The sequence below is a fragment of the Caldimonas caldifontis genome, from assembly GCF_002930615.1.
Taxonomy (GTDB): domain Bacteria; phylum Pseudomonadota; class Gammaproteobacteria; order Burkholderiales; family Burkholderiaceae_C; genus Caldimonas; species Caldimonas caldifontis.
The window spans coordinates 1-56,160 of record NZ_PSNX01000013.1 but is presented as its reverse complement, the minus strand read 5'-3'; the positions used below and the strand labels follow the sequence as shown (position 1 = coordinate 56,160).

51 protein-coding genes, 1 tRNA gene and 2 pseudogenes (1 of these 54 only partly in view) are annotated in these 56,160 nt (G+C 67.9%); 36 read left to right on the top strand and 18 right to left on the bottom strand.

Going from position 1 to position 56,160, the window contains the following annotated elements; genetic code table 11:
• Both xdhB and xdhA read right to left on the bottom strand, forming a co-directional pair.
• Positions 1 to 101: the 5' portion of a xanthine dehydrogenase molybdopterin binding subunit gene (xdhB, locus tag C1704_RS13960; protein ID WP_104303353.1), read on the bottom strand. It extends 2,317 nt beyond the left edge of the window; 101 of the gene's 2,418 nt are visible here — the first part of the coding sequence; it begins with the start codon at positions 99 to 101; its stop codon lies off the left edge, out of view.
• Positions 102 to 113: 12 nt separating this feature from the next.
• Entirely contained in the window at positions 114 to 1,625 is a 1,512-nt protein-coding gene (xdhA, locus tag C1704_RS13955) for a xanthine dehydrogenase small subunit (protein ID WP_104303352.1), read from the bottom strand.
• A gap of 71 nt (positions 1,626 to 1,696) precedes the next feature.
• On the opposite strand from xdhA, the gene C1704_RS13950 reads away from it, so the two are divergent.
• From C1704_RS13950 to C1704_RS13920, 7 genes are all read left to right on the top strand, one after another.
• Positions 1,697 to 2,650: a LysR family transcriptional regulator gene (locus tag C1704_RS13950; RefSeq protein ID WP_104303351.1), complete on the top strand. Its 954-nt coding sequence runs from the start codon at positions 1,697 to 1,699 to the stop codon at positions 2,648 to 2,650.
• Positions 2,647 to 3,972 (top strand): guanine deaminase, encoded by a 1,326-nt coding sequence (gene guaD / locus C1704_RS13945; protein ID WP_104303350.1) that lies wholly within the window; start codon positions 2,647 to 2,649, stop codon positions 3,970 to 3,972. The genes C1704_RS13950 and guaD overlap by 4 nt, the downstream gene beginning before the upstream one ends.
• A 29-nt stretch (positions 3,973 to 4,001) precedes the next feature.
• Positions 4,002 to 5,528 (top strand): ABC transporter ATP-binding protein, encoded by a 1,527-nt coding sequence (locus C1704_RS13940; protein WP_104303349.1) that lies wholly within the window; start codon positions 4,002 to 4,004, stop codon positions 5,526 to 5,528.
• Entirely contained in the window at positions 5,515 to 6,603 is a 1,089-nt protein-coding gene (locus tag C1704_RS13935; RefSeq protein WP_104303348.1) for an ABC transporter permease, read from the top strand. The genes C1704_RS13940 and C1704_RS13935 overlap by 14 nt, the downstream gene beginning before the upstream one ends.
• A complete protein-coding gene (locus C1704_RS13930; RefSeq protein ID WP_104303347.1) occupies positions 6,604 to 7,524 on the top strand; it encodes an ABC transporter permease in 921 nt (306 codons plus the stop codon).
• Between the two features lie 57 nt (positions 7,525 to 7,581).
• Complete coding sequence (locus tag C1704_RS13925) at positions 7,582 to 8,730, top strand: BMP family ABC transporter substrate-binding protein (RefSeq protein WP_104303346.1); 1,149 nt, start codon at positions 7,582 to 7,584, stop codon at positions 8,728 to 8,730.
• 129 nt (positions 8,731 to 8,859) lie between these two features.
• Positions 8,860 to 9,819 (top strand): aromatic ring-hydroxylating dioxygenase subunit alpha, encoded by a 960-nt coding sequence (locus C1704_RS13920; RefSeq protein WP_104303345.1) that lies wholly within the window; start codon positions 8,860 to 8,862, stop codon positions 9,817 to 9,819.
• A 60-nt stretch (positions 9,820 to 9,879) separates the two neighbouring features.
• Here C1704_RS13920 and C1704_RS13915 read toward each other — a convergent pair whose 3' ends face one another.
• Positions 9,880 to 11,523 carry a carboxylesterase/lipase family protein gene (locus tag C1704_RS13915; protein ID WP_170064710.1) on the bottom strand — a complete coding sequence of 548 codons (1,644 nt, stop codon included), beginning with the start codon at positions 11,521 to 11,523 and terminating at the stop codon, positions 9,880 to 9,882.
• A gap of 159 nt (positions 11,524 to 11,682) precedes the next feature.
• Between C1704_RS13915 and C1704_RS13910 the strand changes: the two genes are divergently transcribed.
• Positions 11,683 to 12,726 carry an adenosine deaminase gene (locus C1704_RS13910; RefSeq protein WP_104303343.1) on the top strand — a complete coding sequence of 348 codons (1,044 nt, stop codon included), beginning with the start codon at positions 11,683 to 11,685 and terminating at the stop codon, positions 12,724 to 12,726.
• A gap of 61 nt (positions 12,727 to 12,787) precedes the next feature.
• Entirely contained in the window at positions 12,788 to 13,897 is a 1,110-nt protein-coding gene (locus C1704_RS13905; RefSeq protein WP_104303342.1) for a BMP family ABC transporter substrate-binding protein, read from the top strand.
• Here the strand turns inward: C1704_RS13905 and C1704_RS13900 are convergent, their stop codons facing one another.
• Positions 13,898 to 14,740, bottom strand: a complete 843-nt coding sequence (locus C1704_RS13900) for a dioxygenase family protein (RefSeq protein WP_104303341.1) — start codon at positions 14,738 to 14,740, stop codon at positions 13,898 to 13,900.
• A gap of 148 nt (positions 14,741 to 14,888) precedes the next feature.
• Between C1704_RS13900 and C1704_RS13895 the strand changes: the two genes are divergently transcribed.
• From C1704_RS13895 to C1704_RS13875, 5 genes are all read left to right on the top strand, one after another.
• A complete protein-coding gene (locus tag C1704_RS13895; RefSeq protein ID WP_104303340.1) occupies positions 14,889 to 17,417 on the top strand; it encodes an ABC transporter permease in 2,529 nt (842 codons plus the stop codon).
• A 132-nt stretch (positions 17,418 to 17,549) separates the two neighbouring features.
• Entirely contained in the window at positions 17,550 to 18,281 is a 732-nt protein-coding gene (locus C1704_RS13890) for a GGDEF domain-containing protein (protein ID WP_245876494.1), read from the top strand.
• 4 nt (positions 18,282 to 18,285) lie between these two features.
• A complete protein-coding gene (locus C1704_RS13885) occupies positions 18,286 to 19,110 on the top strand; it encodes a MinD/ParA family protein (RefSeq protein ID WP_104303339.1) in 825 nt (274 codons plus the stop codon).
• Positions 19,111 to 19,185: 75 nt separating this feature from the next.
• A complete protein-coding gene (locus C1704_RS13880; RefSeq protein WP_104303338.1) occupies positions 19,186 to 20,532 on the top strand; it encodes a M48 family metalloprotease in 1,347 nt (448 codons plus the stop codon).
• Positions 20,533 to 20,539: 7 nt separating this feature from the next.
• Positions 20,540 to 20,953: a group II truncated hemoglobin gene (locus tag C1704_RS13875; protein WP_104303337.1), complete on the top strand. Its 414-nt coding sequence runs from the start codon at positions 20,540 to 20,542 to the stop codon at positions 20,951 to 20,953.
• On the opposite strand, the gene ppc is transcribed toward C1704_RS13875, so the two are convergent.
• Entirely contained in the window at positions 20,954 to 23,764 is a 2,811-nt protein-coding gene (ppc, locus tag C1704_RS13870) for a phosphoenolpyruvate carboxylase (protein ID WP_104303336.1), read from the bottom strand. It lies immediately after the preceding gene.
• Between the two features lie 121 nt (positions 23,765 to 23,885).
• On the opposite strand from ppc, the gene hemC reads away from it, so the two are divergent.
• The 6 genes from hemC (at position 23,886) to C1704_RS13840 (ending at position 29,320) form a co-directional block, all read left to right on the top strand.
• Complete coding sequence (hemC, locus tag C1704_RS13865) at positions 23,886 to 24,857, top strand: hydroxymethylbilane synthase (protein ID WP_104303335.1); 972 nt, start codon at positions 23,886 to 23,888, stop codon at positions 24,855 to 24,857.
• A gap of 2 nt (positions 24,858 to 24,859) precedes the next feature.
• The gene (locus C1704_RS13860; protein WP_104303334.1) at positions 24,860 to 25,666 is read left to right on the top strand and encodes a uroporphyrinogen-III synthase; all 807 of its coding nucleotides are present in this window, start codon (positions 24,860 to 24,862) and stop codon (positions 25,664 to 25,666) included.
• Between the two features lie 122 nt (positions 25,667 to 25,788).
• On the top strand, positions 25,789 to 26,760 hold the full coding sequence (locus C1704_RS13855) for a uroporphyrinogen-III C-methyltransferase (RefSeq protein ID WP_336469944.1): 972 nt from the start codon (positions 25,789 to 25,791) through the stop codon (positions 26,758 to 26,760).
• A gap of 13 nt (positions 26,761 to 26,773) precedes the next feature.
• Entirely contained in the window at positions 26,774 to 28,021 is a 1,248-nt protein-coding gene (locus C1704_RS13850; RefSeq protein WP_104303332.1) for a heme biosynthesis HemY N-terminal domain-containing protein, read from the top strand.
• 37 nt (positions 28,022 to 28,058) lie between these two features.
• Positions 28,059 to 28,135 (top strand) — tRNA-Arg (locus tag C1704_RS13845).
• Positions 28,136 to 28,222: 87 nt separating this feature from the next.
• Entirely contained in the window at positions 28,223 to 29,320 is a 1,098-nt protein-coding gene (locus tag C1704_RS13840) for an NAD(P)/FAD-dependent oxidoreductase (RefSeq protein WP_104303331.1), read from the top strand.
• On the opposite strand, the gene C1704_RS13835 is transcribed toward C1704_RS13840, so the two are convergent.
• From C1704_RS13835 to C1704_RS13820, 4 genes and pseudogenes are all read right to left on the bottom strand, one after another.
• The gene (locus C1704_RS13835; RefSeq protein WP_104303330.1) at positions 29,317 to 30,618 is read right to left on the bottom strand and encodes a TRAP transporter large permease; all 1,302 of its coding nucleotides are present in this window, start codon (positions 30,616 to 30,618) and stop codon (positions 29,317 to 29,319) included. The two genes, C1704_RS13840 and C1704_RS13835, sit on opposite strands and share 4 nt — an antisense overlap.
• Entirely contained in the window at positions 30,615 to 31,097 is a 483-nt protein-coding gene (locus C1704_RS13830) for a TRAP transporter small permease (RefSeq protein ID WP_104303329.1), read from the bottom strand. Before C1704_RS13830 ends, C1704_RS13835 begins: the two co-directional genes overlap by 4 nt.
• A gap of 2 nt (positions 31,098 to 31,099) precedes the next feature.
• Positions 31,100 to 31,911: pseudogene (gene dctP, locus C1704_RS13825) on the bottom strand (TRAP transporter substrate-binding protein DctP).
• Between the two features lie 182 nt (positions 31,912 to 32,093).
• Positions 32,094 to 32,558 (bottom strand): type II 3-dehydroquinate dehydratase, encoded by a 465-nt coding sequence (locus C1704_RS13820; RefSeq protein WP_104303328.1) that lies wholly within the window; start codon positions 32,556 to 32,558, stop codon positions 32,094 to 32,096.
• A 131-nt stretch (positions 32,559 to 32,689) separates the two neighbouring features.
• Here C1704_RS13820 and C1704_RS13815 point away from each other — a divergent pair, with 131 nt between their 5' ends.
• The 5 genes from C1704_RS13815 (at position 32,690) to C1704_RS13795 (ending at position 37,119) form a co-directional block, all read left to right on the top strand.
• Entirely contained in the window at positions 32,690 to 33,481 is a 792-nt protein-coding gene (locus tag C1704_RS13815; protein WP_104303327.1) for an IclR family transcriptional regulator, read from the top strand.
• An 84-nt stretch (positions 33,482 to 33,565) separates the two neighbouring features.
• On the top strand, positions 33,566 to 34,249 hold the full coding sequence (locus tag C1704_RS13810; RefSeq protein WP_419186806.1) for a TetR/AcrR family transcriptional regulator: 684 nt from the start codon (positions 33,566 to 33,568) through the stop codon (positions 34,247 to 34,249).
• A gap of 165 nt (positions 34,250 to 34,414) precedes the next feature.
• Positions 34,415 to 35,323 (top strand): shikimate dehydrogenase, encoded by a 909-nt coding sequence (locus C1704_RS13805; RefSeq protein ID WP_245876498.1) that lies wholly within the window; start codon positions 34,415 to 34,417, stop codon positions 35,321 to 35,323.
• A 12-nt stretch (positions 35,324 to 35,335) separates the two neighbouring features.
• Positions 35,336 to 36,226, top strand: coding sequence for a VOC family protein (locus C1704_RS13800; protein WP_104303324.1), 891 nt, complete (start codon positions 35,336 to 35,338; stop codon positions 36,224 to 36,226).
• Positions 36,227 to 36,234: 8 nt separating this feature from the next.
• Positions 36,235 to 37,119: a sugar phosphate isomerase/epimerase family protein gene (locus C1704_RS13795; protein ID WP_104303323.1), complete on the top strand. Its 885-nt coding sequence runs from the start codon at positions 36,235 to 36,237 to the stop codon at positions 37,117 to 37,119.
• 69 nt (positions 37,120 to 37,188) lie between these two features.
• Here the strand turns inward: C1704_RS13795 and C1704_RS13790 are convergent, their stop codons facing one another.
• Positions 37,189 to 37,536, bottom strand: coding sequence for an HU family DNA-binding protein (locus C1704_RS13790; RefSeq protein WP_104303322.1), 348 nt, complete (start codon positions 37,534 to 37,536; stop codon positions 37,189 to 37,191).
• 224 nt (positions 37,537 to 37,760) lie between these two features.
• Here C1704_RS13790 and C1704_RS13785 point away from each other — a divergent pair, with 224 nt between their 5' ends.
• A complete protein-coding gene (locus C1704_RS13785; RefSeq protein ID WP_170064708.1) occupies positions 37,761 to 38,783 on the top strand; it encodes an AraC family transcriptional regulator in 1,023 nt (340 codons plus the stop codon).
• Positions 38,784 to 38,828: 45 nt separating this feature from the next.
• Here the strand turns inward: C1704_RS13785 and C1704_RS13780 are convergent, their stop codons facing one another.
• Complete coding sequence (locus tag C1704_RS13780) at positions 38,829 to 39,722, bottom strand: alpha/beta fold hydrolase (RefSeq protein ID WP_211286944.1); 894 nt, start codon at positions 39,720 to 39,722, stop codon at positions 38,829 to 38,831.
• A gap of 265 nt (positions 39,723 to 39,987) precedes the next feature.
• Here C1704_RS13780 and C1704_RS13775 point away from each other — a divergent pair, with 265 nt between their 5' ends.
• From C1704_RS13775 to greB, 4 genes and pseudogenes are all read left to right on the top strand, one after another.
• Positions 39,988 to 41,652: a long-chain fatty acid--CoA ligase gene (locus C1704_RS13775; RefSeq protein ID WP_104303319.1), complete on the top strand. Its 1,665-nt coding sequence runs from the start codon at positions 39,988 to 39,990 to the stop codon at positions 41,650 to 41,652.
• Between the two features lie 170 nt (positions 41,653 to 41,822).
• Positions 41,823 to 43,085 (top strand): annotated as a pseudogene (locus C1704_RS13770) (3-hydroxyacyl-CoA dehydrogenase); the annotation flags it as partial.
• Positions 43,086 to 43,302: 217 nt separating this feature from the next.
• On the top strand, positions 43,303 to 43,515 hold the full coding sequence (locus C1704_RS13765) for a hypothetical protein (protein WP_104303317.1): 213 nt from the start codon (positions 43,303 to 43,305) through the stop codon (positions 43,513 to 43,515).
• Between the two features lie 27 nt (positions 43,516 to 43,542).
• A complete protein-coding gene (gene greB, locus C1704_RS13760) occupies positions 43,543 to 44,100 on the top strand; it encodes a transcription elongation factor GreB (protein ID WP_104303316.1) in 558 nt (185 codons plus the stop codon).
• 18 nt (positions 44,101 to 44,118) lie between these two features.
• Here the strand turns inward: greB and C1704_RS13755 are convergent, their stop codons facing one another.
• The 4 genes from C1704_RS13755 to C1704_RS13740 form a co-directional block, all read right to left on the bottom strand.
• Entirely contained in the window at positions 44,119 to 46,392 is a 2,274-nt protein-coding gene (locus C1704_RS13755; RefSeq protein WP_104303315.1) for a RelA/SpoT family protein, read from the bottom strand.
• A 114-nt stretch (positions 46,393 to 46,506) separates the two neighbouring features.
• The gene (rpoZ, locus tag C1704_RS13750) at positions 46,507 to 46,710 is read right to left on the bottom strand and encodes a DNA-directed RNA polymerase subunit omega (RefSeq protein WP_104303314.1); all 204 of its coding nucleotides are present in this window, start codon (positions 46,708 to 46,710) and stop codon (positions 46,507 to 46,509) included.
• A gap of 34 nt (positions 46,711 to 46,744) precedes the next feature.
• Positions 46,745 to 47,365, bottom strand: coding sequence for a guanylate kinase (gmk, locus tag C1704_RS13745; RefSeq protein ID WP_104303313.1), 621 nt, complete (start codon positions 47,363 to 47,365; stop codon positions 46,745 to 46,747).
• A 14-nt stretch (positions 47,366 to 47,379) separates the two neighbouring features.
• The gene (locus tag C1704_RS13740) at positions 47,380 to 48,294 is read right to left on the bottom strand and encodes a YicC/YloC family endoribonuclease (protein ID WP_104303312.1); all 915 of its coding nucleotides are present in this window, start codon (positions 48,292 to 48,294) and stop codon (positions 47,380 to 47,382) included.
• A 28-nt stretch (positions 48,295 to 48,322) separates the two neighbouring features.
• Between C1704_RS13740 and C1704_RS13735 the strand changes: the two genes are divergently transcribed.
• The 6 genes from C1704_RS13735 to C1704_RS13710 all read left to right on the top strand — a co-directional run bounded on the left by C1704_RS13735 (position 48,323) and on the right by C1704_RS13710 (position 53,288).
• Entirely contained in the window at positions 48,323 to 49,291 is a 969-nt protein-coding gene (locus tag C1704_RS13735) for a serine/threonine protein kinase (protein WP_104303311.1), read from the top strand.
• Positions 49,292 to 49,313: 22 nt separating this feature from the next.
• Complete coding sequence (locus C1704_RS13730) at positions 49,314 to 50,225, top strand: PP2C family protein-serine/threonine phosphatase (protein WP_104303310.1); 912 nt, start codon at positions 49,314 to 49,316, stop codon at positions 50,223 to 50,225.
• Positions 50,226 to 50,260: 35 nt separating this feature from the next.
• The gene (gene rph, locus C1704_RS13725; protein WP_104303309.1) at positions 50,261 to 50,986 is read left to right on the top strand and encodes a ribonuclease PH; all 726 of its coding nucleotides are present in this window, start codon (positions 50,261 to 50,263) and stop codon (positions 50,984 to 50,986) included.
• A 5-nt stretch (positions 50,987 to 50,991) separates the two neighbouring features.
• Positions 50,992 to 51,621 (top strand): RdgB/HAM1 family non-canonical purine NTP pyrophosphatase, encoded by a 630-nt coding sequence (gene rdgB / locus C1704_RS13720; protein WP_104303308.1) that lies wholly within the window; start codon positions 50,992 to 50,994, stop codon positions 51,619 to 51,621.
• Complete coding sequence (gene hemW, locus C1704_RS13715; RefSeq protein ID WP_104303307.1) at positions 51,614 to 52,849, top strand: radical SAM family heme chaperone HemW; 1,236 nt, start codon at positions 51,614 to 51,616, stop codon at positions 52,847 to 52,849. The genes rdgB and hemW overlap by 8 nt, the downstream gene beginning before the upstream one ends.
• Before the next feature lie 61 nt (positions 52,850 to 52,910).
• Positions 52,911 to 53,288, top strand: coding sequence for a response regulator (locus C1704_RS13710; protein WP_104303306.1), 378 nt, complete (start codon positions 52,911 to 52,913; stop codon positions 53,286 to 53,288).
• On the opposite strand, the gene C1704_RS13705 is transcribed toward C1704_RS13710, so the two are convergent.
• From C1704_RS13705 to C1704_RS13695, 3 genes are all read right to left on the bottom strand, one after another.
• A complete protein-coding gene (locus tag C1704_RS13705) occupies positions 53,275 to 54,366 on the bottom strand; it encodes a protein-glutamate methylesterase/protein-glutamine glutaminase (RefSeq protein ID WP_104303305.1) in 1,092 nt (363 codons plus the stop codon). The genes C1704_RS13710 and C1704_RS13705 overlap by 14 nt on opposite strands.
• A gap of 14 nt (positions 54,367 to 54,380) precedes the next feature.
• Entirely contained in the window at positions 54,381 to 55,016 is a 636-nt protein-coding gene (cheD, locus tag C1704_RS13700) for a chemoreceptor glutamine deamidase CheD (protein WP_245876492.1), read from the bottom strand.
• A 126-nt stretch (positions 55,017 to 55,142) separates the two neighbouring features.
• Entirely contained in the window at positions 55,143 to 56,012 is an 870-nt protein-coding gene (locus C1704_RS13695; RefSeq protein WP_104303387.1) for a CheR family methyltransferase, read from the bottom strand.
• Between the last annotated feature and the right edge of the window lie 148 nt (positions 56,013 to 56,160).

Genomic DNA, 56,160 nt, shown 5'->3' with positions numbered 1-56,160 from the left:
TGCGCCACGCGGCGGGCCTCGGCCTGGGCATCCTGCCCTGGCGCCGTGGGGTGAACGGGGGAGGGCGTGCCCAGGGTGTCGAGGTCGGCTCGCTGGTTCATGATCGGGCCTCCTCAAGCCATCAGTGGCGCTTCGCGCCAGACGCTGACCGGCGCGCCACCCTCGTGGGCGAGCCAGGCGCGCAGCAGCAGGTTGCCCGCCACCTGCAGACGGTAGCCGGCGCTGGCACGCATGTCGGTGAGGGGCCGGAAGTCATCGGCCAGCGCGCCCATCGCGGCGCGCACCGTCGCTTCGCTCCAGGGCCGGCCTCGCAGCGCGGCCTCGGCGTGCGCGGCCCGGCGCACCGTGGCGGCCAGCCCGCCATAGGCCAGACGCACCTCCCGCACGCGGTCGCCATCCAGATCGAGCGCCAGTCCGAGGCAGACCGCGGAGATGTCGCTGTCGTAGCGCTTGCTGACCTTGTCGGCCCGCACCGTCCAGGTGGATGAGGGCAGCGGCACGATGAGCGACTGGATGAACTCACCCGGGGCGAGCGCGTTCTTCATGTAGTCGAGGTAGAAGCCCTCGAGCGGCAGCTCGCGGGTGCGCCCGCCCTGGCGCAGCACGAGGCGGGCGCCCAGGGCCATCAGCACCGGGGCGCCATCGCCGATGGGCGAGCCGTTGGCGATGTTGCCGCCCAGGGTGCCGGCGTGGCGGATGGGGGGCGAGGCAAAGCGCAGCCACACCTCGGTCAGCGCCGGAATGCGCGAGGCCAGCGCGCTCCAGGCGGCTTCCAGGCTGGCGCCGGCGCCGATGTGCAGCTCGCCGTTGCGTTCATGGATGGCCTGCAGTTCGCGCACGCGGCCCAGGAAGAGCACGTCGCCCAGATCGCGGTGCTGCTTGGTCACCCACAGGCCCACGTCGGTGGCACCGGCGAGCAGGCGGGCGGTGGGGTGGTCCACGCGCAGCCGGGCCAGTTCGTCCAGCGTGCTTGGCGCGAAGAAGCGGGCGCCTGCTGTGGCGAGTTCGGACGTGCTTGCGCACGCCTCGTCCTGCAGCGCGCGCAACGCCGCCTCGATGGGAGCGGTGTCGAAGCGCACGGCGGGCAACTCGAACATCCGCTGGCCGGCATCCAGGATCGGGCGGTAGCCGGTGCAGCGGCACAGGTTGCCCGACAGGTCGTCGGCGAGTTGCTGGCGGCTGGGGCAGGGGCCGGCAGCATTGCGCTCGTAGGTGTGCCACAGCGACATCACGAAGCCGGGTGTGCAGAAGCCGCACTGAGACCCATGGCATTCGACCATGGCCTGCTGGACCGGGTGCAGCGTGCCGCCCGCCAGACGCTTGAGGTCTTCGACGGTGAACAAGGCCTTGCCGTCCAGCGTGGGCAGGAACTGGATGCAGGCGTTGACAGTGCGCAGGTCCAGGCCGCCCACACGGCTGGTGCCGGGCGCGGGGGGGGTCGAGAGGTCGGCCAGTTCACCAACCATCACGGTGCAGGCGCCGCAGTCGCCTTCGGCGCAGCCCTCCTTGGTGCCGGTGCAGTGCCGGTCCTCGCGCAGGAACTGGAGCACCGTGCGCGTGGCCGGGACGTCATCGAGGCTCAGCGTCTGGCCGTGGAGGTGGAGGCGGATCGGACGGGTGGACATGCGCACGAAGGTACTCTTCTGGCCGGGTTTGACTATACAGTCTGGGTCATGATGGTTATCTGAATGAACGTATGGCAACCCGGCCCGGGTTCGACAACATCGAACTCCATCTCATCCGCGTCCTCCACACCGTGATCTCCGAGCGCAGCGTTTCCCGGGCGGCCCTGCGGCTGGGCCAGACCCAGCCGGCCGTGAGCGCCCAGCTCCGGCGCCTGCGTGAACTCACGGGCGATGCGTTGCTGGTGCGCTCGGGCAACGGCATGTCGCCCACGCCGGCCGCGCTGGAATTGCTGGAGCCCGCTGCCACGCTGCTGCGCGAGGCCGAGCGCCTGTTCGGCCTGCCCCAGCGCCACCGGGGCTTCGAGGCGGCCACCGCCGAGGGCCGGTGGCGTGTGGCCGCGAGCGACTACCTCGACCCGCTGTTCCTGCCCGCGCTCGTGGCCCAGCTGCGTCAGGCGGCGCCGGGCATGCAGCTCGATCTGGTGCCGCTCACGGGCGCCTTCGACGTGCGACGCAGCCTCGCGCTGGGCGAGGTGGACCTGGTGGTGGGCAACTGGATGGAGCCGCCCGAGGAACTGCACCTGGGGCGCTTGCTCACCGACGAAGTGGTGTGCCTCGTGCGCCACGACCACCCGGCCGTGCGCAATGCCCGGGGCTGGACGGTGGAGCGCTACCTCGACTGCGACCACGTGGCGCCCATGCCGCTGCACACCGGGCGCGAATCGCTGGGCGTGATCGACGGCCATCTCCAGGCGCTGGGCCTGGAGCGTCGCGTGGCCGTGCGCAGTGCTCACTTCGGCCTCATCCCGCAGATGGTGGCCTCCAGCCTGCTGGTGCTCACCACCGGGCGCCAGTTCTGCCAGCGCTATGTGGGGCAACTGCCGCTGCGCATCGTGCGCTGCCCGGTGGCCTTCCCGCCCATGATCTACTACCAGCTCTGGCACGATCGCACCCACGCCGCGCCGGCCCACCGCTGGCTGCGAGAACAGGTGCGCGACGTCGCGCGAGGGCTGGTGCAGGCATGACCCATCCCTCCCGCATCGCCCTGCGCGGCGACCTGCTCGACTTCACCGCCGACCCCGGTTGGGCGCTCGAAGCCGGCGCGGCCGTGCGCTGGCGGCCTGACCATTGGCTGCTCATCGACGCCGGTCGCATCGTGGGTGCGGCGCCCGGCGATCAGCCGCCGGGTGACGACTGGCAGCGCATCGATCATCGCGGCCATCTCCTCCTGCCGGGCTTCATCGACACGCACGTGCATGCCCCGCAGCTCGACGTGATCGCCAGCTTCGGCACCGAGCTGCTCGACTGGCTCAACACCTACACTTTTCCGGCCGAGCAGCGCTATGCCGATGCGGCCGAGGCCCACGACGGGGCCGAGCGCTTCTGCGACGCCTTGCTGGCCCACGGCACCACGGCTGCAGTGGTGTTCCCCACCGTGCACAAGGTCAGCGCCGACACCTTGCTGGCCGCGGCGCACGCACGCGGCATGCGCCTCGTCACCGGCAAGGTGCTGATGGACCGCCACGCGCCACCGGGCCTGATGGACACCGTCGAGAGCGCCGAACGAGACAGCCGCGAGCTGATCGCCCGCTGGCACGGCACCGGGCGCCTGGCCTATGCGATGACGGTGCGTTTTGCCCCCACCAGCACCGAAGCGCAACTGGACATGGCCGGCCGTTTCCTGCGCGAGGTGCCGGGGCTGTACATGCAGACCCATGTGGCCGAGAACCGCGCCGAGGTGGCCTGGGTGCGGCAGCTCTTTCCCGATGCGCGCAGCTACCTCGACGTCTATCACCGCCACGGCCTGCTGAACGAGCGCGCCGTGCTGGCCCACGGCATCTGGCTCGATGACACCGACCGCCGATTGCTGGCCGACACGGGCGCGCAGATCGCTCACAGCCCCAGCTCCAACCTCTTCCTGGGCAGCGGGCTCTTCGGCTGGCGGGCCCTGGAAGCGGTCGGGGCGCAGGTGAGCGTGGCCAGCGACGTGGGCGGGGGCACCAGCCTGTCGATGACGCGCACCCTGGCCGAGGCCTACAAGGTGCAGGCCCTGCTGGGCGAGAAGCTCACCGCCTGGAAGGCGCTGTACACGGCCACTCGCGGCGCGGCCCAGGCCCTGGGCCTGGACGCCGAGATCGGCAGCTTCGAGCCCGGGCGCATGGCCGACCTGTGCGTGTGGGACTGGGCACAGGGCATCGTGGGCGAGCGTCGCATGGCGGTGGCACGCGACGTGCATGAGCGGGTCTTCGCCTGGATGACCCTGGCCGACGAACGTCACCTGCGCGAGACCTGGGTGGCGGGGCAATGTGCCCACCGCCGGCTGGCGCAGGCACAATCCGGGCCGTGACAAAGCTGCCCGCACTGACGGAGACGTTCATGCCCCCCCGCCTCGAACTGCTGGGCATCAGCAAGCAGTACCCCGCCGTCAAGGCCAACGACCGGATCCACCTCACGGTGCAGCCCGGGGAAATCCACGCCGTGCTGGGCGAGAACGGCGCGGGCAAGTCCACGCTGATGAAGATCATCTACGGCGCGGTGCGACCCGATGAAGGGGAGATGCGTTGGAACGGTCAGCCGGTGGTGGTGCGCAATCCGCACGAAGCGCGTGAGCTGGGCATCAGCATGGTGTTCCAGCATTTCTCGCTCTTCGACACCCTCACCGCGGCCGAGAACGTCTGGCTCGGCCTGGGCAAGCGTTTGAGCCTGGCCCAGGTGAGCGATCGCATCCGCGAAGTCTCGGGGCAGTACGGGCTCGATGTCGAGCCACAGCGCCCGGTGCACACGCTCAGCGTGGGTGAGCGCCAGCGTGTCGAGATCGTGCGCGCGCTGCTGACGAATCCGCAGCTGCTCATCCTCGACGAGCCCACGTCGGTGCTCACGCCCCAGGCGGTCGACAAGCTCTTCGTCACGCTTCGCAAGCTGGCCGACACCGGCTGCTCCATCCTCTACATCAGCCACAAGCTCGATGAGATCCGCACGCTGTGCCATCACTGCACGGTGTTGCGGGGAGGGCGCGTCACGGGCGAGGTCGATCCCACCAAGGAAAGCAACGCCAGCCTGTCGCGCCTGATGATCGGCTCCGACCCGCCGGAGCTGGTGCACCGCGAGGCCCGCGCCGGCGAGGTGGCGCTGGCCGTGCGGGGCCTGAGCCTGCCCAAGCTCCACCCGTTCGGCACGGTGCTGCGCGACATTGCCTTCGAGTTGCGAACCGGCGAGATCCTCGGCGTGGCTGGCGTCTCGGGCAACGGTCAGCAGGAACTGCTGGCCGCGCTGTCGGGGGAGGACACGCGTGCGCCGGGGGACAGCATCCGCCTCTTCGGCCGTGACATCGCCCGCCATGGCGCGCGCCAGCGCCGCAAGGAGGGCCTGCACTTCGTGCCCGAGGAACGCCTGGGCCGCGGGGCCGTGCCCACGCTGTCGCTGGCACTCAACACCCTGCTCACCCGCACCGAGGCCGTGCACCGCGCCACCGGCTGGATCGACATGCACCGCGTACGCGAGATGACCGACGAGATCATCCGCCGCTTCCAGGTCAAGGCCGGGGGGGCTGCCGCAGCGGCCAAGAGCCTGTCGGGGGGCAACCTGCAGAAGTTCATCGTCGGGCGCGAGATCAGCGCCAACCCCCGGGTGCTCATCGTGGCCCAGCCCACCTGGGGGGTGGACGTGGGGGCCGCCGCGCAGATCCGCAGTGAGCTGCTGGCCCTGCGCGATGCCGGCTGCGCACTGCTGGTCGTGAGCGAGGAACTGGAGGAACTGTTCGAGATCAGCGACCGGCTTGTGGTGATCGCCCAGGGGCGGCTCTCGCCGTCGGTACCCACACGCGAGGCAACCGTGGAACAGATCGGTGAGTGGATGAGTGGCCTGTGGCCGCAGACGACCGGAGCCGTCCATGCTCAAGCTTGAAGCGCGCGCCAACCCCTCGCGGGCGATGTCCGTCGCCTCGCCCCTGCTGGCGCTGGCCATCACCGTGCTGATCGGCATCGGCCTGTTTGTCATTCTCGACAAGGACCCGGTCCGCGGCCTGCAGATGTTCTTCGTGGAGCCGCTCAAGAGCGGCTACCAGCTCAGCGAACTGGCGATGAAGGCGGTGCCCCTGGTGCTCATCGCCCTGGGGCTGGCCGTGTGTTTCCGCTCCAACGTCTGGAACATCGGCGCCGAGGGCCAGTTCATCCTGGGCGCGATCTTTGCCGGCGGCATGGCCATGCAGGCCGGGCCCGAGACGGGGCGCTGGTTCTTCGTCATCGTGCTGCTGGCCGGTGTGGTGGGCGGCATGGTCTGGGCGGCCATCACGGCCGGGCTGCGAGACGGCTTCAATGCGAACGAGATCCTCGTGAGCCTGATGCTGGTCTATGTGGCCGACATGCTGCTGAGCTACCTCGTGTACGGGCCCTGGAAGGACCCGGCGGGGTTCAACTTCCCGCAGACCATCACCTTCGCCGACGCCACCAAGGTGCCGCGCCTGTTCACCGGCCTGCGGGTCAATATCGGGCTGGTCATTGCGCTCGTCATGGTGGCCGTGTTCACGGTCTTCCTCTTCCGCACCTATGCGGGCCTGAAGCTGCAGGTGGGCGGGTTGGCCCCGATGGCGGCGCGCTATGCGGGCTTTTCCTCTCGCCAGGCGCTGTGGACGGCGCTGCTGGTGTCGGGCGGCATGGCCGGGCTGGCCGGGGCGCTGGAGGCAGCCGGCCCGCTGGGCCAGCTCACGCCGCACGTGCCCTCGGGCTACGGCTTTGCGGCCATCATCGTGGCCTTCGTGGGGCGGCTGAACCCGGTGGGCATCGTGTTCTCGGCCATCCTGATGAGCATGTTCTACATCGGCGGTGAACTCGCCCAGTCGCGCATGGGCCTGCCCAAGTCCATCACCGGCGTCTTCCAGGGCCTGCTGCTGTTTGCGCTGCTGGCCTGCGACACCTTGATCCACCACCGCATCCGCTGGCAGCGCGGTGCGAGGGTCGCCACCGCCAGGCAGGAGGCCTGAATGGAACCCATCGCCCTCCTGATCGCCGCCACGATGAACGCCGGTACCGTGCTGGCCATCGCCTCGCTGGGCCTGCTCATCAATGAGCGTGCCGGGATCGTCAACCTCGGCGCCGAAGGCATGATGCTGGTGGCCGCCATCGCCGGCTTTGCCACCGGCGTGCACACCGGCAACGACTGGCTGGCCTTTGCGGCGGGAGCCGGTGCCGGCGCCACCATGGCCCTGGTCTTCGGGGTGCTGGTGATCTGGCTCAACACCAACCAGTACGCCTCGGGCCTGGCGCTCAGCCTCTTCGGCGTGGGCTTCTCGGCCTTCGTGGGCATCCGCTACACCCAGGAACGCCTCGGTGACCGTCCGCGCTTCGAGATCCCGGGCCTGGCCGACCTGCCTTTCGTGGGGCCAGCCTTCTTCAAGCACCACCCCATGGTCTACATCGCCATCGTGCTCACGGTGGTGCTGGCCTGGTTCCTCTACCGCTCGCGCGCCGGCCTCGTGCTGCGCGCCGTGGGCGAGTCGCCCGAGTCGGCCCATGCGCTGGGCTATCCGGTGCGCCGCATCCGCCTGCTGGCCGTGCTGGCGGGCGGGGCCCTGTGCGGCCTGGCGGGGGCCTACATCTCGGTCATCTACACCCCGCTGTGGGTGGAGGGCATGATCGCCGGCAAGGGCTGGATCGCGCTGGCGCTCACCACCTTCGCCACCTGGCGCCCGGCACGCGTGTTGCTTGGGGCTTACCTGTTCGGGGGCGTGACCATGCTCCAGTTCCACCTGCAGGGGCAGGGGGTGCAGATCGCGAGCCAGTTGCTCACGATGCTGCCCTACCTGGCCACCATCGTGGTGCTGGTGCTGATCTCGCGCAATCCGACCTTCATCCGCGTCAACATGCCGGCGTCGCTGGGCAAGCCCTTCTACCCCGGCAGTTGATGGCTTCATAATTGTTCATTCACCACCCCGCCACTCTCTCATCGGAGACGCTTCGACATGACCGACTTCACCAAGCGCACCCTGATCCGGCTGGCCGGCCTGGGCACCCTGGCCGCCGCCGCCGCTCTCGTGGGCTGCGGCAAGAAGGAAGAGCCTGCTGCACCGGCCGCCACGGCCGAGGCGCCTGCTGCCAAGCCTGCCCCCCTGAAGATCGCCTTTGCCTACGTCGGTCCGGTGGGTGACGCCGGCTGGACCTTCGCTCACGACAACGGCCGCAAGGCCGTCGAGGCCGAGTTCGGCGACCGTGTGCAGACCTCCTTCGTCGAGAGCGTGCCCGAGGGGGCCGACGCTGAACGCGTCATCCGCGACATGGTCAACCAGGGCAACAAGCTCATCTTCGGCACCACCTTCGGCTACATGGACTACATGCTGAAGATCGCGGGTGACCACAAGGACGTGAAGTTCGAGCATGCCACCGGCTACAAGACGGCCGAGAACATGCGCACCTACGATTCGCGCACCTACGAAGGGGCCTACATGGCCGGCGTGATTGCCGGTGCGATGACGAAGTCGAACACCCTGGGCGTGGTGGGCTCGGTGCCCATCCCCGAGGTGATCCGCAACATCAACTCCTTCACCCTGGGCGCCCAGAGCGTCAACCCCAAGGTCACGACCAAGGTGGTGTGGGTGAACAAGTGGTTCGACCCGCCCAAGGAAGGCGAAGCCGCGCAGTCCCTGCTCAACCAGGGCGCCGACGTGCTGTTCCAGAACACCGACTCGTCGGCCGTGCTGCAGGCGGCCGAAAAGGCCGGCAAGCTGGCCTTCGGCTGGGACTCCGACATGAGCCACTTCGGCCCGAACGCCCACCTGGGCTCGGCCATCATCAACTGGGCGCCGTACTACATCAAGGCCACCCGTGACGTCCTCGAAGGCACCTGGAAGACCGAAACCACCTGGTGGGGCGTGAAGGAAGGTGCGATCGACCTGGTGTCCATCTCCGACAAGGTGCCGGCCGACATCCGAGCCAAGGTGGACTCCATCCGTGCCGGCCTGAAGGAAGGCAGCTACCACATCTGGAAGGGCCCCATCACCGGCCAGGACGGCAAGGAAGTCCTGAAGGACGGCGAGGTCGCCGACGACAAGTTCCTGCACGGCATCAACTTCTACATCAAGGGTGTGGAGGGCAAGGTTCCGGCAGGGAGCTGATCTCCACCCACCCCCTACGGCCTTCGGCCGCCCCCTCAAGGGGGCGCCGCTGGCGGACCGGCGGAGCCGGATCCGCGGCGTCCGCTGGATGGTTCGGTTCTTGCCCGAAAGCCTGCGATGAGCGCGGCGATGGAATCCACGCTGTGGCACCCCGTGTGTGCCAGTGACGATCTGGGGGCCGCGCCCCTGGCCGTGCGTCTGCTCGAACGCGACCTGGTGCTGTGGCGCGATGCCGGCGGACAGGCCCGGGCCTTCAACGACCAGTGTCCGCATCGCGGCGCCCGGCTGTCGCTGGGGCGGGTGCAAGGCGACCTGCTGGAGTGTCCTTACCATGGCTGGCGCTTCGAAGGCTCCGGCCAGTGTGTGGCCATCCCGGCCGCGCCCGAGTTCACACCGCCCGCGGGGCACCGGGTGGGCTGTTTCGATGTGGCCGAGACGGCCGGCCTGGTGTGGGTGCGGCTCGAAGCTTCCGAGGCCGCATTGCCCACGATCGACGGCGAGGACGACCCGCGGCTGCGCAAGCTCACGGTCGGCCCCTATGACGTGGCGACGAGTGCGCCACGCATCGTCGAGAACTTCCTCGACCTGTCGCACTTCGGCTTCGTGCACGAAGGCTGGCTGGGCGACCGCGAGCACGTGGCCCAGGTGCCATACCAGGTGAGCGAGTCGGCGGCGGGGCTCTTGGCCACGGGCTGTCGCGCCTGGCAGCCGCAGAGCAACCGCCTGGCGCAACAGGGCAGTGAGGTGGAATACACCTACACCGTGCCGGGCCCCTATCGGGCGATGCTCACCAAGCTGCCGCAGGCCCAGTCGGGCTACCGCGATGTCATCCACCTCTTCGTCTGCCCCATCGAACCCGAACGCAGCCGCGTGTGGTTCCGTCTGGCGTTGACCGACTTCGATTCCAGCGACGACGACCTGCGCGCCTTCCAGCACACCATCTTCACCCAGGACCAGCCGGTGCTGGAATCACAGCGGCCGCGCCGCCTGCCCCTGTCCGGCGGGGAACTGCACAGCGCAGCCGACCGATTGAGCACGGCCTACCGGCGCTACCTGCGCCAGCAGGGCATCACTTTCGGCGTCTGCTAAAAAAAAGGGCCCGCCAGGCGGCGGGCCCAATCCCCGTTCCCTGAAGTTTGTGAGAGTGGATCAGTCGTTGTTCAGACTCGACCAGACGGTGTCGCACTGGTGCTCGGCGGCGAAGTTCAGGCGCGTGGTGATGCCCTCACCGGCCGCCACGTCCAGGCCCAGGTAAGTGGGCGTGCCGGTCGTGAAGGCGGGCCAGGCCGGCAGCCCGGGTGCGTCGGGTTGGCCGGTGCGAGCGAACCGGGTGAAATAGCGCACGATCGCCTCCTTGAGCGCTGTCTGCTCCGCGTTCAGCGCACGTGGCATGTCGAAGAGGTACTGCAACTCGGACGAGTGAGCCGCACCTTGCGGGAAGCTCACCGCCGGCAGCACTTCCGGCACGCTGCGGTCGCGGAACTCATAGGAATAGACGGCCTGGCCGTGACCGGACAGCCGGCGTGCCGCATTGAGGCCATTGCACGCAAACACCAGATCCGTGCCCAGGGCCCCGAAGGCATAGCTCGCGTTGTTGTCGAACAAGGCTGGGTTGTAGGGCATGCTGGCCAGGAAGGTGGCGGTCGGCGCGGGCAGCCCCAGCCCTTCGATGGCCGCCGGCAGGGTCTCGGCGGTCAGCGGGGCCGCGCCGCCCAGTTCGTTCAGTGCGGCGAAGAGCCGGTACTCGTCGCGCGTGGTGCCCTGGATGACGGGCACGGCGTGCTGTGTGCCGGCCCACACTTTCGTACGCACCGAGGCATCGAGCACCTGACCGTCGACGCTGGGCACGGGCCCGCGTGGATAGGCGGTCATCTGTGCACCGAGCAGGGCTCCCACGGGCAGGCTGCGCAGACAGTCAACGGAGCTCGTATCGCAGGCCGCACCACCGGCACCAGTCACGATGCTCATCGCGGCCGTGGCCAGGGTCTGGCCCTTGCTCTCGGAAAGGCTCAGGGTGTCCTGGACGTCCAGGCCGTAGGCGCCGCTCATGACGATGGCCTTGTGGAAAAGCCCTGCCGACGCAGGCGCCGCCAGGTGGGACATCACGCTGAACCCGCCGGCGGATTCTCCGAAGATCGTGACGTTGCCCGCATCGCCCCCGAAGGCGGCGATGTTGTCGCGCACCCAGCGCAGTGCAGCCTGCTGATCCATCAGGCCGTAGTTGCCGGAGGCACCGCCTTGTTCATTGCTCAGGGCCGGATGGGCCATGAAGCCCAGGGCCCCCAGGCGGTAGTTGAGCGTCACCACCACCACACCCTGGCCGACCAGGCTGGAGACGTCGGTGTAGCCGGCACTGGTGCCCAGATAGAAGGCGCCGCCGTGGAACCACACCATCACCGGGTGCGGCCCGGCGGTCGCGGGACGGAAGACGTTGAGCGTGAGGCAGTCTTCGTTCACCGTGGTGGTGGGCGGTCCGAAGGCACTGCCGGGCTGGGCACAGGCCGGGCCGAAGGCGGTGGCATCGCGCTCATCCGTCCACGGCGCGGGCGCCTGGGGAGCGCGCCAGCGCAGGGCACCCACGGGTGGCGCGGCGTAGGGGATGCCCTTGAACTGCAGCACCGTGTTGCCGGCATCGGCTTCGCCACGCACCGGGCCCGAGGTGGTGTTCACCCGTGTGGGGTCTGCTGGCGGTGCGTCGCTGCTGCCGCCGCCGCAGGCGGCCAGCGCGAGAGCAAGGGCCAGTCCGGCGAGGGCGAGCGGCCGGGAACGGCGAGAGAGGCGAGTGTGGAACAAGGCGGTCTCCTGGATCGTTGTCGTGCAGCCCCGTCGAGGCTTGCTGGCATCATTCCACTGCCACCCTTTGACGAGGTGTCACCCGTGCGGCGGGATGAACCCGCACCAGGGGCGTCACCCGTGCGACAGTTGGGACATCGATCTTGCGGAGTTCTTTCCATGCGAACCGACCTCACCCTGCCCCCCGATGCACTGGCCGAGCTGCTGCGCACCATGCCCAAGACCGAGCTGCACATCCACATCGAAGGCTCGCTGGAGCCCGAGCTCATCTTCGAGCTGGCGCGCCGTAATGGCGTGGCGCTGGCCTACCCCGACGTGGACGGTCTGCGCCGCGCTTATGCCTTCACTGACCTGCAGAGCTTCCTCGATATCTATTACGCCGGTGCCAGCGTGCTGCAAACAGAAGCCGACTTCTTCGACATGGCCATGGCTTATTTCCGCCGGGCCGTGGCTGACGGGGTGGTGCACGCCGAGCTCTTCTTCGACCCGCAGACCCACACCGACCGAGGGGTGCCGTTCGAGACCGTGATCCGCGGCCTGACCCGCGCGCGCGAGACGGCACAGCGTGAACTGGGCCTGAGCAGCGCCCTCATCCTGTGCTTCCTGCGCCACCTCAGCGAGGAGGCCGCCTTCGAAACGCTGGAAGAGGCCCTGCCGTGGCGGGACCACTTCGTGGGCGTGGGGCTGGACAGCAGCGAACGGGGCCATCCGCCCGAGAAGTTCGCCAAGGTCTTTGCCCGCTGCCGGGAACTCGGCCTGCGCCTGGTGGCCCATGCGGGCGAGGAGGGCCCGCCGGCCTATGTGTGGAGTGCCCTCGATGTGCTGAAGGTCGAACGCATCGACCACGGTGTGCGGGCGCTGGAAGATGCCAATCTGGTGCAACGCCTGGCGCGCGACCGGGTGCCGCTCACGGTGTGCCCTCTGTCCAACGTCAAGCTGCGGGTGTTCGACCGCCTGTCGGACCACAATCTGGGACAATTGCTGGCGTCGGGTCTGGTGGCCACCGTCAATTCCGACGACCCGGCCTATTTCGGCGGCTACCTCCACCAGAACTTCGTCGAGACCTTTGCCGCGCTGCCTGCATTGCAGGCGCCCCAGGCCTACACGCTGGCACGCAACAGCATCGAGGCCAGCTTTGCGCAGGCCTCGGCCAAGGCGCGCTGGATCGAGCAGCTCGACGCCCACTTCGCAAGCTTTCACTGAACGCGTGCCTCTGCGCCCCAGGAGGCCACGCGCCTGCCTCGGGGCCATGTAGAGGAACACCATGTACAAAAACCTCAAGCGCGCGGCCGTGGCCGCAGCTTTTGCGTTTGCCTTCGCCAGCGGCCTGTCGGCCCAGACCCCTCCACCCAAGCCGCTGCCGGCCGCCCCCGCGCCGCTGAAGGTGGGTTTTGTCTTCGTGAGCCCGGTGGGCGAAGCGGGCTGGACCTACCAGCACAACCAGGGCCGGCTCGAACTGGAAAAGAACCTGGGGTCGAAGGTGCAGACCACCTTCGTCGAGAACGTGGCCGAGGGGGCCGATTCCGAGCGCGTGATGCGCGACCTGGCCGCCCAGGGCAACCGCCTCATCATTGCCAGCAGCTTCGGCTACCTCGAGCCGGCGCTCAAGGTGGCGGCCGACTTCCCTCAGGTGGCCTTCGAGCATGCCGGCGGCTACAAGACCGCGGCCAACCTCAACACCTACAACGCGCGCTACTACGAAGGCCGCTACCTTGCCGGGCTGATCGCCGGGCGCATGACGCGCAGCGGCACGGCGGGCTATGTGGCGGGCTTCCCCGTGCCGGAGGTGGTGCAGGGCATCAACGCCTTTGCCCGCGGGCTGCGCGAGGCCAACCCACAGGCGCAGTTGCGGGTGATCTGGCTCAACGCCTGGTTCGACCCGGCGCGCGAGCGCGAAGCGGCGCTCACGCTGATGCGCCAGGGCGCCGACGTGATCACCAACCACAGCGGCTCGACCGCGGTGGCCCAGACGGTCGAGGCCGAAGGGCGCTGGTTCATCGGCTACCAGAGCGACATGCGCCGCTTCGCCCCGAAGCGCCAGCTCACGGCCGTCACCCACCACTGGGGGGGCTACTACACCCGGGTGGCCCAGGCGATGCTGGACGGGCGCTGGACACCCACACCGGCCTGGGGCGGCTTGAAGGACGGCTTCATCGACCTCGCACCCCTGCACCCGGAGATCCCGGCGGACGTGGCCAAACTCGTGCGCGAGCGTCGGCAAGCCATCGAAGAGGGCCGCTTCCATCCCTTTGCCGGCCGCATCGTCGACAACCAGGGCCGGGTGCGCCATGAGGGCGGCCCGATGGACGACCGCCGCATCGCGGCCATGGACTACTACGTCGAAGGCGTGGTGGGCCAGCTGCCCGGGCGCTGATCAGCCGGCCAGGGCCTCGGCCAGCGCCGTGGCCCGGGGCCCGAAGGCATAGGCATCCATGCCCAGGCAGCCATAGGTCACGCCCGCGTGCAGGCGCACCGGCACCGCGTCGCGGCCGCCGGCGCCCGCCGGGGCATAGAAGGGCAGCCAGTGTTCGTCGGTGGGATGCATCAGCGCGGCATGTGGCGCCAGCCGCCGGTAGTCGAGCAGCGCCGGCCAGTCGCGCGCGGTGCTGCGTTCCCACACCCACTGCCGGAAGGCGGCGCTCTCGGGCGTTTCGGGCAGGCCGTCGAGGCGGCCGCTGCCCAGTGCCAGGCGCAGGTTGTGCGTGATGCTGCCGGTGCCCAGGATCAGCACGCCGTCCTCGGCCAGCGGTGCCAGAGCTTCTCCGATGGCGAAGTGCTCGGCCGGCGCGGCAAAGGGCACCAGTGAGAGCGGCACGATGGGGATGTCGGCCGCGGGCCAGGCATGGACCAGCGGCGTCCAGATGCCATGGTCGAGCCCCCCTTCAGCCAGCACATGGTGGCCAATGCCGGCAGCGCCAAGGCGAGCAGAGACGGCCTGCGCCAACCCGGGGTCGCCCGGCGCGTCGTAGCGCATCTCGTACAGCGCCTGCGGGAAACCGCCGAAGTCATGGATGGTTTCGTGCCGGGAGGCGGCCAGCAGCACGGGCTCGCGCGTGGTCGTGTGGGCCGAAACCGCCAGGATGGCGCGAGGACGGCCGAAGGCCCGCTCGATCGCCGGGCCCAGGCGTCGGAAGAAGGCGCCGGTGTCCCCGGGCTCCAGCGCAATCAGCGGCGAGCCATGGGACAGGAAGAGCGGGGGCAGGGCGGTGGACATCATGGCATCCAGTGGACCATGGGTCGGGACCGCCGGGGTTGCAGGCACTTGATGGCTGCGTTCAGAACCGTTCATCGCCTGACAAGACCCCAGGCCCGCGAGAGGGCGGTGGCTCGGCTATCGTTGCCGCTGTCACTGACCCGGAAATCCCATGTCGCGAAACGTCCTGTCCCTTGCACTCCGCCAGACCCTGCGCGATTTCCGTGCCGGTGAGTTGCGCCTGCTGGTCGTGGCCGTGATGCTGGCGGTGGCCGCGCTCACCGCCGTGGGATTCTTCGCCGATCGCCTCAAGAACGGCCTGAACCGCGACGCCGCCCAGCTCCTGGGGGGCGACGCCATTGTCGCGAGCGATCAGCCCACGCCCGCCGCCTTCATCGAGCAGGCCCGGGCGCAGGGGCTGGAGCAGGCCCACACGGTGGCCTTCCCCAGCATGGCGCGTGCGCCCGACGCGCAAGGGGGGGCCACGCGGCTGGCCTCCGTGAAGGCCGTGAGCGAAGGCTATCCCCTGCGGGGGCAGGTCCGCGTGACCCGGCAGCCGGGCGCTGGGGACGAACCGGCCGGCGGCATCCCCGAGCCGGGCAGTGTCTGGGTGGATGCCGCCTTGCTCGATGCCCTGCAGCTGCGGGTGGGTGATGAGCTGATGCTCGGAGATGCCGGCCTGCGCATCAGCCGGGTCATCACGCTCGAACCCGATCGCGGGGCCGGCTTCATGGCCTTTGCCCCGAGGGTGATGCTCAACGAGGCCGACCTGGCGGCCACGGCGCTGATCCAGCCCGCCAGCCGGGTGACCTATCGCCTGGCCGTGGCCGCGCCCGCCGGGCGTGAGGCCGAGGTGGGGCGCTACCTGGCCTGGGCCGATGCCCATATCCACTCGGCCGGCCTGCGGGGGGTGCGCCTGGAGTCGCTGGAGAGCGGCAGCCCGGAGATGCGCCAGACGCTCGACCGCGCCGAGCGCTTCCTGAACCTGGTGGCGCTGCTGGCCGCGCTGCTGGCGGCGGTGGCGGTCGGCATCGCCGCGCGCGACTTCGCCTCCCGCCATCTGGATGACTGCGCCATGTTGCGTGTGCTGGGCCTGTCGCAGCGCACCATTGCGGGCAGCTACGCCCTGGAGTTCGCCTTCGTGGGCCTGCTGGCCAGCACCTTGGGCGTGGTGCTGGGCTATGCCGTGCACCATGTCTTCGTTGCCTTGCTGGCCGGGCTGGTCGAGGCCACGCTGCCCGCGCCGGGGCCGTGGCCGGCGGTGTTCGGACTGGGGGTGGGCCTGACCCTGCTTTTTGGCTTCGGGCTGCCGCCGGTGCTGCAGCTGGCCCAGGTGCCGCCGCTGCGCGTGATCCGCCGGGACGTCGGCGAACTCAAGCCGGCTTCGCTGGCTGTGCTGTCGGCTGGCGCACTGGGCTTTGCCGGCTTGCTGGTGGCGGCGTCCAGCGAGTTGCGCCTGGGCCTGATCGTGGTGGGGGGCTTTGCCGCCGCCATCTCGCTGTTCGCCCTGATGGGCTGGCTGGCGGTGCAGGTGCTGCGGCGCACGGTCTCCGAAGTGGGGGCGCCGCGCTGGCTGCTGCTGGCCACCCGCCAGGTGGCGGCGCGCCCTGGCTTTGCCGTGCTGCAGGTCTCGGCCCTGGCCGTGGGCCTGCTGGCGCTGGTGCTGCTGGTGCTGCTGCGCACCGACCTGATCTCCAGCTGGCGCCAGGCGACGCCGCCCGATGCACCGAACCGCTTCGTCATCAACATCCAGCCCGAGCAGGCCGAGCCCTTCCGCGAGCGGCTCTCACAGGCGGGCGTGAGCGGCTACGACTGGTATCCCATGGTACGGGGCCGTCTGGTCACGATCAACGGCGAGGCGGTCGACCCCGACCGCTACACCGACGAGCGGGCACGCCGTCTGGTGGACCGGGAATTCAACCTGAGCCACGCGGCCGAGCTGCCGTCACACAACGAACTCGTGCAAGGGCGCTGGGTGCCGGAGGAGGAGGGCGCCATCAGCATCGAGGAAGGAATTGCCCAGCGGCTGGGGCTGAAGATGGGCGACACGCTGGGCTTTGACATCGCCGGGATCATCGTGCCGGCGCGCATCACCAGCGTGCGCAAGGTGGACTGGGCCTCGATGCGCGTCAACTTCTTCGCGATGTTCCCGCAAAGCCGGATGGACGATCTGCCCACCACCTACATCGCGGCCTTCCGAGCGCCTGACGAGGCCGGTTTCGACAACAGCCTCAGCCGCGACTTCCCCAACATCACGAACGTCGATGTCTCGGCCTCGATCGCCCAGGTGCAGCGGGTGCTGGACCAGGTGATCCGGGCGGTCGAGTTCCTCTTCGGATTCACGCTGGCGGCGGGCCTGGTGGTGCTTTTTGCGGCCGTGACGGCCACCCGCGAGGCCCGTGAGCGCGAATTCGCGGTGATGCGCGCCATGGGGGCGGGCCGGCGCCTGCTCGAGCGGGTGCAGCGCGCCGAGCTGCTGGGCGTGGGGGCCCTGGCGGGGCTGCTGGCGGCGGGTGCGGCCATCGCCGTGGGCTGGGTGCTGGCGCGCTACGCCTTCGAGTTCAGCTGGGGGCCCTCGCCCTGGGTGCCGCTCGCCGGAACCCTGGCCGGCGCGGCCCTGGCCCTGGCGGCCGGCTGGTGGGGGCTGCGGGAGGTCCTGCGCCGCCCCGTGGTGGAGACCCTGCGCAAGGCGTCCACCTGATCGTCAGCACGATCGGCAGGGCTCAAGTCGTCGGCGTGTCGGCCGATATGCCAGTGAATCTGCGGCCACTTCGGCAGCATCCGGCCCTGGGTCGCGCTGCTAGACTGGACGCCATCCCAAGGCCCTCACGCTGTGCAATCCACCGCTGTCACCTCCTTGCCTGCCCTGCATGAGCTCAAGCTGGAGCAGGCACTGAGCTTGCTGCAGCATGCCGGCTACCCCTTGCCGTCCTTGTCGGATGCCCCTGTGCAGACGGTGCTGCAGGCGCTCATCGACGGCCTGTGCGACCTGTCCCTGCGCGACGCCCTGACCGGCCTGCCCAACCGCCGCCACTTCCGGGCGGTGGTCGAGCGCGAAATCGATCGTGTGGCCCGCACGGGAGAGTCGGCCCTGCTGCTGGTGATCGACATCGATCACTTCAAGCATGTCAACGACACTCACGGGCACGCCGCTGGCGACCTCGTGATCCAGACCATCGGCCAGCGCCTGGCCGAGTGCGTGCGTCCCATGGACACGGTGGCGCGTTTCGGTGGCGAGGAGTTCGCCATGGTGCTGCCCAACTGCCACCCGGCCTACGGCGAAGCCGTGGCCGAGCGCATCCGCCGCACCGTCGAGGGTCATGCCATCCGCCTGCCGTCGGGCCAGGAGATCCATGTGACGGTGAGTGTCGGGGGGGCCTTCGCCCCGCAGTGGGTGCGCTCCTCGGCTGCGCTGTGGACGGAGCGGGCCGACCTGCAGCTCTACTGCGCCAAAACCGAGGGCCGCAATCGCGTCTGCCTCGAACAATCGGTGGTCAGCAGCGTCAGCAGTGAAGAGAAGTGCATGCTCTTCGGCGTGACGACCTGGGACGACAGCCTTGAGTAAGCCCATGAACACCCCCACCACCACTTCGTCGCTTCCCCTGCCTGGCACACGGCGTGCCTGGGTGCTGGCTGTGACCAGCGGCAAGGGTGGCGTGGGCAAGACCTTTGTGTCTGCCAACACGGCGGCGGCCCTGGCGCGTCGCGGCCACCGCGTGCTCGTGCTCGATGCCGACCTGGGGCTGGCCAACCTCGACGTGGTGCTCAACCTGCACCCCAAGATCACCTTGCACGACGTCTTCACCGGCAAGGCCACGCTCGACGAGGCCGTGCTGAAGGCCCCGGGCGGGTTCTCGGTGCTCCTGGCCGGCTCGGGCCTGGTGGAGTACTCGCGCCTCACCCCCGAGGTGCGCGAGCAGCTCCAGCGCGTGGTGGCCACGCTCATTCCCCGCTACGACTACGTGCTGCTGGACACTGGCGCCGGCATCTCCGACGTGGTGCTCTATGCCATCTCGCTGGCCGACGACGTGCTGGTGGTGGCCACGCCCGAGCCCACCTCGCTCACCGATGCCTATGCCACCATCAAGGTGCTGGCCACGCAGCAGCGCCGGCGCCTGCTCCACCTGGCCGTCAACCAGGTGGCCAAGCTGGGCGACGGCAAGGTCGTGGCCCAGCAACTGCAGCAGGTGGTCGATCGTTTCGTGTCCACGCCCCAGGGGGAGGCCGTGAAGCTCTCGCTGGCGGGCGACATTCCCAGCGACCCCTCCGTGCGCGAGGCCCTGCAGCGGCGCCAGCTGCTGTTTGAAGCCCTGCCGGGCACGGCTGCGGCCCAGGCCATCGCACAACTGGCCACGCGCATCGAGGCGGCTGCTCCCGTTTCGGCCACGGCCTGAATGCCCTCGAGGGCGGGCGCCGCGCGGCGGCTTTCTACAATGGGTGCTTCCGTTCGACGACCGAAAGGATGCCCCATGAATCCCAAGGCCCTGGCACACAACCTCCAGCGCAACCGACTGAGCCGGCGCGACGCCCTGTGGCTGTTCGGCGCCAGCACCAGTGTGGTCATGGTGCCTTGGCTGCAAGGATGCGCCACGTCGCCGGTCACCGGCAAAACCATCGTGGTGGGGATGAGCGAGGAGCAGGAACGCCAGGTCGACGCCCAGATGTCGCCCCACCAGTTCTCGCAGGATCTCGGGCCCATCCAGGATGCCGGGGTCAATGACTACGTGGTCTCGGTGGGGCGCAGCCTGCAGCAGCACACCCACCGCCCGCAGATGCCATATTCCTACCGGGTGCTCAACGCCAATTACGTCAACGCCTACACCTTCCCGGCGGGGGCCATGGGCGTGACACGCGGCATCCTCACCGAGCTGGACGACGAAGCCGAGCTGGCCGCACTGCTGGGCCATGAGATGGGGCATGTGAACGCCCGCCATGCGGCTCAGCGCCAGGGCCAGGCCCTCATTGCGCAGTCGGTGGTGGTGGGGCTGAACGTGGCGGCCTCGAATTCGCAATGGGGCGCCCTCGTCGGTGTGGGCAGCCAGATCGGTGCCAGTGCCCTGCTGGCCAGCTACTCGCGCGACAACGAGCGCGAGGCCGACGCCCTGGGGCAGGAGTACATGGTGCGCGCCGGCTATCCGGCCAGCGGCATGACTGATCTGCACCAGATGCTGGTCGATCAGGAAAAGGCCCAGCCGAGCCTGCTGCAGACCATGTTTTCCTCACACCCCATGAGCGCCGAGCGCCGCGACACCGCGCGCCGCCTGGCCCAGGAGCGCTACGGTGCCTCCGCCTCACGCCCCGTGCAGCGCGAGCGCTACATGGACTCGATCGCCGGCGTGCGCCGCATCAAACCCACCATCGACGCCTGCAAGAACGGTGAGACCGCCATGGCGCGCAAGGCCTACGCCGACGCCAACACCCAGTTCACCCAGGCCCTGAAGCTCACCCCGCAGGACTATGCGGCCAACCTGCGCATGGCCCAGTGCCTGCAGGCCCAGGGTCGCACACGCGATGCGCAGCGCTACGCCGACGCTGCCAAGACCATCTACCCCCAGGAAGCCCAGGCGCGCAAGCTCGCGGGCGTGCTGGCCCTGGCCGATGGTGAACCCGCCCGTGCCCATGCCGACCTGCTGGCCTTTGACCGCATGCTGCCTGGCGACCCGGGCGTGACCTTCCTGCGCGGTGTCGCCCTGGAGGGTATGGGCGAGCGCGAAGCGGCCGCACGCCAGTACAACGCCTTCCTGCGCCTGGGCGCCCAGGGGCAGGCCGCCCAATACTCCGCCAGCCGCCTGAAGGCCTGGGGCTACACGAAGTGACGTTGCGATGACGAACACGGCCTCCACCGAAACGAACCCACCCGCCACCGCCTACGACTGGGTGGGCGGGGAGGGCGCCGTGCGCGCCCTGGTGGACCGCTTCTACGACCTGATGGACCTGGAGCCGGCCTACGCCGAACTGCGCGCGCTCCACCCCACCACGCTGGAGGGCTCGCGCGACAAGCTGTTCTGGTTCCTGTGCGGCTGGCTGGGCGGGCCGCAGCACTACATCGAGCGCTTCGGCCACCCGCGGCTGCGCGCGCGCCACCTGCCGTTTCCCATCGGCATCAAGGAGCGCGACCAGTGGCTGCAATGCATGGACCAGGCCATGCAGGAACTGCAGCTCGACCCGGTGCTGGTGGGCCGGCTGCGCGAGTCCTTCTTCAACACCGCCGACTGGATGCGCAACAAGGGCGGGTGATCAACCCGTGTTGCGCAGGCCGGCCGCCACGCCGTTGATCGAGATGTGGATGCCGCGCTGCACGCGCTCGTTCACCTCGCCCGATGCCTTCTGCTGCCGGTAGCGGCGCATCAGCTCCACCTGCAGGTGGTTGATGGGGTCGAGGTAGGGGAAGCGGTGCTCGATGGAGCGCGCCAGCGCCGGATTGGACGCCAGGCGCTGTTTCTCGCCGGTGATCAGCGCCAGTGCGTCCTGCGTGCGCTGCCATTCGGCCTCGATGGCCTTGAAGATGCGCCGGCCCAGGCGTTTGTCCTCCACCAGCTCCACGTAGCGTGAGGCCACGGCGAGGTCGGTCTTGGCCAGCACCATGTCCATGTTCGACAGCAGGGTGCGGAAGAAGGGCCACTGGCGGTGCATGCGCGTGAGCAGCGCCAGCCGCTCCTTGCGCTGTGCACCCTGGCCCAGGTAGGCCTCGATGGCCGAACCGAAGCCGTACCAGCCCGGCAGGGCCACGCGGCATTGCCCCCACGAGAAACCCCAGGGGATGGCGCGCAGGTCCTCGATGGCCCGTGTGGCCTTGCGCGAGGCGGGGCGCGAGCCGATGTTGAGCTCGGCGATCTCGCGGATGGGCGTGGCCGCGAAGAAATAGTCGGTGAAGCCCGGCGTCTCATAGACCAGCTTGCGGTAGGCCTTCATGCTGGCCTCCGACAGGGCCTGTGCGGCTTCCAGGAAGGTCTTGGGCGCACTCTTGGTGGGGTGCAGCAGCGTGGCTTCCAGCGTGGCGGCCACCAGGGTCTCGAGGTTGCGCCGGCCGATCTCGGGGTTGGCGTACTTCGAGGCAATCACCTCGCCCTGTTCGGTCAGGCGGATCTGTCCGTTCACCGTGCCCGGAGGCTGGGCCAGGATGGCCTGGTAGCTCGGGCCGCCGCCGCGGCCCACGGTGCCGCCGCGGCCGTGGAAGAGCCGCAGCGTGATGCCATGTTCGGCCTTGAGCCGGTTGAAGTGCTCCACCAGCTCGATCTCGGCACGGTAGAGCTCCCAGTTGCTGGTGAAGAAGCCGCCGTCCTTGTTGCTGTCGCTGTAGCCCAGCATGATGTCCTGCTCGCCACCCGAGTGCTTCACCAGGTCGAGCACGCCCGGCAGGGCGTAGAAGGTGCGCATGATGGGCGCGGCCTGGCGCAGGTCGCCGATGGTCTCGAACAGCGGCACCACGATCAGGTCGGCCACGGCGTCCTCGCCCAGCGTGCCGCGCATCAGCCCCACCTCCTTCTGCAGCAGCAGCACCTCCAGCAGGTCGCTCACCGTTTCGGTGTGGCTGATGATGTAGTGGCGGATCGCCTCGCGGCCGAAGCGTTCGCGCATCACGCGCGCCGTCTCGAAGATCGCCAGCTCCGATTCGGTGTGCTCGCTGTAGTGCGCCCCGCGCACGCGCAGGGGCCGCGGGTCGCGCAGCTGCTGGACCAGCAGCTCGATCTTGTGGATCTCGTGCAGGTGGGCATAGCCCGACTCCACACGTGCCACCGCCAGCAGCTCGCCCACGACTGCTTCGTGCTTGTCAGAACTCTGCCGCAGGTCCACGGTGGCCAGGTGGAAGCCGAAGACCTGCACGGCCCGGATGAGCGGGCGCAACCGCACCTCGGCCAGGGCGCTGCCATGGTGATGGGCCAGGGACTCCTCGATCACGCGCAGGTCGGCCAGGAACTCGGCGGCGCTGTCGTAGGGCGTCGAAGGGGCCACCGCGTGGCGCAGGGCCTCGGTGCCGGTGAGCTGCTGCAGCGTGCCGGCCAGGCGGGCGTACATACCGATCAGCGCGCGGCGGTAGGGTTCGTCGCGACGGTGCTCGTTGGTGTCGGGCGAACGCTCGGCCAGGGCGGCCAGGGCCGGGGCCACGTCCACCAGCATGGCCGACATCGACAACTCGGCGCCCAGCTCGTGCACCTCGGTGAGGTAGTAGCGCAGGGCGGTCTCGGCCTGCTGGCGCAGCGCGTACGCGAGCGTGTCGGCTGTGACGTTCGGGTTGCCATCACGGTCGCCGCCGATCCAGTTGCCCATGCGGAAGAAGGGCGCCACCTCGTGGCCGGGCAGGGCACGCTCCAGGCTGCGGTACATGCGCGGGATCTGGCGCAGGAAGGTGGCGTGGTAGTAGCTGAGCGCGTTCTCGATCTCGTTGGCCACCGTGAGCTTGGTGTAGCGCAGCATGCGCGTCTGCCACAGTTGCGTCACGCGCGCGCGGATCTGGGCTTCGTTGTCGTCCAGCTCGCGTTGGGTATGGAGCTCGTCGCGCTGGTGGATCAACTCTGCAATGGCGCGTTCAGCGTCCAGAATGGACTTGCGCTGCACCTCGGTGGGGTGGGCGGTGAGCACCGGCGAGATGTAGGCCTGCGCCAGGGTGCGGGCGACGTCGTCTGCGCGGACGCCGCCTTCGGCCAGGCGTTCGAAGCAGAAGGCGAGCGAGCCTTCCTGAACGTGGCCTTGGCGTTCGTGGTGATCGCGCCGGCGCACGTGGTGACGGTCTTCGGCGATGTTGGCCAGGTGCGAGAAATAGCTGAAGGCGCGGATCACCGACACGGTCTGGTCGCTGCTGAGGTTCTTCAGCAGACGGTCCAGCGAGCGGCCGGCCTGGGCATCGCGCTTGAGGCGGTAGGCCACCGACAGCTGGCGTATGCGCTCGATCAGCTCGAAGGCCTCGCGCCCCTCCTGCTCGCGGATCACGTCACCCAGGATGCGGCCCAGCAGCCGGATGTCTTCCACCAGGGGGCGGTTCTTTTCAGCGGCATCCGCCTGGATGTTCGACCTCGAACGGGGGCGGGCGGGGGAGGCGGGGCGCGGCATGGTTACCTCGGTGCGTCTCAGGGTGGTAACAAAATTACAAAGGCCGCATGGTAGCACCGCGCAAAGCGCTGCGCGGCCCTCGCACGACCGTTCACCTCCCCTGCTCGGGTAGCATGCCGGCATGAGTGCTTCCCTCTCCTCCCCGAACTCGGCGACGACCGACTGGATCATCGCCACGCGCGAAAGCCGCCTGGCGCTGTGGCAGGCCCGTCACGTGCAGGCCTTGCTGCAGCAGCGTTTCGGCCGCACGGTCGACCTGCTGGGCATGACCACGCGCGGCGACCAGATCCTCGACCGCACCTTGTCGAAGGTGGGGGGCAAGGGCCTGTTCGTGAAGGAACTCGAGGTCGCGCTCGAGGAGGGCCGTGCCCACCTGGCCGTGCATTCGCTCAAGGACGTGCCGATGGAGTTGCCCGAAGGCTTCGTGCTCGCGGCCGTGCTGGAGCGCGAAGACCCGCGGGACGCCTTCGTTTCGCCGCGCTACGCCCACCTCGCGGAGCTGCCGGCCGGTGCCGTGGTGGGCACCTCCAGCCTGCGCCGCCTGGTGCAGCTGCGTGCGGCACGCCCCGACTTGCGCATCGAGCCGCTGCGCGGCAACCTCGACACGCGGCTGCGCAAGCTCGACGACGGTCACTACGACGCCATCGTGCTGGCGACGGCCGGGCTGAAGCGCCTGGGCCTGGCCGAGCGCATCCGCAGCGTCTTCGAGCCTTCGGAGATGCTTCCGGCGGCAGGGCAGGGAGCCCTGGGGCTGGAGATCCGTGAGGACCATGCCGAGCTGCGCGCCGCGTTGCAGGCCCTGGTTCATCGACCCACCTGGCTGGCGGTGCATGCCGAGCGGGCCGTCTCGCGTGCGCTGGGGGGCAGCTGCAGCGTGCCGCTGGCAGCCCATGGGGTCTGGCAGGGCCCGACGCTGGTGCTTCAGGCCGCAATCGGTGACCCCTCCGCGCAGACGGTGCAGCTTCTGCAGGTGCGTTGTGAGGCGAACGTGGACAACACGCAGGCCGCACAGGCCCTGGGCTTCGAGGCGGCTGAACAGCTGCGCGCCCAGGGTGCACAGGACATCCTGGCCCGCCTTGCGGCGGACACCTGAGGATGCCGGCACCTCCGCCGACCCTGCTCGTGACCCGCCCGCAGGCGCAGGCCCTGCAGTGGGTGGAGCAACTGCGCGTGCGGGGGGTGCCTGCGCAGGCGCTGCCCTTGATCGCGATCGATCCCCCGGAGGACGCCGTGGCCGTGCAGGCCGCTTGGGCCCGGCTGGCGCAGTGCCAGATGCTGGTCTTCGTCAGCCCCAGCGCCGTGGAGCAGTTCTTTGCCCAGGCACCCGCTGGCAAGGCCTGGCCGCAGGGGCTTCGGGTGGCCACGCCCGGGCCTGGGACCGATGGAGCGCTTGCCAGGGCGGGTGTCCCAGAGGCCCTGCGCAGCCGCCCCGCTGACGATGCCGAGCAGCTCGACTCCGAATCGCTGTGGGAGGTGCTTCGGCACGAGCCCTGGAACGGGCGACAGGTGCTGATCGTGCGAGGCGAGGGTGGGCGCCCCTGGCTGGCGCAGCAGTTCCAGGCGGCGGGTGCGACCGTGGACTTCCTGTGTGCCTACCGTCGACGTGTACCGACGCTGGAGGAGGCTGGGCGCGAGCTGCTGAGCCGCTCGCTGAGCGATCCTGGGCGCTGTGTCTGGCTGTTCAGCAGCTCTCAGGCCATCGAGCATCTGGTGGTATTGGCGCAGCAGCAAGGACTGCATCCGCCATGGGCTCGTCACCGGGCCGTGGTCACCCATCCCCGCATCGGCGAGCGCGCTGTCGCGCTGGGCCTGGGGCATGTCGAAGCCTCTCATCCGGCACCCGACGCCGTGGCCGAAGCCTGGGCTCGCCTGCAGAGCGATGCGGGGGGCTCGATACAATGAAAGACACTGTGAGCGACACACCTTCCACTCCCGCACCGGCTTCGTCCCCGCCCGCCGTGCCCGAGCGCGCACCTCCCCCTGTGTCCGCAACGCCCTCGCGATCCCTGTGGTGGGTTGCGGTGGTGGGCCTGCTTCTCCTGGCCGTGGTGGCCTTGGTGATGGCGTACCAGACCCAGCAACAGCTTCGCGATCTCGAACGAGAACTCGTTGCGCGCCAGCAGACCAGCCAGGACCTCGCCACCGAAGCCCGCACCCTCGCCCGGCAGGCCCAGGACGTGGTGCGCGAGTCGGCCGCCAAGACGGCCGTGCTCGAGACCCGTCTGGCGGAAGTGGCCCTCCAGCGTGATCAGCTCGACGACGTGCTGCAGGCGCTGTCGCGCTCTCGCGAGGAAAACATGCTCATCGAGATCGAAGCTGGCATTCGTGTGGCCTTGCAGCAGGCCGGTCTCACTGGCAGTGCCGAGCCCCTGGTGAGTGTGCTCAGGTCGGCCGACGAACGTCTCCAGCGTCTCAACCAGCCTCGCCTGGAGCGGGTGCGGCGAGCCATTGCGCAGGACATCGAGCGCGTGCGGGCCGTGGCCATTGCGGACGTTCCGCTGCTGGTGGCCCGTCTCGACGAGGCGGCTCGCCTGGCCGATGAGTTGCCGCTGCTGTCCAGCCCGGGCATGGCGGTGGCCGAGCGCGCCGCGGCGGACGCCCCCGAGGCGGCGGCGTCTGCACAGGACTGGCCGCAGCGCAGCCGGGACCTGGTGGCCCACGTGTGGCAGGAACTGCGTTCGCTGGTGCGTGTGACCCGCATCGACCGGCCCGAGGCGATGCTGATCGCGCCGGAGCAGACCTTCTTCCTGCGCGAGAACCTGAAGCTGCGCCTGCTCAACGCGCGCCTGGCGTTGCTGAGCCGGCAGTTCGACACCGTCCAGGCCGATGTGCGCCAGGCCCAGCAGGCGCTCGAACGCTACTTCGACCCGCGTTCGCGCCGTGTGATGCAGGTGGCCGATACGCTGCGTCAGGTGCAGGCCCAGGCCCGCGCCAGCCAGCTGCCCAGGCCCGACGAGACGCTGTCGGCCCTGCAGGCCGTGGCCGCAGGACGCTGAGGGGGCGCCGTCGATGCGCAACGTCGTCTGGTTCATCCTGCTGTTCGCCTTTGCGGTACTGGCTGCGGCCGTGCTGGGCCGCAACGATGCCGTCGTGACGCTCTACTGGGCGCCGTGGCGCATGGATCTTTCCTTCAACTTCTTCATCCTGGCCCTGTTGCTGCTGTGCGTGGGTCTGTACGTGACGCTGCAGACGCTGTACACGCTCATCGGACTGCCGCGTCGGGCACGTGAATGGCGTATCGCGCGGCGTGATCACCACGCGCAGCAAGCCCTGCGGGAGGCGCTGGCGCTGTACTTCGGCGCACGCTACAGCCGGGCGCACAAGGCCGCCCAGCGAGCGCTCACCATCCAGAACGTCACGCCCGAGTTGCAGGCCGACCCGGAGTTCACCACCCTGGCCCGTCTGCTGGCCGCTGGCAGCATGCACCGCCTCCAGGATCGGGCCCGACGCGATGAACTGCTGCGAGACGCTCTGGCGGCTTCACCCGCGGGCTCGAATGCGCGGGCCGCCGACGAGGGTGTGCGTCTGATGGCCGCCGAATGGGCGCTGGAGGACCGCGATGCCGACCGCGCACTGGAGCTGATTGCCGAGCTGCCCCCGGGCCTGGCGCGCCGCACCCAGGCGCTGCGCCTGAAGCTCCAGGCAGCGCGCCTGGCCCGGCAGCCGCTGGACGCCCTGCGCACGGCTCGCCTGCTGGCCAAGCACCAGGGCTTCTCTCAGGTGGCCGCCCAGGGACTGCTGCGTTCGCTGGCCATGGAAGCCCTCGACACGGCTCGAGATGCCGATCAGTTGCAGCGGGTCTGGGAGCAACTCGATGCGGCGGATCGCCGAGACGCCTTCATCGCTGCACGTGCTGCAACGGCCATGGCGCGCCAGGGGCGCCCGGCCGACGCACGCGCCATGCTCCAGCCCTTCTGGGATACGCCGCAGGGCCGCAGCGCCGAGGAGTGGGAAGTCCTGTCAGAGGCTTTTGTCCAGGCGCTCGAGGGCCTGGGCACGGACTGGTTGCCTCGCCTGGAATCGGCCTCGCATGCGCATCCGACCCGGCCTGAACTGAGCTATGCGCTGGGCCGTGCATTGGCCGAGCTGCAGCTGTGGGGCAAGGCCCGGCAGCAGCTCGAACGCTGTGCCGACGACCCCGTGCTGCCGCCCCGTCTGCGCCGCAGCGCCTGGCGCCAACTGGCCGAAATGGCCGAGCAGGATGGGGAGGCCGAACGTGCGCACACATGCTTTCGCCGCGCGGCGCGCATCGAGTGATGACAAACTCAAAAATCATGTTATAGTTTCGGTCTTCGCGGCTGTAGCTCAGTTGGATAGAGTACTTGGCTACGAACCAAGGGGTCGTGGGTTCGAATCCTGCCAGCCGCGCCAGAACATTGGTTCTAGAACGACGGGTCAGTTCCTCAGGGACTGGCCCGTTTTTCTTTGTCCGGCAGTCTGAACCCAACGGGTCGAATCATGGAACGTGTCGATGCCATCGTGATCGGGGCTGGGGTGGTGGGTCTGGCCGTGGGCCGGGCGCTGGCCCTGCGGGGCCTGGAGACCATCGTGCTGGAGCGTGAGTCCAGCATCGGCACGGGCACGAGCTCACGCAACAGCGAAGTCATCCATGCCGGCATCTACTACCCCACGGGCTCGCTCAAGGCACAGCTGTGCGTGCGAGGCAAGGAGCTGCTCTACTCCTACTGCGCCGACAAGGGCATCCCTCACCGCCGCTGCGGCAAGCTGATCGTGGCGGCCTCGGTCGAGCAGGTGCCGGTGCTGGAGCAGTTGCAGGCCACCGGGCGGGCCAACGGCGTGCAGGGGCTGCATCTGCTCACAGGAGCGCAGGCCCGTGCGCTGGAGCCGTCATTGGCCTGCGAGGCCGCGTTGCACAGCGAGAGCACCGGTATCCTGGACAGCCATGCCTACATGCTGGCGCTGCAGGGCGATCTCGAAGCCGCCGGCGGTGTGCTGGCCTATGGCGCGGATGTGGCGGGTGGGCGCTGCGGGGCGAGTGGCATCGTGCTCGATGTGCAGGGAGACAGCCCCATGGAGATCGAGGCCGGGCTTGTCGTGAACTGTGCGGGTCTGCACGCCCAGGAGATCGCGCATCGCCTCGAGGGCCTGCCGGCCGATCAGATCCCGCCGCTGCACCGCGCCAAGGGCAACTACTACAGCCTGAGCGGCCGCTCGCCGTTCTCTCGCCTCATCTACCCCGTGCCGGAGCCCGGGGGCCTGGGGGTGCATCTCACCCTCGACCTGGGAGGCCAGGCACGCTTCGGGCCTGACGTCGAGTGGGTGCAGGCCCTGGACTACCGAGTGGATCCCGCACGAGCGGATACCTTCTATGCGTCCATCCGCCGCTACTGGCCGGGCCTCCCGGATGGCGCGCTGCAGCCTGCCTATGCCGGCATCCGGCCCAAGCTGAGCGGTCCGGGCGAGCCGGCTGCGGACTTCGTGATCCAGACACCGGCCGAGCACGGTGTGCGCGGCCTGGTGAACCTCTTCGGCATCGAGTCGCCCGGCCTGACGGCGGCGCTCGCCATCGGCGAGCAGGTGGCGGCCGGGGTCTAGCCCGTGTAGCCCGCCAGGCGCGGCAGGAAGAGCACGAAGTCGGGCCACAGCGTCACCAGCGCCAGTGCGCCGATCATCACACCCAGGAAGGGCATCACCTGGCGCACCAGCTCGCCCAGCGAGACCTCGGCAATCTTGCTCATCATGAAGAGCAGCAGGCCATAGGGCGGGGTGACCAGGCCGATCATGATGTTGAGCACGGCCACCACACCGAAGTGCACCGGGTCGACGCCCAGGGCGGTGGCGGTGGGCAGCAGCACCGGCAGGATCACGAGGATGATGGTGGAGCCTTCCAGGAAGGCGCCCAGCACGAGCAGCAGCACGTTCACCAGCAGCAGGAAGACCAGCGGCGAGAGCTCCATCCCCTTCAACACGGCGCTGATGGTGGCCGGGATGTTTTCCGAGGTGATGACGTAGTTGAACACCATGGCGCCCGCAATCAGCATGCCGATGGAGATGCTCACACGCGCACTGGTGACGAGCGAGGCATAGAGGTCATGCCAGCCCACGCTGCGATAGAGCACGGCCGACACCAGCAGCGCATAGGCTGCTGCCAGGCCGGCGGCCTCGGTGGGGGTGGTGATGCCGCTGTAGAGGCAGCCCAGCAGGATGACGGGCAGCATCAGCGCGGGCAGCGCCTCGCGTGTGATGCGCGGCAGTTCGCGTGCGGGCACAGGGGCTTCGACAGGGAAGTTCAGCCGCCTCGACTGGACGTAGATCAGCCCCATCTGCACCGCGCCCATCAGCAGGCCCGGCAGCACGCCGGCGATGAAGAGGTAACCGATCGACGAGCCGGACACCAGGGCATAGAGCACCAACGGGATCGAGGGCGGCAGGATGGGCCCGATGACGGCGGACACGGCCGTGAGCGCAGCGGCGAAGCTCTTCGTGTACTTGCCGTCGCGCGTCATCATCTCCTGCATCAGCTTGCCCGAGCCCGCCGCATCGGCGAGGGCCGAGCCCGACATGCTGGCGAACACGATGCTCTGCAGCACGTTCACCTGGGCCAGGCCCCCGGGAAAGCGCCCCACGATGGCATTGCAAAAGCGCAGCAGCCGGTCGAGCACGCTGCCGGTGCTCATGATGGTGGCCGCCAGGATGAACAGCGGAATGGCCAGCAGCAGGAAGCTGTTGTAGGTGCCGTTGAGCAGCTGCTCGGCGGCCAGGCCCATGTCCATGCCCTTGAGGTAGAGGTAGAGCACCGAACCGGCAATCATGGCGTGCCCGACAGGCACGCCCAGCAGGCTCAGCCCGAGGATGGCAGCCAGGGCCAGGGTGAAGGGATGGGTGAGGCTCACGATGGCAGACGGGGTGGGGGCGAGCGGAACTCACGCAGCAGCCGGGCCAGACGCCAGAGCTGGCGCGCGATCACGGCCACCGAGAAGACGAGGTAGATGGAATAGAGCACGTCGATGCGGATCTTCAGGTAGGAGCTCTTCTCCACCTTCATGAAGCTCACGTAGTCGTAGGCGGCGGGCAGAGACAGGGCGAACAGCACGATGAGACACACCGCACCCATGGCTTCCAGCACCACCCGCGCACGCGTGCCGAAGCTGGCCAGCACGAAGTCGAGGCGGATCTCCTCGCTGTCGCGCAGCACAAAGGACGCGCCCCACAGCACCAGCCACAGCCAGGCCATCAGCGACAGCTCGGCCGTCCAGCCAACCGGCCAGTTGAAGACGTAGCGCAGGACGATCTGCAGGATGAAGGCCACGAAGATCACCGCCAGCAAGGCGGCGGCGATCCCCTCGGCCAGGCGTCGCAGGACAGAGAACATCGTCACTTCATCGCGTTGATCTTGTCGAGCATACCGGCCGGCCAGTTCTTCGCGTCGTCGGAGGCCAGGTAGATCTTCTGCGCGTGGGTGCGGAAGGCGTCGATGTTGGGCACGTACACCTCCAGCCCTTGACGCCGGAAGTTCTCGGCCAGTGCGGCTTCGCGCTTGACATGCTCGGCAGTGCTCCACGCGATGGCCTTGTCAGCGGCGGCCTGGAAGGCCTGCTGCTTGGCCGGGCTCATGCTCTGCCAGGTCTTCATGTTCACCGTCAGCAGGTCGAAGGCCACGAGGTGGGAGGTGAGCACGATCTGTGACATGACCTCGTAGAACTTCATGTTCTCGACGTTGGGCAACGGGTTGTCCTGGCCGTCGACGGCCCCAGTCTGCAGGCCGGTGTAGTGGCGCCCAGCGAGCGGCCCAGCAATTGCCAGGTGTCGCCCGGCGGCATGCGCAGCTTGATGCCGGCCATGTCGGCGGGTGTGTTGATGCGCTTCTTCGGCTTGAGGCCCACATGACGGGTGCCGAAAAAGGTGGGCCCCAGGATCTTCACCTTGAGCTGGTCTTCCACCATCTTCTTCATCTGGGCGCCCAGGTCGCTGGCGAAGAAGGCGTTGAGATGGTTGGCATCGCGGAAGAGATAGGCCGAGGTCAGCAGCGACCAGGCCGGCACCTGGCGGGAGATGTCTTGCGGCGAGATGTTGCCCATTTCGAGGTTGTCGCGCTGCAGCGCCACCAGCTCGGTGCCCTGGCGAAAGAGCGTGGAGTTGAGGTGCATCTCCACCTTGAAATCGGCTTCGATGTCCTTGGCGAACATGCGCATCATGTCGGCGCGGATGTCCTTGTCCGAGAACACCGCAGCGAAGCGCAGCGTGGGCTGGGCCTGGGCCCAGGCGGGCACCATCGCGGCTGCGGCGATCGAGGCGCCGGCGCGCAGCACGGTACGGCGATTGAAGGGGTGTTTCATGGTGCTTGTCTCCTTGGTGGGCGGGTGAAAGTCTAGGAAGCCTGGGCAGGGGAGCCAGCCTCGGCGGCCTGCCGGGCCACGGCACGGATCGCCATCTCGTAGCCTTGCGGGCCGAAGCCGCAGATCACACCGGTGGCGGCGAGTGAAATGAGCGAATGCTGGTAGATCGGGTCGCGCCGGTGGATGTTGGTGATGTGCACCTCGGCGATGGGGCCGTCGAAGGTCTTCAGCGCATCGAGCAGGGGGATGGAGCGGAAGGACAGCCCGGCCGGATTGATGACGATGGCGGCTGCCTTCTCGCGCGCCTCATGCACCCAGTCCACCAGCACGCCCTCGTGGTTGGACTGGCGGAACTCGCAGGCCCAGCCCAGTTCGGTGGCCACGCGTTGGCACAGGGCCTGCACCTGCGGCAGGGTGGTGTGGCCGTACAGATGCGGCTCGCGCACGCCCAGCAAGTTGAGGTTGGGTCCGTTGAGGACGTAGACGGTGTCGTTCATGTCGGGGTGGCGTGCAATGGTCGGGGGAGGCTGTCCACCCGCGGGCCTGGAATGACCCCGATTTTTCGCCCCTGCCAGGAAAGTCTTTCCTGTTTGGAAAATTGTTTTGTCATGCGGAATAATCCTTGCCCATGACCCTTGCCCTGGATCGCGGCCTGGCGCTGCTCGAACACCTGGCCGCCCACCCCGGCGGCCTGCCGCTGGCGTCGATGGCGGCCGAACTCGACATCCCGCTGAGCGCCTGCCACCGGCTGCTGGCCGAGCTGCAGCGTCGCGGCTACGTGCGCCAGGCCCGCAAGCAGGGCGACTACGTGCTCACCACCAAGGTGGTGTCGCTGGGCCTGGGCTATCTCAGCAACGCCGGCATCGTCGACATCGCCGAGCCGCTGCTGGAGCGGCTGGCGCAGAAGTCGGGCGAACTGGTGCGCCTGTCCATCGTCGATGGCGACCGCCTCACTTGGATCGCCAAGGCCCAGGGCATGCGCCAGGGCCTGCGCTACGACCCCGACATGGGCATGGACGCCCGTCTGTCGTGCACGGCCTCGGGTCATGCCTGGTTGCTCACGCTGAGCGACGAGCGCGCGCTGGCGCTGGTCACGCAACAAGGCTTCGGCGCACCGGCCGACTACGGCCCCAGGGCGCCCACCACGGTGAAGGCCTTGCTGGGCCACCTGCACGCCGCGCGAGTGCGCGGTTACGCGATGATCGACGAGGTGTTCGCCCCGGGCATGAGCGCGATGGCCGCGCCGGTGCTGCGCCGCAAGGAAGCCGTGGGCGTCATCAGCATTGCGGGGCCGCGTATCCGCCTCACACCCGAGCGCATGCATGCGTTGGCCCCGGACCTGCTGGCCGCCGCGGCGGAGCTGGGGCCTATCAGCAGCACGTCCAGCCTCTTCGGCCGGCCACCCCTGGGCAAGGGCTGAACACGCTGCAGCCGGCGGCGTCTGCCCAGGGATAATCCGCCGAACCCCACCCAGCCCCTGTGCCCGATGCCCAAGCGCGCTCCCTTGAACGAACCTGTCCGTCCAGCCCCTCGTGCCTCGACGCGTGCGGCGCGCATGTCGGCGTCGCCCGCCCGGACGAACGACCCTGAAGCCACCATGCAGAACATCCTGGAGGTGGCCACCCAGGAGTTCGCCGCCAAGGGCCTGACCGGCGCGCGCATTGACGAGATCGCCGAGCTCACGCGCACCAGCAAGCGCATGATCTACTACTACTTCGGTAGCAAGGAAGGGCTGTACATCGCGGTGCTGGAAGAGGCCTACCGCCGCATCCGCAGCATCGAGAACGAACTGCACCTGGAAGACCTGCCGCCCGAGGAGGCTCTGCGCACGCTGGTGGGCTTCACCTTCGATTACCAGAACGCCAACCCCGACTTCATCCGCCTGGTGATGAACGAGAACATCCACCGCGGGGAATTCCTGGCACGCTCCGAGACCATCCAGCAGCTCAATGTGCCGGCCATCGATGCCGTGCGCGCCGTCTACGAGCGCGGGCGCAAGGCGGGCGTGTTCCGTGCCGACCTCGACCCGGTGGACCTGCACCTGTCCATCAGCGCGCTGTGCTTCTTCAACGTGTCGAACCGGCACACCTTCTCGCTGATCTTCAAGCGCGACATGGACTCGCCCCAGGCCCTGGCGGCCCGGCGCGCGAGCATCGTCGACCTGATCGTGCGCTACGTCAGAAAGTAGGCGAGGGCTCATTCTGTGCGGCCTTGCAGCGGGTGCGGGAAAACGCCTAGAAAATTACTAACCAGTTCGTACATTGTTGATCCATTATTGGCGGGAAGCCTCCTGCCATCAAGGCTTGGGCATGGAGGAAAACCCGAGTCACCCGATAAAAACCTGTTCACCGTGATACCCCAACCTGAACCCGGCGAACCGTCGGCCCATCGCCTGCCCCGAGACACCCAGCTGCTGGTCGGCCTCATCGGGGCCGGCATCCAGCGCTCGCTGTCGCCGACCCTGCACGAGGAAGAGGCGCGCCACCACGGCCTGCGCCTGCACTACCAGCTTATCGACTTGGAGCGCACCGGCTCGGGCGTCGAGGCCTTGCCGGGGCTTATCCAGGCGGCCCGCACGATGGGCTTTGCGGGCCTGAACATCACCTACCCCTGCAAGCAGGCGGTGATCCCGCTGCTCGACGAACTTTCCGACGAGGCGCGATCGATGGGAGCGGTGAACACCGTCGTGTTCCGCGACGGGCGGCTCATCGGCCACAACACCGACGGCTCCGGCTGGACCTGGGGCTTCCGGCGTGCACTGCCGCAGGCCGATCTGCGCGAGGTGGTGCTCCTGGGCGCTGGAGGCGCGGGCGCCGCCATTGCGCATGCCGTGCTGCGCCTGGGTGCTGCCCACCTGGTGCTGGTGGACCGCGAGCCGGCACGGTCCGAGGTGCTGGCCGCGTCGCTCAATCTGCTCCATGGCGCCGGCCGCGCCCGGGTCGAGGCGGACATCGCGGTGGCCTTGCGTGAGGCCACCGGCCTGGTGCATGCAACCCCCACCGGGATGGACAAGCTGCCGGGTCTGCCTGTGGCGGCCGAGCTGCTGCGGCCGTCGCTGTGGGTCGCCGAGGTCGTGTACTTCCCCCTCGACACCGAGCTGCTGAAGACCGCACGCCTGCGGGGTTGCGCCACCGTCGATGGCGGCGGCATGGCGGTGGGCCAGGCCGTGGGCGCCTTCGAACTGTTCACCGGCTTCACGCCCGATGCGACCCGGATGGAGGCGCACTTCCGCCGCCTGGTGGCCGCTCGCACCGATGCCTGAAAGGAGTGCCTGATGAGCCAACAGCCGTCCAACCGCGAAGCCATCGACGACCCGCCCAACCCGCTGGGGCTGGACGGGATCGAGTTCATCGAATTCAGCACGCGCCGCCCACAGGCGTTGGGGCAGGTGCTGGAGGCGATGGGTTTCCGGCCCATCGCGCGCCACCGCTCGCGCGAGGTGCTGCTGTACCGCCAGGGCAGCATGAACATCGTCATCAACGCCCACGCCGAAGGCCTGCCGGAAGCCGCGCAGCCCAGTGAGGCCCCCGAGATCGCCGCCATCGCCCTGCGCGTGCGGGATGCGGGTGCTGCCTGGCGTCGCGCCATCGCACTCGGCGGCTGGGCCGTGCCGGCCCAGCCCGAGCCCATGGAGCTGCATATCCCCGCCCTGCATGGCGTGGGCCACAGCCGCCTCTACCTCGTCGACCGCTACCGCGAGTTCTCGATCTACGACGTCGACTTCGTGCCCATCCCTACCGTCGATCCTCACCCGCCGGCGGTGGCCGGACTGCACTGGTTCGGTGTGGTGCAGTACGTGGGCCTGGGCCGGCTGGACGACTGGACCGAGTTCTACGCTGAGCTCTTCGGCTTTGCCGCCCTGCCCGAAGACACCCGCTTCGGCATCCTGCCACGCGGGCGCGTGCTGGCCAGCCCCTGCGGGCAGTTCTACCTCCAGCTCATCGAGCCCGAACTCGATGCCGTGGACGCCGACCCTGACGAAACCCTGCATCGCATCGCGTTCGGCACGCCCGACGTGCGTGCGGCCGTGCGTGAACTCACCCGCCGGGGCGTGGCCTTTGTCGAATCCAGCGGCGTGCACACGGAAGACCGCGGCGCGCTCACCCAGACCAGCCTGGGCGGCGTCGCCTTCGAACTGGTGGTCCACCCGTCGCCCGCAGCGTGAGGCCCGCCATGCACATCGACGACTTCGGCATGGACACCATCACCCTGGCCGGCGACCTGCGCGCCAAGCTGCGCGCCGTGCGCGAGGCCGGCTTCGGGCAGATCATGCTGTCGGCGCGCGACCTGGTGGGGCATCCCGATGGCTGGCGCGCCGCGGTGAGCGAGGTGAAGGCCAGCGGCCTGCGCGTCACCGGCTTCCAGGTGCTGCGCGACTTCGAGGGGCTGTCGGGCCATCTGCACGAGTACAAGGTCGACATCGCCAAGGGCATGCTCGAAATGTGTCACGCCCTGGGATCGACGGTGCTGCTGGCCTGCTCGTCCACGTCTCAGCACGCCGGCAGCGATCCTGACGACCTGGCGCGCGACCTGCGCAAGCTCGCCACCCTGGCCGTGCCGCTGGGCATCCGGGTGGCCTACGAGGGCTTGTCCTGGGGGCGCCACATCAACGAAGTCACGACCGCCTGGGACGTGGTGTGCCGCGCTGACCGGGCCAACCTGGGCCTGTGCATCGACTCCTATCACGTGCTGGCGGCGAAGACGCCGCTTGATGTCATCGACACGATCGATCCGCAGAAGATCTTTCTCGTGCAGCTCTCCGACTTCCTGTGGAACGAGGTTCCGAGCTTCGAGGAGCGCATGAACACGGCACGGCACTTCCGCGTCTTCCCCGGCGAAGGCGTGCACACCGACGGGGTGGCCGAGATCGTGATGCGACTGGACCGGATGGGCTACCGGGGCGACTACAGCTTCGAGGTGTTCAACGATGACTACCAGGGCTTGCCCCTGCCCACCGTGGCGCAGCGCGCGAGGCGCTCGGCCGTGTGGCTGGCCGAGGGCATCCTGCGACGCTCCACGCCGCTGCCCAACCGGATGCGCCTGCGCGGCACGTCCTGATCGATCAGAGAAAAAGAAACCCCGCCGGTGTTTGCACACGGCGGGGTCGAAGCGTTGGGCCGGGAAGGCTTACTTCTTCTTGGCGGCCTTCTTGGACGCAGCCTTCGGAGCCGGGGCCTTGGCGGCCTTGCGGGCTGCGGCCTTGGGGTCGACGGCGGCCTTGAAGCCGGCACCCGGAGCGAACTTGGGCAGCTTGGCAGCGGCGATCTTGATCTTGGCGCCGGTGCTGGGGTTCACGCCGTTGCGGGCGGCACGGGCGTGTTGCTTGAAGGAGCCGAAGCCCGGCAGGGTCACGGCGCCACCCTTCTTGACGGTCGTGACGATCGCGTCGAGCAGGGTCTCCAGGATGCGGCCGGCTTCGGCCTTAGACAGATCGTGCTTGGAAGCCAGGTGTTCAACCAGTTCGGTCTTGTTCATGCGTTGGATGTCAGAGTTCAAAAAGGACGCCCGACCATTACGGGCGGGCCGATTGTGCCGTACATCTGGACCGAAATCCGTGTGGGCCTCGCGGATCGATGCGCGGCGCACGCAATGAATTCGCGTCAACTTGGCCCAAGAACGGTCTCCGAACGGAACAGGGGCTGGCAAGGCGAGTGAGAATCTGCCCTCGCGTTTCATGCCACGATGGTGGCGATACCCCGATGTCCGTTCGCACCTCGACGCCGATGGTTTCAGCCCGCATGGGTGCGCTGATCGTTCAGCGCGCACGCGCCCTGGGTGTGGAACCATTGCAACTGACCTCCGGCACGGGCTTCGAAGAGGCATGGTTGAACGATGTCGAGGCCCGCATGCCGCTTGTCATCGAGGAGCTCTTGTGGACACGCGCGGCGGAATTGACCCGCAGGCCATCGTTTGGTCTGTATGCCGCCAGCCAGATTCGCCCCGGTGAGTTCGATGTGCTGGATTACGCCGTGCGCACTGCACCCGATCTGCGTACGGCATTGCAGCGCCTGGCGCGCTACAACCGGCTGTTGCACGATCTTGCGGTTTTCGAGATCACTCCCATGGGTGAGACCACACGGATCACCCATCGCTTCGACATCGTGGGTGCCCGGCCATGTCCGCAAGCCGCAGAGTTCACCTTGGCCTCGTTGGTGGTGGTGGCGTCCCAGCTCTGCGGTGAACCCGTGCGTGCACTGAACGTTGACTTTACACATGCGGCACTGGATACGCTCGATGCGTACCGATCCGTCTTTGGTGTCGTGCCTCGTTTCGAGTGTGCTGTCGCTTGCATGGTGCTGTCCAGTGAGCTGCTGGACCGCCGGGTGCCTGCCGCCGATCCTGTGCTGTCGCGTATCGTCACCGCTCATGCCGAGCAGCTGCTCCTGGCCAAGCCGCGGCAACCGGAGAACATCGCCATGCAGGTGCGACGGCACTTGGCCGAAGGCATGGCCCACGGGCCGACATCTCTGCAGGCGGTGGCTCGGCGGCTCAATCTGAGCGAGCGAAGCCTGCAGCGTCGGCTCCGTGACCAAGGCACATGCTTCGCCGACTTGATAGACGAAGTACGAAGCGAGTTGGCCACGTGCTACATTGCCGATGAGCGCCTCGCTATCGGCGAGGTGGCCTACCTGTTGGGCTTTGCCGACACGAGCTCTTTCCACCGCGCATTCAAACGCTGGAAGGGCATCACGCCAGCGGCAGCTCGGCGTGCTCGGTTCTGACCCCCCTTTATTGTCATGGGCGATGGGGGGCAGCACACGTGCGTTTCACGGTGCACAGACGCGTGCAAGAAAGTCCAGCAGCTGGGGCGCCACGCGTTCGGGCATCTCCAGGTGCGGATAGTGCCCGGCTCCCTCGACCAACAGGGACTCGGCGCCCAGTGTGTCCGCCAGCCAGCGGGCCTCGGCAACGGGATCAGGAAAGTCGGGATCCCGCGTGCCCATCACCACCAAGGCGGGCACGTGGTTGCGCGCCAGGATGGCGGTGGTATCGGCCTTGGACAGACCGATCATCGTGCGAAGTGCTTCCATGCGACCAGGTTCTCTGAGATTCAAGGCGAGAGCGGCTTTTGCGTTGGCATGATCCGCGGGTTTCCGAGAAGGGAAGAGGCTGTTCCAGAACGCCAGCCAGAAGGGCACCCGCCACGGGCCTGCGAAGCCGATGGCAACGGCTGCCTTGGCGAACCATGAAGGCCTTCCGTCACGCACAACGGGCCCCAGTAGAACGACTGCACGCACCTGTGCTGGCGCATCGTGCGCAGCCCACAGTGCAGATCCCGCGGCAAATGAATTGCCCAGGATCACCGCAGGCCCTGCGTTCAAGTGGTCCATCAGTGCCAGGGCATCACGACCCACGGCATGTGCCGAATAGTCGTTCCACCGTGCGGTCGTATCACCGTGACCACGAATGTCCATCGTGACGACGCGGTATCCAGCCTGCCGAAGCAGTGGTCGCAGAGCCCGATACTCCGAGCGCAGATCGCCCATCCCTGGAATGGCCAGCACCAAGGGCCCGTCGCCGCCAGTGTCATCGTAGGCAATCTGTCCCTCATCGATGGACAGAAATCGGGGGCTTGCATCGGGCGGGCCCGTCATAGCGGCATGGACGGAGGAGTCAGGACTGCCGGCCATGGCCATCATGGGCTTGGAAGTTGTCTTCATCGGTATGTTCCTCAGGTCAGTCGACCATCGAATGTCACGCACCTCGTGGGTCATGAACATGACTTTGGGCGCCTAAGTGTTGACCGCAGGCGACTCCACACCCACCACCCGCCTGCAGTACTCGTGGTTCATCATCCGGGACACGATGAGTCGGGCCTCCGGTGGTTGTCTTCACACTCAGGGAGAACCCGATTCGCCTAGGTGACAGTGAAGGGGCGCCGGCCTGCCGGATACTCGAAGGCACAAGACCTTCGAGGAGACCGCCATGTCCGACCGGCACTTCGCCTTCTGGCCGGAGCACGCCACGCGGCACCTGCCTGTGCCGCAGACGCACCTCTATCGCAACGTCGAGGTCTCGGCGATGCGTTTCCCGGACAAGCCCTTCCTGATCTTCTACGACACGCCGCTGAGCTTCGCCCAGTTCCACGATGAGACGGAACGCATTGCCGGCTACCTGCAGCGCGCCTGTGGGGTCAAGAAGGGTGACCGGGTGCTGCTGGACATGCAGAACAGCCCGCAGTTCATGCTGGCCTACTACGGTATCCTGCGGGCCGACGCGGTGGTGGTCCCGCTCAACCCGATGAACCTGGCGAAGGAGCTGGAGCATTACGCCAGCGACAGCGGTGCGCGCGTGGCCTTCGTGGCGCAGGAACTGCTGCCTCGCATGGGCCCACTGCTGGGCCAGGCGCTGGACCACCTCATCGTCGCGACCTACAGCGACTACGCCACCGCCCCCACCGACCTGCCGGTGCCCGATTTCGTGTCCGCGCCCCGGGTGGCGCTTGCGCAGCGCGGCGCCGTGGCCTGGGCCGACATGCTGGCGGCGAACTTGCGCCCCGGCCCCATCGAGGCCGGCCCCGACGATCTGGCTGTGATGCCCTACACCTCGGGTACCACCGGCCTGCCCAAGGGCTGCATGCACACGCATCGCACCACCATGTACAACGTTGCAGCCGGCAGCGTCTGGTGGAAAGCCAACGCTGGCCAGGTGGGCATGGCCATCCTGCCGCTCTTCCACGTCACCGGCATGCAGGCCGGCATGAATGGGCCGCTCTACACCGGCAGCACCATCGTGGTCCTGCCCCGCTGGGACCGCGACGCCTGCGCGCTGTGCGTGCAGAAGCACGGCGTGTATGGCCTGGCCCTCATCACGGCCATGGTGATCGACTTCGTCTCCAACCCGCGCCTGCCCGAGTACGACCTGAGCAGCCTGCGCCGCATCGCCGGCGGCGGCGCCGCCATGCCCAAGGCCGTGGCCCATGCGCTCGAGCACAAGCTGGGCCTGCGCTACGGTGAGGGCTATGGCATGACCGAGACCATGGCTGCCACGCACAGCAACCCGCCCGATGCGCCCAAGGCCCAGTGCCTGGGCGTGCCGCTGTTCGATGTGGACGCCCGCGTGGTGGACCCGGCGACCTTTCAGGAACTGCCCCCGGGTGAGGTGGGCGAAATCGTGGTGCACGGCCCGCAGGTGATGCTGGGCTACTGGAACCAGCCCGAGGCCAGCGCCCAGGCTTTCGTGGAGATCGACGGCAAGCGCTTCCTGCGCACCGGCGACCTGGGCACCACCGATGCGGATGGCTATTTCTTCTTCGTCGACCGCCTCAAGCGCATGATCAACGCAGCCGGCTTCAAGGTCTGGCCGGCGGAGGTGGAGGCGCTGCTCTACCAGCACCCGGCCGTGCAGGAGGCCTGCATCATCGCCGCCATGGACCCGCGCCGCGGCGAGACAGTCAAGGCTGTCATCGTGCGCAAGCCCGGAGCGGCGGGCGAGGTGAGCGAGCAGCAGATCATCGACTGGTCGCACGAGCACATGGCGGCCTACAAGGTGCCGCGCATCGTGGAATTCGTGGACAGCCTGCCCAAGTCGGGCACCGGCAAGGTGATGTGGCGCGAACTGCAGGAGCGCGAGCGTCTCAAGGCCACGTGAGGCCGGTTTACAGCCTGCGAGGGGCCGGCTACGATGAATATTTTTCAGAATCATGTTCTGCATAGCAGAACAATAATCCTCCCGGAGCTTCCATGAGCAGCGCAACGCCTTCTCCCAGTCCAGTTCGAGCCGACGTGCCGCCGGAGGTGGCGGCCGCGATCGAGCGTGCGGAGCGCGTGGCCGCCCAGATCCCTGACGTTCCTGTCGATACACCGCTGCGTCCCATCCACAAGGTGGGCGTGATCGGCGCAGGCACCATGGGAGGCGGCATCACGATGAACTTCCTCAATGCCGGCCTGCCCGTGGTGCTGCTGGAGATGAAGCAGGAAGCGCTGGACCGCGGCCTGGCCACCATCCGCCGCAACTACGAGAATTCGATGAAGAAGGGCAAGCTCACGGCCGAACAGGTCGAGGCGCGCATGGCCCTGATCACGCCCACGCTGGCGTACGATGGACTGCGCGATGTCGACCTCGTGATCGAGGCGGTGTTTGAGGACATGGGCGTCAAGGAAACGGTGTTCAAGACGCTCGATGAGGTGGTGCCGTCCGGAGCCATCCTGGCGTCGAACACCTCCTATCTCAACATCGACCGCATCGCCGCCTTCACGAAACGCCCGCAGGACGTACTGGGCCTGCACTTCTTCAGCCCGGCCAACGTGATGCGCCTGCTGGAGGTGGTGCGTGGGGCGAAGACGGCGCCCGATGTGCTGGCCACGAGCATGGCGCTGGCCAGGCGCATCGGCAAGGTGGCCGTGGTGTCGGGTGTGTGCGACGGCTTCATCGGCAACCGCATGCTGGCGCGTTACGGCGCAGCCGCCCAGGGCCTGATCCACGCCGGTGCGTTGCCGCAGCAGGTGGACGGCGCCCTGCAGGCCTTCGGCATGGCCATGGGCCCTTTCCGTATGGGAGACCTGGCCGGCCTGGACATTGGCTGGGCCACGCGCAAGCGTCGCGCCGCCGAGGCGGGCGTGCCCATGCAGCCGATCGTGGCTGACAAGTTGTGCGAAGCTGGTCGCTTCGGCCAGAAAACCGGTGCCGGCTGGTACCGCTACGAAGCCGGCAGCCGCGAACCGCTGCCCGACCCGGTGACCGAACAGCTCATCACGGACTACCGTGCGGCCCGTGGCATCACGCCGCGACCGATCAGCGATGAAGAGATCGTGCAACGCTGCATCTATGCCCTGGTGAACGAGGGCGCGCGCATCCTGGAGGAGGGTATCGCCGCTCGCGCGTCGGACATCGACCTCGTCTACCTCAATGGCTATGGTTTCCCGAAACACCGTGGCGGCCCCATGCTCCACGCCGAAACGGTGGGGCTGGCCGAAGTGGTGCGTTGCCTGGAGCGTTTTGCGAGCGAGGAAGGAGCCGACCCGTCCTGGCAGCCGGCGCCCTTGCTCAGGCGTCTGGCCGCCGAGGGGAAAACCTTCAACTGAGGTACAATATTCGGTCGCTCGCGGACGGCCTACACCGTCATCGCCCTTGATGGACGAGCCCGGCCACCCTGCCGGAGCCCCGCGAGTGTCGAGAGGGCGTGCCGGCACCGCCTGGCGGATCTGGCACCCCAGCGCTGCGGGCCGCTGCGGTACGCGGTCTGCTCCGGCCCGGGGCTTGCATCGTCCGGGTCGGTCTGAATCCCAAAGGCTTCCAGTCATGAGCAGCAAACCGGTCACCACCAAGATCAAGGAAGATGGGCTGCGCTACCGTTCCAAGGTGGGCGGCTCGCCCTTCGTGGGCAACGGCAACACCCGTTCGTGCTTCAAGTGCGGCAAGCACCGCACGCCTGACCAACTCCAGCCCAAGCGCGTGCTGGGCCGCACCGAGATGGTGTGCAAGCCCTCCTGCAAGGACCTTGAGCAGTCCTGACGCATTGTTCGCGGGAGGTTCTCTCGCATGAGCAAGGCCTTCACCAAAGAAGCCGACGCGTCGGACGAGGACGACGATCTCGCCCTGCCGGCCCTGCCTCAGGGCGCGCGCAACTACATCACCCCTCAAGGCTACGCCCGGCTGCGCGCCGAGCTGGTTTCGCTGGTCAACGACGAGCGTCCGAAAGTCGTCGAGGTGGTGTCGTGGGCTGCGTCCAACGGCGACCGCTCGGAAAACGGCGACTATCTCTACGGCAAGAAGCGCCTGCGCGAGATCGATCGGCGCATCCGCTACCTCACCAAGCGGCTCGAGATTGCCGAGGTGGCCGACCCGTCGGCCCATCACGGCAAGGACCAGGTCTTCTTCGGTGCCACCGTCACCTACGCCAATGCCCAGGGGGAGGAACGCACCATCACCATCAAGGGCATCGACGAAGTGGAGCCCCTGCAGGGTGAGGTGAGCTGGATCTCACCGATTGCGCGGGCGCTGCTGCGCGCGCGCGAGGGCGACGAAGTATCGCTCGTCACGCCTGGCGGCGTGGAGACAATCGAGATCCTCGACGTGCGCTACCCCGCGCCCGAATGAACGGCCAGGGGGCCTGTGTCACTGCGGTTTCACGCGGGATACACGCAGCACGAGAGGCGATCGCTTGAGCGTGCGCAGCACCTGGGCCAGGTGGACGCGATCGCGCACGGCCAGCAGCAGCTTCAGCTCGGTGGTCGACTGGCCCGGGTCGTGGCCCATGTCGATGTGCGTGATATCCGCCTCGGCCTCGCTCACAGCCTGCGCCACCTTGGCCAGCACCCCCTTCTGGTTGAGCACCAGGACGGTGACGGCCGTATCGAACATGCGCGAAAGCTCGTCGGCCCATTCCACCGCGATCCAGCGCTCGCTGTCGCGCTGATACAGGCGCTTGCCCACCTGGCACTCGCCGGTGTGCACCACCAGCCCCTCGCCGCGGCCCAGGTAGCCGACGATGGCATCGCCCGGAATGGGGCGACAGCAGGGCGCCATCTGCACCGTGCCGCCTTCGCTGCCATCCAGCGTGATCATGGCCTGCGAGGGTGTACTGTCGTCGGTGAGATACCGGCTCATCGACAGCGTGAGGGCATCGGGCTTCGTGCCTGATTCGGCCAGCAGCTTGGCCAGGCGCTTGGCGACGATGGTGGCGATCTTCTTGCCCAGGCCGATGTCCACCAGCAACTCGCGCTTGTTGCGATTGCCGCTCCAACGGATCAGCGCCTGCCACAGCGCCGTGGCGGGCCCGTGGGTCTCGTCGCCGGCAGGCATCTGCAGGCCTTCACCGCGCATGGCCTGGGCGAGCAACTTCTCACCCAGCTCCAGCGACTCGTCCTGCTTCATGTTCTTCAGGTAGTGCCGGATCTTCGAGCGGGCCCGGCCCGTGCGCACGAAGCTCAACCAGGCGGGGTTGGGGCGAGAGACCGGCGCAGTGATGACCTCCACCACGTCGCCGCTGCGCAGCTCGGTGCGAAGCGCCACCTGCTCGCCGTTGACCTTGGCCGCCACGATATGGTCGCCGATGTCGGAGTGAATGGCGTAGGCGAAGTCCACCGGCGTGGCCCCGCGCGGCAGGGCCAGGATCTTGGACTTGGGCGTGAAGACGTATACCGCGTCGGGGAAGAGATCGACCTTCACGTGTTCCAGGAACTCCGCCGCATCGCGGGTTTCGTCCTGGATGTCCAGCAGCGACTGAAGCGACACCGTCCCGGCGCGCTGGGCCTCGTGGGCCCCTGCCAGCTCGCTCGACTTGTAGAGCCAGTGCGCCGCGATGCCTTTTTCCGCCACCATGTGCATCGCCTCCGTGCGGATCTGGAATTCCACCGCCGTGCCCAGGGGGCTCACCAGCGTGGTGTGCAGCGATTGGTAGCCGTTGGCCTTGGGGATGGCGATGTAGTCCTTGAAACGCCCCGGCATGGGCTTGTAGAGCTGGTGCAGCACACCCAGGGCCAGATAGCACTCCGGCAGGGTGTTGACCACGATGCGAAAGCCAAAGATGTCGTTCACCTGGGCGAAGCTCAGGTGTTTCTCGCGCATCTTGGTGTAGATGGAAAAGAGCGTCTTCTCGCGACCGTAGATCTGGATCTTCAGGGACGACTCGGCGAAGGCCTTCTCCACATCAGTCTGAATGCGGTTGACCAGGTCGCGCCGGTAGCCGCGTGCCCGCTGCACCGCCTTGTTCAGCGCTGCGTGTCGCCAGGGCAGCAGGTACTCGAAGGAAAGCTCCTGCAGTTCGCGATAGACCTGGTTCAGGCCCAGGCGGTGGGCGATGGGCGCGTAGATGTCCAGCGTCTCGCGGGCGATGCGTCCCCGCTTGGACGAAGGCATGGCGCCCATCGTGCGCATGTTGTGCAGCCGGTCGGCCAGCTTGATCAGCACCACACGCACGTCGCGTGCCATGGCCAGCAGCATCTTGCGGAAGGACTCGGCCTGGGATTCCTCCCGCGTGGAAAACTGCAGCTTGTCCAGCTTGGTGAGGCCGTCCACCAGCTCGGCCGTGGCAGCCCCGAAACGCTCGGCCAGATCGAGCTTCGTGGCGCCGCTGTCCTCCATCACGTCGTGCATCAGCGCCGCCATGATGGCCTGCGCATCGAGTTTCCACTCGCTGCACAGGCCGGCCACCGCAATGGGGTGGGTGATGTAGGGCTCTCCGCTGGCGCGGAACTGGCCCAGGTGGGCCGCGTCGGCGTACTTGTACGCCTCGCGGATGCGCTTGATCTCGGACTCGTCGAGGTAGTCGAGCTTGTGGGTGAGGGCCGCGAAGGAGGCCGCGGCCGCGTCCACGTGCGCCCCTTGCCCGACGGTATCGGGCGGGGCGGGGCGTTTGCCGGCGGTGGCGGTCGCAGTTCGGGCGGACATGACGCGAATTTAGCGCGGATTCGCCAGCTTCGCCGCGACCGGCCGGAAACAGCTGCGCCCGAAACGGGTTCGGGCGCAGTGGAGGAAGGGGGTGGCCGGCGCGACCGGCGGCGGTCAGGTCGGAACCTTGCGCAGCATCTCCAAGCCCACCTCGCCAGCGGCGATCTCGCGCAGAGCCGTCACGCCAGGCTTGTTCTTGGACTCGATCTTGGGCGCATGGCCCTGGCTGAGCATGCGGGCCCGGTAGGTCGCAGCCAGCACCAGCTGGAAGCGATTGGGAATCTTCTGCAGGCAGTCTTCGACGGTGATGCGGGCCATGGGGACTCCGGGCAGGCAGGAAAGGCGCTGCGTGTCAGTTCAGATTGAGGGCTTCGAAGACAGCGCGCTTGCTGCGTGCCTGCGCGGCGTACTTCAAACGCTGCGCATGCACGATGGCTTTCAGGTCGAAAAGCGCCGTCTCGAATAATGCGTTAATTATAACGAAGTCGAAGTGTCGGGCCTGGGCCACCTCGGTGCGGGCATTTTCCATGCGCCTGGCGATCACCTCAGCACCGTCTTCGCCACGCCGGCGCAGCCGCTGCAGCAATTCCTCGAAGCTGGGCGGCAGGATGAAGATCAGCACCGCGTTCGGAAAGAGCTTCTTGATCTGCAGCGCACCTTGCCAGTCGATCTCCAGGATCACGTCCTCGCCGGCTGCCATGCGGGCTTCGATGCCGGCCCGCGAGGTGCCGTAGAGATTCCCGTGCACTTCAGCCCATTCGAAGAAGTCGCCGTGGTCGATCATGGCGCGGAACTCGGGCTCGGTGATGAAGTGGTATTCGCGCCCATCCACTTCCTGGCCCCGTGGGGCGCGGGTGGTGTGCGAAATCGAAACGTTGAGATGGGAATCGAGCTCCAGCAAGGCCTTGACCAGGCTGGACTTGCCAGCCCCACTGGGGGCGGCGACGACGAAGAGATTGCCGGGGTAGTCCATCGCGAGTCCTCGGGCTATTCGATGTTCTGCACCTGCTCGCGCATCTGCTCGACGAGCACCTTCATCTCCACCGAGATCTGGGTGAGTTCCAGGGCCGAGGCCTTGGATCCCAGGGTGTTGGCCTCGCGGTGCAGTTCCTGGATGAGGAAGTCGAGGCGCTTGCCGATCTCGCCGCCGGCGCGCAGCAATCGCTCGATCTCGTCCAGATGGGCTGACAGGCGCGAGAGTTCCTCGGCCACGTCGATGCGCAAGGCATAGGCGGCGGCCTCGCTCAGGGCGCGCTCGCGCAGGGCGTCGGCGCTCATGCTCTGGGCGGCACCGGCTGCCTCCAGAGCCTGCTGCCAGCGCTCCAGGAAGCGTTCCTGCTGGCGCTGCACCACCTGGGGCACCAGGGGCGCGGCCTGGGCGGCGAGTTCGCGCAGCTTGACGATGCGTTCCATCAGGATGGCCACCAGCCGTTCCCCTTCGCGCGCCCGGGCTTCGATCAGTCCTTCGACGCAGGTGCGGGCAGCCGCCAGGGCGGCCTCGTCCAGGCGCTCGGCCGCAGCGTTGCCCTTGCACCACTGCAGGGCCTCATGCACGGACAGCGGCTGCGCCTTGGGCAGCCAGCCCTGCACGGTCGATTCCAGCCTTGCCAGGCGGTTGAGCTGGTCCGGCTGAGGCTGAGGCCAGGCGGCGTCGGCGTCGCGCTGGGTGTTCAGACGCAGTTCGATCTTGCCGCGTCGCAGGCGTGCCGTGAGCAGCTCCCGCAGGGACGGCTCCAGGGCGCGCAGTTCGTCGGGCATGCGAAACGCGAGGTCCAGGAAACGGCTGTTGACCGAGCGCAGCTCGACCGTGACACCGGCGCCGCGCGCGGGGGCCTCGTCGCCCGGGGAAACCTGGGCCTGCGAGGAAGCGCTCGCATACCCGGTCATGCTGTAAACTGCCATGACACCTATCGCATTGCAAAATCCGATTATGTCAAAGCCCAAACCTTCCCCGTTGCCGCCGGGCACCGTGGTCGGTGGTTATCAGGTCATCAAGAAGCTGGCGGCCGGGGGCTTTGGCGTCGTCTATCTATGCGAAGACCAGGACAAGCGCCTGGTGGCCCTGAAGGAATACCTGCCGTCCTCGCTGGCCGAGCGTGCGCCCGGTGAGCTGGCGCCGCGGGTCAAGCCCGAGAAGCAGCCGCTGTACCGCCTGGGCCTGAAGAGCTTCTTCGAAGAAGGCCGATCGCTGGCGCAGATCTCGCATCCCAGCGTGGTGTCAGTGCTCAACTTCTTCCGCGAGAACGAAACCGTCTACATGGTGATGAACTACCTGCAGGGCGACACCCTGCAGGACTTCATCGTCACGGCCCGCGAGCTCAAGCGCGACAAGGTCTTCCGCGAATCCACCATCCGCTCGCTGTTCGATGAGATCCTGCGCGGCCTGCGCATCGTGCATCAGCACAAGATGCTCCACCTGGACATCAAGCCGGCCAACATCTTCATCACCAACGACAACAAGGCGGTGCTGCTCGATTTCGGTGCCGCCCGCGAGGTGCTGAGCAAGGAAGGCAATTTCATCCGGCCGATGTACACGCCGGGTTTTGCCGCGCCCGAGATGTATCGCCGCGATGGCACCCTGGGCCCCTGGACCGACATCTACGCGATCGGCGCGTGCATCTATGCGTGCATGCAGGGCTATCCGCCCAACGACGCACCGCAGCGCCTGGAGAAGGACCGTCTGGCCCTGTCGCTGTCGCGCCTGCGCAATGTCTATTCCGACAACCTCATCGAGGTGACCGAGTGGTGCATGGCGCTCGACCCGCTGTCGCGGCCGCAGAGCGTTTTTGCCCTGCAAAAGGAACTGGCGCGCGAGACCGAGCGCCGCTACACCAAGCTCAGCTTCAGCGAACGCCTGAAGCTGCAGCTCGAGAACCTCAAGGGCGGCAAGCAGGCCTGAAAGCCTTGCAGGAGATCAATCGATGAGGTTTTCGGTCTATCAAGTCAGCCGCAAGGGCGGTCGGGAGAAGAACGAAGACCGCATGGGCTACTGCTACACGCGTGATTCGGGGCTCTTCGCGCTGGCCGACGGCATGGGGGGGCACCCCGAGGGCGAGATGGCCTCTCAGATCGCCCTGCAGACCATGGCGGCCCTGTTCCAGCGGGATGCCAAGCCCATGCTGAAGGATCCGATCCGCTTCCTGCACGATGCGGTGATCGCCGGGCATCATCAGCTTCTGCGCTATGCCACCGAGCGGGCGCTGGTGGACACGCCGCGCACGACGGTGGTGGCCTGCGTGATGCAGAACGGCGCGGCCTACTGGGCGCATTGCGGCGATTCCCGCCTCTACCTGATCCGTGGCGACAAGCTCATCGCCCGCACACGCGATCACTCTTATTCCGAACTGCAGGAAACGCTCAACGGCGTGGTGGCCATGGGAGAGCGCTTCAACCGCAACGTGCTCTTCACCTGCCTGGGCAGCCCGGGCAAGCCCGTGGTCGACACCGTGGGACCGCTGCTGCTGCACCAGGGCGATCGTGTGCTGCTGTGCTCCGACGGGCTGTGGGGCACGCTCTCCGACCAGGTCATCACCGATCAGATGGCGACCCGCCCCATCGCCGATGCCGTGCCCGAATTGGTGGAGATGGCGCTGCGCAAGGCTGGGGCCAAGAGCGACAACGTGACCGTGCTGGCTGTGGAATGGGAGTCCTCCGAGGACTACGATTCCACCCGGGGTATCTCGACGCAGAGCCTGGGGGAAGAGGTCTTTGCCTCCACGATCCAGGCCAGCGTGATGGGACAGGAGCCCGACGAGCTCGACGAGGCCGAGATCGAGCGCTCCATCCGCGAGATCAACGAAGCCATCAAGCGCTCGTCTCAGAAGAAGCCCTGAGTCCGGCGACTTCCTTTTCCATTTCGCATCAGGATATGAGTTATCAACGTGCTGGCGGCCGTGCCGCCGATGCTTTGCGCCCCGTGCGCCTGACTCGTCACTACACCCGCCACGCCGAGGGTTCGGTGCTGGTCGAGTTCGGCGACACCAAGGTGCTTTGTACAGCCTCGGTCGAGGAACGGGTGCCGCCGCACAAGAAGGGGTCAGGTGAAGGTTGGGTCACGGCCGAGTACGGCATGTTGCCGCGCTCGACGCACACGCGCAGCGACCGTGAAGCTGCGCGCGGCAAGCAAAGCGGCCGCACCCAGGAGATCCAGCGGCTGATCGGCCGCTCGATGCGCACGGTCTTTGACCTCAGTGCGCTCGGGGAGCGCACGATCCAGCTCGATTGTGATGTGCTGCAGGCCGACGGCGGCACGCGCACGGCCGCCATCACCGGCGCCTACGTGGCCGCCTGCGATGCGGTGACATGGCTGCTGGAGCAGGGTCGCATCACGACCTCCCCGCTCAAGGACGCCGTGGCCGCGGTCTCGGTGGGCATTGTGGAGGGCACGCCGCTGCTGGATCTGGAGTATGTCGAGGACTCGGCCTGTGATACCGACATGAATGTGGTCATGACGGGCCGTGGAGGCTTCGTCGAGGTGCAGGGCACGGCCGAAGGGGCCGCGTTCACGCGAGCCGAGATGGATGCCTTGCTGGCCCTGGCCGACAAGGGCATCCGTGAGCTGCTGGCGGCCCAGCGGGCGGCGCTGGGCCTGTGATCGCGATGCGCCTCGTTCTGGCCTCGAACAACGCCAAGAAGCTGCGCGAACTGGACGCTTTGCTGGGCGGTCTGGGATTGACGCTGGTACCGCAAGGGGCTCTGGACATCCCGGAGGCGGAGGAGCCGCACGAGAGCTTCATCGAAAACGCGCTGGCGAAAGCCCGGCACGCCGCTTTGGCCGCCGGCGGGGCGGCGCTGGCCGACGATTCGGGCCTGTGTGTCCCCGCACTGGGCGGCGCGCCCGGTGTGCACTCGGCGGTGTTTGCCCCGGCCCCCGCGGTGGACGGCGATCGCGAGACCCGGCGCGCGGCGCAGGACCGCGCCAACAACGAGCGCCTGCTTCAGCACCTGCAGGGCGTGACCGACCGCCGTGCGCGCTTTGTGAGTGTGCTGGTGGCTGTGCGCCACGCGCAGGATCCCGAGCCGCTGGTGGCCATGGGGCGCTGGGAAGGGCAGATCCTTGACGCACCGCGCGGGCAGGGCGGGTTTGGCTACGATCCGCTGATGTACATCCCTGCGCTGGGGGCGAGCGTGGCCGAGCTCGACGCAGCGACGAAGAATGCGCTCAGCCACCGCGCCCAAGCCGCCCAGCGCTTGCGTGGCCTGCTGACCGAGGTGTGGGGCCTTGGCTGAAGCACCCGCCTCACCGGCCGATGCGGCTCAGCGCTATCTGCGCCAGGGCACGCTGCGTCTGGCGTCGCTGCCACCGCTGTCCTTGTACGTGCACCTGCCCTGGTGCCTGCGCAAGTGCCCATACTGCGACTTCAATTCCCATGAGTGGGCCGCACAGCAGGGCGACAGCGCTCCGGGGCTGCCGGAGGCGGCTTACCTGGACGCGCTGCGGGCCGACCTGGAGGCCGCCCTGCCGCTGGTGTGGGGGCGCAAGGTGCACAGCGTCTTCATCGGCGGAGGCACCCCCAGCCTGTTCTCGCCCGAAGCCATCGATCGACTCCTGGGCGACGTGCGCGCCCGGCTGCCGCTGGAGGCGGCCTGCGAGATCACGCTGGAGGCCAATCCCGGGACCTTCGAGCGCGACCGCTTTCGTGGCTACCGTCAGGCCGGTGTGACGCGCCTGTCGGTGGGTGTGCAGAGCTTTGACGATGAGAAGCTCAAGCGCCTGGGCCGGGTCCATGATGCGGACCAGGCCAGGGCGGCGCTGGAAGAGGCGCGCGCCTGCTTCGATACCTTCAACCTCGACCTGATGTATGCCCTGCCGGGGCAGACGCTCGAGGAGCTCGATGCCGATCTGAGCCAGGCGCTGGCCTTCCAGCCGCCGCACCTGTCGGTCTACCACCTCACCATCGAGCCCAATACCTACTTCGCCAAGTTTCCGCCCGCGGTGCCCGATGATGATCTGGCCTTCGAGATGCTGGACCGCATCACCGAGCGCACCGCTGCTGCGGGGCTCGCACGATACGAGGTGTCTGCCTACGCCCGGCCCGGCCATCGCTGCGAGCACAACCTGAACTACTGGAGCTTCGGCGACTACCTGGGCATCGGGGCCGGAGCCCACAGCAAGCTGAGCTTTCCGCATCGCGTGGTACGACAGATCCGGTACCGGGAGCCGGCACGCTACATGGCGTCGGCGATGGCGGGCCAGGCGGTGGCGCAGGACCAGGAAGTGGCCCGTCGCGATCTGCCCTTCGAATACATGCTCAATGCCTTGCGGCTGAAGGAGGGGTTCGAGCTGAATCAGTTCACCGAGCGCACGGGCCTGCCGCTGTCATCGATTGCAGCGGCCCTGGACGAGGCCGAGCGACGGGGATTGCTGGCGCGCGACTGGCAGCGGGCCTGGCCCACGGAGAAGGGCTTCGATTTCCTGAGCGATCTGCAGGCGCTGTTCCTGAACGAAACCGCTTGACCTCTGCGTGTGCCGTGGCAGGATGTCTCATTGACTCCACCGATCGGCCCTGCAGATCCCGATGACTTCTCCTTCTGATCTTCCCGGCGGCCAGCGGGTTCTGCTGGTCGAGGATGACCGTGTCCAGCAACTGCTGGTCTCGACGCATCTGGAACGCCTGGGCTGCGTGGTGGACATCGCCGAGGACGGCGAAGAAGGCTTGGCCCTCTGGGCGGAACACCGGCACGGGCTGGTCGTGACCGACTGTCGCATGCCGCGCATGGATGGCTATGCCTTCGTGAGAGCGCTTCGTGCGCTGCCAGACGGTGCCGCCGTCCGGGTGGTGGGCATGAGTGCCGATGTGGACGACCGCGCCAAGGCCCTGGAGGCCGGGATGGAGGCTTTGCTGGAAAAGCCGCTGTCGTCGGAATCCGTGGCCCAGCTGCTCAGACGCGGTTGAGACTCATGCCGGCCGTGGCGCGCAGGCGCTCGATCAGGTGCGGTGCGATCTGGCTGAGGGGAAGCACCTCATGGACCGCGCCGGCGGCGATGGCTTCGCGCGGCATGCCGAACACCACGCACGAGGCTTCGTCCTGGGCCACGCAGTAGGCGCCGGCATCGCGCATCTCGCGCATGGCCTTGGCCCCGTCGGCGCCCATGCCGGTGAGCATGACGCCGATCGCGTTGGGCCCCACCACGCGGGCGGCCGACTTGAACAACACCTCGACCGAAGGCATGTGCCGATTGACCGGTTCGCCCACCTGCACGCGGGCGATGTAGTTGGCGCCCGAGCGCTCGACGCTGAGGTGATGCCCCCCCGGGGCGATGTAGGCATGGCCGGGCAGCACACGTTCGCCGTCCTGCGCCTCCTTGACAGCAATGCGGCACAGTCCGTTCAGCCTTGCGGCGTAGCTCTTGGTGAACCCTGCCGGCATGTGCTGGGTGATGACCACGGCAGGCGCGTCGGCCGGCAAGGCGGTGATCAGCTCCCGGGTGGCTTCGGTGCCGCCGGTGGAGGCGCCGATGAAGATGATCTTCTCGGTGGACAGGCGCCCCAGGCCCTGCAGCGGGACGGGCCGGCTGTCGGCGGCGGCAGGCGTTGTGGGGGCGGGCGCAGGAACCTGGAGCTTGCGGACCTGGGCCTTGGCGGCGACGCGGATCTTCTCGGTGATCTCCTGGGCGAGTTGCTGCAGGCCGTCAGCGATGCCGATCTTGGGTTTGGCCACGAAGTCGATGGCGCCGAGTTCCAGCGCGCGCAAGGTCACGTCGGCGCCCCGCTCGGTCAGGGTGGATACCATCACCACGGGCATGGGGCGCAGGCGCATGAGCTTGGACAGGAAGTCAATGCCGTCCATGCGCGGCATCTCGACGTCCAGCGTGATGACGTCGGGGTTCAGGTTGCGGATCATCTCGCGGGCCGCGTAGGGGTCGGCGGCAGCGCCCACGCACTGCATGTCGGGCTGGCGGTTGATGATCTCGGTGAGCAGGCTGCGCACCAGGGCCGAATCGTCGACCACCACGGCTCGGATCTTGGTCATGGGGTGGGTCTTTCTCAGAAGAGGTCGATGGATCCGGCGCCACTGGCGGGCGGCACCACGCGCTGGCTGGCGGCGCGATCCTGCGCGATGATGGCCTCGGGGTTGCTCGGTGCCAGTCGCTTCACCATGGCCTTGCCGCTGGCGGGCAGGAAACACACCTTGCGAGGATAGACGTCGAGCACGTCCTTGGACACCACGGGAATCCGTTCGGTCTTCAGGTAGTCGAGCACGAAATCGGTGTTGCGCTGACCGACGTTGAGCGTGTTCATGCCGCTGATGACCTGGCCGCCGCCGAACACCTTGGCCTCCAGGGTGCTGCGGGTCGCTCCGCGCTTGAGCAGTTCGTTGATCAGCAGTTCCATGGCGAACGAACCGTAGCGGCCACTGTCCTGGGCACCACCACCCTCGGGGAGCATGAAGTGGTTCATGCCGCCGACGCGTGCGTTGCGGTCCCACAGGCAGGCGGCGATGCACGATCCCAGGGTGGTCATGATCAGCAGGTCCTCGTCGTGGACGAAGTACTCACCCGGCAGCACCTTGACGGCGTCGTTCTTGAAGTGGGCGTCGTAGAAGAAAAAGGAGGCTTCGCCTGGTTTGCGCGGAGCGGCCTTCAGGGCGGCAAGGCGGGTGCGCTCAGGGGCTCCAGCCATGCCGCTCATGGTGCTGCTCAGGCGAGGCGGCGGCGCTTCGGCACTGTGGTATGAGCTGCGGGCAAGCATGATGGTCTTATCGGCGGCTGCGGCGGTGGCTTGAACGCCAAGCGGTAACACCCGGTGTCACAGACGGCGATAGACCGTCTTGCCCTGAAGCTGGAAGAGATCGCGCGAATCGGTGAAGTTTTCCGAGTGGCCGACGAAGAGCGTGGCTTGTGGGCGCATCACCGCATGCATGCGCTCGAGCACCTTGCGCTGGGTCGGCCAGTCGAAATAGATCATCACGTTGCGGCAGAACACGATGTCGAAGGGATCACCCAGCGACCAGTGCGGCGACATCAGGTTGAAGGTGCGGAACTCGATGAAGCGAGCCAGTTCCGGCTTGACGCGGATGAAGCCGGTATTGGGTCCGGTGCCGCGCAGGAAGTGGCGTTTGAGCCGCTCGGGCGACAGGCCGCGCGCATCGTGGGCATAGACCCCTCGGCTGGCGGTGGCGAGCACCTTGGTGTCGATGTCGCTGGCGATGATGCGGGCGGGGGCTTGTGTCCCGAGCACTTCGGCCAGGACCATGGCGATGGAGTAGGGCTCCTCTCCCGTGGAGGCAGCGTTGCACCAGATGCGCAAAGGCTTGGAGGCGTCACGCCGGCGCAGCAGGTCGGCCAGCAGGCTGAAGTGATGCTCCTCGCGGAAAAAGGCCGTGAGGTTGGTCGTGAGGCAGTTCACGAACTCCTGCCACTCTGCATCGGCCAGTGGGCCCTGGGCCTGCTCCAGCCACTGCAGATAAGCCGCGAACGAACGATGACCGGTTTCGCGCAGCCGGCGGGACAGCCGGCTGTACACCATTGCCTGCTTGCCGGCATGCAGGCTGATGCCTGCGCGTTGGTAGATCAGCTGACGGACGCGCTCGAAATCGGTCTTGTCGAAACTGAACTCGCGGTGAATGTCGGCCACCGGTGGAGCCAGTTCGGCCACGGCGCCGGGCGGGAGCTGCATGTTGCTCATGTGAGTCTCGGCTCAGGGTGAGCAGTGGTGCCGCTCACGCGGCTGCGCTGTGACTGTGGAGCTTGAACGTCCCCACCACACTGGCCAGGCGCTGAGCCTGCTCACGCAGGGACTCGGCGGCGGCGGCCGACTCCTCGAC

What these genes read in the sequence shown, in the direction of transcription:
- C1704_RS13860 (WP_104303334.1), top strand. Translation starts at nt 24,860, where the DNA reads ATGCCGGCACCTCCGCCGACCCTGCTCGTGACCCGCCCGCAGGCGCAG.
- C1704_RS13830 (WP_104303329.1), bottom strand. Translation starts at nt 31,097, where the DNA reads ATGTTCTCTGTCCTGCGACGCCTGGCCGAGGGGATCGCCGCCGCCTTG.
- C1704_RS13930 (WP_104303347.1), top strand. Translation starts at nt 6,604, where the DNA reads ATGGAACCCATCGCCCTCCTGATCGCCGCCACGATGAACGCCGGTACC.
- C1704_RS13940 (WP_104303349.1), top strand. Translation starts at nt 4,002, where the DNA reads ATGCCCCCCCGCCTCGAACTGCTGGGCATCAGCAAGCAGTACCCCGCC.
- C1704_RS13775 (WP_104303319.1), top strand. Translation starts at nt 39,988, where the DNA reads ATGTCCGACCGGCACTTCGCCTTCTGGCCGGAGCACGCCACGCGGCAC.
- C1704_RS13815 (WP_104303327.1), top strand. Translation starts at nt 32,690, where the DNA reads ATGACCCTTGCCCTGGATCGCGGCCTGGCGCTGCTCGAACACCTGGCC.
- C1704_RS13900 (WP_104303341.1), bottom strand. Translation starts at nt 14,740, where the DNA reads ATGATGTCCACCGCCCTGCCCCCGCTCTTCCTGTCCCATGGCTCGCCG.
- C1704_RS13840 (WP_104303331.1), top strand. Translation starts at nt 28,223, where the DNA reads ATGGAACGTGTCGATGCCATCGTGATCGGGGCTGGGGTGGTGGGTCTG.
- C1704_RS13755 (WP_104303315.1), bottom strand. Translation starts at nt 46,392, where the DNA reads ATGTCCGCCCGAACTGCGACCGCCACCGCCGGCAAACGCCCCGCCCCG.
- C1704_RS13895 (WP_104303340.1), top strand. Translation starts at nt 14,889, where the DNA reads ATGTCGCGAAACGTCCTGTCCCTTGCACTCCGCCAGACCCTGCGCGAT.
- C1704_RS13785 (WP_170064708.1), top strand. Translation starts at nt 37,761, where the DNA reads ATGTCCGTTCGCACCTCGACGCCGATGGTTTCAGCCCGCATGGGTGCG.
- guaD (WP_104303350.1), top strand. Translation starts at nt 2,647, where the DNA reads ATGACCCATCCCTCCCGCATCGCCCTGCGCGGCGACCTGCTCGACTTC.
- C1704_RS13880 (WP_104303338.1), top strand. Translation starts at nt 19,186, where the DNA reads ATGAATCCCAAGGCCCTGGCACACAACCTCCAGCGCAACCGACTGAGC.
- C1704_RS13850 (WP_104303332.1), top strand. Translation starts at nt 26,774, where the DNA reads ATGCGCAACGTCGTCTGGTTCATCCTGCTGTTCGCCTTTGCGGTACTG.
- C1704_RS13885 (WP_104303339.1), top strand. Translation starts at nt 18,286, where the DNA reads ATGAACACCCCCACCACCACTTCGTCGCTTCCCCTGCCTGGCACACGG.
- C1704_RS13695 (WP_104303387.1), bottom strand. Translation starts at nt 56,012, where the DNA reads ATGCAGCTCCCGCCCGGCGCCGTGGCCGAACTGGCTCCACCGGTGGCC.
- cheD (WP_245876492.1), bottom strand. Translation starts at nt 55,016, where the DNA reads ATGGCTGGAGCCCCTGAGCGCACCCGCCTTGCCGCCCTGAAGGCCGCT.
- C1704_RS13920 (WP_104303345.1), top strand. Translation starts at nt 8,860, where the DNA reads ATGGAATCCACGCTGTGGCACCCCGTGTGTGCCAGTGACGATCTGGGG.
- C1704_RS13795 (WP_104303323.1), top strand. Translation starts at nt 36,235, where the DNA reads ATGCACATCGACGACTTCGGCATGGACACCATCACCCTGGCCGGCGAC.
- C1704_RS13875 (WP_104303337.1), top strand. Translation starts at nt 20,540, where the DNA reads ATGACGAACACGGCCTCCACCGAAACGAACCCACCCGCCACCGCCTAC.
- greB (WP_104303316.1), top strand. Translation starts at nt 43,543, where the DNA reads ATGAGCAAGGCCTTCACCAAAGAAGCCGACGCGTCGGACGAGGACGAC.
- C1704_RS13765 (WP_104303317.1), top strand. Translation starts at nt 43,303, where the DNA reads ATGAGCAGCAAACCGGTCACCACCAAGATCAAGGAAGATGGGCTGCGC.
- xdhA (WP_104303352.1), bottom strand. Translation starts at nt 1,625, where the DNA reads ATGTCCACCCGTCCGATCCGCCTCCACCTCCACGGCCAGACGCTGAGC.
- C1704_RS13780 (WP_211286944.1), bottom strand. Translation starts at nt 39,722, where the DNA reads ATGAAGACAACTTCCAAGCCCATGATGGCCATGGCCGGCAGTCCTGAC.
- C1704_RS13730 (WP_104303310.1), top strand. Translation starts at nt 49,314, where the DNA reads ATGAGGTTTTCGGTCTATCAAGTCAGCCGCAAGGGCGGTCGGGAGAAG.
- rpoZ (WP_104303314.1), bottom strand. Translation starts at nt 46,710, where the DNA reads ATGGCCCGCATCACCGTCGAAGACTGCCTGCAGAAGATTCCCAATCGC.
- gmk (WP_104303313.1), bottom strand. Translation starts at nt 47,365, where the DNA reads ATGGACTACCCCGGCAATCTCTTCGTCGTCGCCGCCCCCAGTGGGGCT.
- C1704_RS13935 (WP_104303348.1), top strand. Translation starts at nt 5,515, where the DNA reads ATGCTCAAGCTTGAAGCGCGCGCCAACCCCTCGCGGGCGATGTCCGTC.
- C1704_RS13950 (WP_104303351.1), top strand. Translation starts at nt 1,697, where the DNA reads ATGGCAACCCGGCCCGGGTTCGACAACATCGAACTCCATCTCATCCGC.
- C1704_RS13710 (WP_104303306.1), top strand. Translation starts at nt 52,911, where the DNA reads ATGACTTCTCCTTCTGATCTTCCCGGCGGCCAGCGGGTTCTGCTGGTC.
- C1704_RS13800 (WP_104303324.1), top strand. Translation starts at nt 35,336, where the DNA reads ATGAGCCAACAGCCGTCCAACCGCGAAGCCATCGACGACCCGCCCAAC.
- C1704_RS13925 (WP_104303346.1), top strand. Translation starts at nt 7,582, where the DNA reads ATGACCGACTTCACCAAGCGCACCCTGATCCGGCTGGCCGGCCTGGGC.
- C1704_RS13740 (WP_104303312.1), bottom strand. Translation starts at nt 48,294, where the DNA reads ATGGCAGTTTACAGCATGACCGGGTATGCGAGCGCTTCCTCGCAGGCC.
- C1704_RS13905 (WP_104303342.1), top strand. Translation starts at nt 12,788, where the DNA reads ATGTACAAAAACCTCAAGCGCGCGGCCGTGGCCGCAGCTTTTGCGTTT.
- C1704_RS13790 (WP_104303322.1), bottom strand. Translation starts at nt 37,536, where the DNA reads ATGAACAAGACCGAACTGGTTGAACACCTGGCTTCCAAGCACGATCTG.
- C1704_RS13705 (WP_104303305.1), bottom strand. Translation starts at nt 54,366, where the DNA reads ATGACCAAGATCCGAGCCGTGGTGGTCGACGATTCGGCCCTGGTGCGC.
- C1704_RS13735 (WP_104303311.1), top strand. Translation starts at nt 48,323, where the DNA reads ATGTCAAAGCCCAAACCTTCCCCGTTGCCGCCGGGCACCGTGGTCGGT.
- rph (WP_104303309.1), top strand. Translation starts at nt 50,261, where the DNA reads ATGAGTTATCAACGTGCTGGCGGCCGTGCCGCCGATGCTTTGCGCCCC.
- hemC (WP_104303335.1), top strand. Translation starts at nt 23,886, where the DNA reads ATGAGTGCTTCCCTCTCCTCCCCGAACTCGGCGACGACCGACTGGATC.
- C1704_RS13820 (WP_104303328.1), bottom strand. Translation starts at nt 32,558, where the DNA reads ATGAACGACACCGTCTACGTCCTCAACGGACCCAACCTCAACTTGCTG.
- rdgB (WP_104303308.1), top strand. Translation starts at nt 50,992, where the DNA reads ATGCGCCTCGTTCTGGCCTCGAACAACGCCAAGAAGCTGCGCGAACTG.
- C1704_RS13910 (WP_104303343.1), top strand. Translation starts at nt 11,683, where the DNA reads ATGCGAACCGACCTCACCCTGCCCCCCGATGCACTGGCCGAGCTGCTG.
- ppc (WP_104303336.1), bottom strand. Translation starts at nt 23,764, where the DNA reads ATGCCGCGCCCCGCCTCCCCCGCCCGCCCCCGTTCGAGGTCGAACATC.